This window comes from Streptomyces sp. NPDC051776 (assembly GCF_040681345.1).
In the GTDB taxonomy this organism is placed as follows: domain Bacteria; phylum Actinomycetota; class Actinomycetes; order Streptomycetales; family Streptomycetaceae; genus Streptomyces.
The window spans coordinates 1-57,671 of record NZ_JBFAYQ010000014.1; the positions used below are offsets into that span (position 1 = coordinate 1).

Below are 57,671 nucleotides of genomic sequence, written 5' to 3' on the forward strand. Positions count from 1 at the left end.
CGGGCCTGCCGTCCGGGCCTGCCGTCCGGGCCTGCCGTCCGGGCCTGCCGTCCGGCGCCTCCCCAGGGAGTCGCCTGGGGAGGCGCCGGAGTTCCGGGCGGCGGGAACGACATTTCTCACGCCGTCCGCGGCCCCGATTCGCCGCCTGCTGAAGGCGGCCGCCTGCCACCATGGCGTGCCGAGCGGGGCTCGTGCCACCGGCCCCGCTGCCTCGTGATCACCCGTACAGGAGGGGCGATGCCTCCCACCTCGCGTCGACCGTCCGTCGTTGCGGCACGCGCACATATCGAACGATTCCTGCCTGCGCCGTCGGTCCTCGGCTTCGCGCTGCTGCTGGTGCTGATGTTTGCGGTCTCCTACGGCGCCGGCACCTTGGCCGGACCGGTCGCTCCGGCCATGCGCCCCGCGAGCGACGGAGGGAGCGGGGGAGGGGCGCCCGGTGGCGACATGCCCGCTCCGGGGCAGCCGGGAGAAGATCACGACGGCAGCGGCGACATGGGCGGCATGCACGGGATGGGCGGGCACGCCACGGTGCAGGGAGGCGGGCGGTGACAGCCCGGCCTGCGCGGTCCCGTGAAACCGCGCCCGCACTCCCCGCGCGGCCCGCGCCCGCGAACCCCGTGCCCGCGGACACTGTGCGCCCCGGGCGGGCGACGGTGGATACCGCGCCTGTGAACCCCGCGCCCGCGAAGCCCGCGCCCGCGAAGCCCGTGCCCGCGGACCCCGCGCCCCCCGGGGCCGCGGCGGTGGAGTCCGTGCCCGTGCGCGATACGGACGAAGCGTCTCCCGTATCCACCGACCTCGTCATCGGCGGCATGACCTGCGCGGCCTGCGTCGGCCGGGTCGAGAAGCGGCTCGGGCGCATCGAGGGGGTCACCGCGAGCGTCAACCTCGCCACCGGGCGGGCCCGGGTCCGTCACCCCGCCGGTCTGGCGGTGGACGCTCTCATCGGTACGGTCGAGGCCGCGGGCTTCACGGCGGAACTTCCCGACCCGCCAACCGCGGAATCCTCGGGGCTCGGCCCCCGGACCCCTGAACGCCGGAGCACCGGACTGCCGTCCGCCGAGTCCGCCGGGCACCCCGCCCCCGCCGAATCGACCGAGTCAACGGAATCGAGCGAATCCGCCGAAGAGGCGCGGCAGCGCGAGGAGCGCCACCGTCTGCTCATCACCGTCCTGCTCGCCGTCCCTGTGCTCGTCCTGTCCATGGTCCCCGCCTGGCAGTTCCGCAACTGGCAGTGGCTGTGCTTCGTACTCGCCGCGCCCGTCGCCGTCTGGGGCTCATTGCCCTTCCACGCCCGCGCGCTGCGCGGACTGCGCCACGCCACGGCGACCATGGACACCCTCGTCTCCCTCGGCGTCGCGGCCTCCTTCGGCTGGTCCGCCTACGCGCTCTTCTTCGGCGGTGCCGGAGCACCTGGCATGACCATGCCGTTCTCGCTCCTGCCGTCGGCCGGATCCGGCACCGCCCACGTCTATCTCGAAGCGGCGGTCGGGGTGCCGCTGTTCGTGCTCGCGGGGCGACACTTGGAGACACGGGCCCGGCGTGGCACCGGATCCGCGCTGCGCTCGCTGGCCGAACTGGCCACCAAGGACGTGGCCGTACGCGAAGGCGGCACCGAACGCCGCGTCCCCGTCAACGCGTTGCGGGCCGGCGCCCGCTTCGTCGTACGGCCCGGGGAACGCGTTGCCACCGACGGCGTCGTGACCGACGGGAGTTCCGCGCTGGACGTCTCCCATGTCACCGGTGAGAGCCGCCCCGTGGAAGTCGAGCCCGGTTGCGCGGTCGTCGGCGGCTCCGTCAACTCCGGTGGTCTGCTGGAGATACGGGCTACCGCCATCGGCGCGGATACCCAACTCGCCCGTATCACACGGCTGGTGGAGGACGCGCAGACCGGCAAGGCGCGCGTACAGCGTCTCGCCGACGCCGTGGCGGCCGTCTTCGTGCCCGCCGTCCTCGCCGTCTCCGTCACCGTCCTCGGGTTCTGGCTGGGGGCGGGAGCGGATCCGCAGGCAGCGGTGACCGCGGCGGTCGCGGTCCTCGTCGTCGCCTGTCCCTGCGCGCTGGGCCTGGCCACGCCGACCGCGCTGCTGGCCGCCACGGGGCGCGGCGCGCAGCTGGGCATCCTCGTCAAGGGCCCCGAGGCCCTGGATCGGCTGCGCCGCATCGACACGGTCGTCCTGGACAAGACCGGCACGCTCACCACCGGCCGGATGAATGTCACCGACGTCACCGGGCGGGGCGGCGACCTGAACGCGGACAACGCACTGCTGCTTGCGGCCGCCGTGGAGCACGGCTCCGAGCATCCGCTGGGGCGTGCGGTGGCCGCCCGCGCCCGCCGTCTGCAGGGAGGTCGGCCACTGCCGCCGGTCACCGGATTCGAGTCCGTCCCGGGCACCGGGGTCCGGGGCACCGTCGGCGGCCGCCGCGTCGCCGTGACCGGGCCCGGCGAGGCGGAACTCCTTCCCGCACCGCTCCGCGAGGCGGTGGAGAGCGCCGAGGAAGCCGGGCACACGGCGGTGCTCGTCAGCGTGGACGACGCGCCCGAGGCCGTCGTCGCCATCGGCGACACCCTCCGGCCCGATGCCTACCGCGCCGTCGAACACCTACGGCGCCTGGGGATGCGGCCCGTCCTGGCCACCGGAGACCGTCCGGCAACCGCTCAGGCCGTCGCCGCGCACCTCGGCATCGGCGACGTCCACGCCGCGGTGCTGCCGGAGGACAAGGCGGCTCTCGTCGCCTCGCTGAGGGAGCAGGGGCATCGGGTCGCCGTCGTCGGGGACGGAGTGAACGACGCGGCGGCACTGGCACACGCCGACCTGGGCATCGCCGTCGCCGGAGCCGCCGATGCCGCGATCGGAGCCGCCGACGTCACTCTCGTACGCGAGGACATCCGGGCCGTCGCCGACGCCGTACGCCTGGCGCGTCGCACCCTCGGCACCATACGCGCCAATCTGGCCTGGGCGTTCGGCTACAACCTCGTGACCGTCCCCCTGGCCGCCGTGGGCCTGCTCAACCCGATGATCGCGGCCGCGGCCATGTCGGCCAGCTCCCTGATCGTGGTCGGCAACAGCCTTCGACTGCGCGACTGGAGACCGGAGCGCGGCCCGTCCGGTGCGCGCGGTCCTCACCAGGGCGCCGCGCGGCTCGACCGCCTGCGGGAGCAGCCGTGACCGAACACCCCGCCCCTGCACCGGCGATGGTGTACCGCGTCCTGAACGGAGCCGGTGTGCCGGCGGCCCTTGCGGCACTGCTGGCCTCTGCGCTCACCCTGGGAGGCCTGGTGGCCTGGACGGCATCCGGCGGGGCGGGGAAGGGGCAGGAGATCGAGGTCTCCGACGCCCGGATCTACCTGCCCGCGAACCCGGCCACCACCGCGGCGTTCTTCACGATGCGGAACACCGGGGAGACGGCGGACGAACTCGTCGGCGTACGGTCCTCGGCCGTGGGCTCCTCGATGCTGAGCAAGGCGGTGGAGAAGGACAACGCCCAGACGATGCGCATGGTGCCGAGCGTCCCCCTTGCAGCACGTTCCACGCTGCGCATGTCGCACTCGACTGTGGACGTCATGGTCCGGCCGGCGCCGCGCCTGAAGCCCGGCGACCGGGTGCGGTTCACCCTCCAGTTCCGCCGCAACCCGTCGATCGAGGTGGAAGCGGTCGCAGTCCGCCCCGGATCGTAGCCGGGCCCGCGCGCTGGGAGCGCCGGGGGCCGCACGCGCGCCGGCGTCGTACGGCCCCCGGCCCGCGGGCTCAGGAACCGCTGCCCGCGAGAGCCGCAACCCGGCGGTGGTACGGGGCCGCCGAACCATCCGTGACCGGAGTCCCGGCGGCCGCCTCGCCCGTGACGGACGCCCCGGTGCCCGAGGTCCCGGAACCCGGCGCCCCGGTGCCCGCTCGACCGGTGTCCGAATCCCCGGCGAGTCGCGAGGCGGCGGATCGTGAGGCGGCGGATCGCGGCTGGGCGGGCTGCGCGGCGGGGGATCGCGGTCGGGCGGGCTGCGCGGCGGGGGATCGCGGTCGGGCGGGCTGCGCGGCGGGGGATCGCGGTCGGGCGGGCGGTTCCTCCGCCTCGTCGAGCAGCGCGATGAGCGCCTCTCGCGCCCGCGACACCCGGGAGCGCACCGTCCCCACCGGGCATTCGGCCACCGAGGCCGCCTCGGCATATGGCAGGCCCAGCAGCTGCGTCAGCACAAAAGCCTCGCGCCTCCCCGCGGGCAGGGCGGACAGCAGTTCCGACAGGGCCACGCCCTCCTCGAACCCCGGGAGCCCGCGTGGCTGCGCGCGCTCGGCGGCCGACTGCCAGTCCTCCACGCCCGCGAGCCGCGGGCGCGCGGAGTGCGCCCGTATCCGGTCGGCCACGGTCCGCCGCGCGATCGTCAGCAGCCAGGTCCGCGCCGAGGAACGGCCTTCGAAGCCGGGCAGGCTGCGCAGCGCCCGCAGATAGGTGTCCTGGACGAGGTCGTCGGCGGCCTGTGCGTCACCGCTGAGGTGGGTGACATAGCGACGGACGTCGAGCTGCGTGCCTCGTACGAACTGCTCCACCGCGTCCCGGTCACCGGACCGGGCGGCCAGGGCCCATTCCGTGACCCGTGCGTCGTCACGCATGGCCCGCCTCCCCGGCACACCGCTGCTCCCGATGCGGTTCGGCGAGAATGAGCCCATGCCGTGTTCCCGTTTCCGTACCGCGCTCTCCGCCCGCGCCGACGACGAGGCGTTGCCGCCGGACGTCACCGGCCCGGCCGTCGACGCGCACGTGGGAGCGTGTTCCGCGTGCCGCCGATTCGCGGACGGGATCTGGCGCCTGCGGGACACCGTGCTCGCCGGGCTCGCGCAAGGCGACGACGGGAGCGAGGGGGACCCGGCCGTCACGGACGTCGTGCTCGCGCGCGTACACGCCCAGACGGACGGCCGTACGGGCGCGAGGAACGGCGGCTCCGGCGGTACGCGAGCCCGCTGAGGACGTCGGGGACGCCTGGGATGGTGAGGTTGTTGGGGGCGTCGAGGAACGGGTGCGTCCGCGCCGCTGCGCGGTGGCCTCGACGGGGAAGTGCGGATCCGGATGCGTCTGTTTCCGAGCAGGGTTGGTCATCGTGTGGTCCTTCGCGTGCACCGGCCCGCGCCGCACGGGGGCGTGACCGGTGAAGACGGACGGCCGGACGCGGGCGCGTGCGACGTCCCGCGCCTCCTGGCCGATGGCTCCGTGCTGCCGTCAGGCGGCAGCGAGGACGCGACGCGGCGGCCCCCGCGAGGTAATGGAGTGAACGAGCAGAAACAGCCGCAGGGGACGCCGTACGACCCTGACACGCCCGCAGCCGCGCGGAGGCGGTACGTGCGTGCGGACGCGCACGGCGAGGGCGAGCGGGGCGAACAGCCGCGCGGACAGGGCGCGAACGAGCTGGAAGGCGGCCCGCTCGCCCCACGACAGCCACAGGGCGCCCAGAAGGGCGAGCACCAGGTGCAACGTCAGCATGGAGGCGGCGCCACCGGGCAGTCCAATGGAGCCCACCACATGCGGCAGACCGGCCATGCCGCCCGTGTTGTCCATACCGGCCATGGCGCCGGTGTTGTCCATGCCGGCCATGGCGGTGCTCCCCGCCATGTGGCCCGCCTCATGGCCGTGGCCGGAACCGCTCATCGTGCCACCGTGCGCCGTGGTGGCCGGAGTTGACGTACCGCAGAGCAGGAACGCCGACCATTGCCGCGCGAGGGCGGGGGCGCCGCCCTGGGGCGCCGGGTGCATCACGGCCTGGGCGAAGGAGAAGACCGCGTGGAGGACTCCCTGCGCGCCCACGGCCGCGGCCCCGACCGGAAGCGGGCTCCGTTCGCGGCGCGTCAGACGCCATGTCGCGGCCGCCGTCGCACAGAACGCACCGCTGACGGACCACCAGGGAAGGGGGGCACCCGACACAGTCGCGTGGCCCAGTGCGGCGAACAGCACACACACCGCGGCGAACACCGCTGTGCGCAGCGCTCGCAGAACGGTCCCTCTCCTCATGGTCCGCTCATCGTCGCATTCCGCGCCGGCGCGCGGACCCCGGGGGGGCCGCAACTCCTCACGAGAGCACCCATGGCCCCTGTATACGAACGGAGGACACTCGGTCATTCACGCGAAAAGCACGGGGGTCATCACGGTGTGGGGTCGTGCGGGCACCCGGTTGTGTGCCCGGGCGGGCGGGGCGGTGTGTGCGCGGTGGATTGTGTGTGGTGGTGTGTGCGCGGTGGATTGTGTGTGGTGGTGTGTGCGCGGTGGTCGTGCGAGCCGACCGATGCGCGCGGCCGCGAGGCCCCGGAGCTAAGGCTTGACGGCGATACGGCCCTCGTCCATCCGCAGGAGCAGCAGCCGAGCGCCGGTCTCCTCCAGGAACTCGTCCACCGCTTCCCGCGACCCCTGCCACCAGCCGTAATCGTCGATGAGCAGGACGCCGCCGCTGACGAGACGGGGGTAGAGGTGGGCGAGTTCGTGGCGCGTCGAGGCGTACCAGTCGGTGTCCAGCCGCAGGATCGCGATCTGCTCCGGTGCACCGGACGGGACGGTGTCCTCGACCTTGCCCTGGACGTAGTGGACCCGGTCCTTGGGGTAGGGCACCTGCTCGAAGCCCTGCCTGACGTCGTCCAGGGTGGCGACGGCCCAGATGGGGGCGTCCTTGCCGCGGCGGGCGAGGAGGTCGGAGGCCATCTCGCCGTCGCGCCGGCGGTCCTTCTCCGTGGGAGGGGGCATGCCCTCGAAGGTGTCGAAGAGGTAGAGGTCGCGGCTGGTGTCGCCCGCCGACGCGAGCGTGCGCGCGGCCGCCTGCATACTGCCGCCCCGCCAGACCCCGCACTCGACGACCGAGCCCGGGATGCGGTGCCTGGCGACGTACCGGCAGGCAAGGATCAGGGCGTTTAGCCGCTCGGGCGAGGTCATGGTGTACGGCCGGACGGCGCCGATGATCTCGCGGGTCTCGTCGTCGTAGTCGGCCGGCAGCTCCGGACCGCTCGGCGGCGGGGACGCCGGGCGCTGCGGTGCGGGAGGTGCGGGCGGCGAGGAACGTCGCAGTTCGTAGCCGGTCAGCTTCCCGAGGTGCCGGTTGACTCTCCTCTTCCAGCTCATGTCCCCGAAGCTAACCCGTGGCGCCCCGGCTCGCAGACCCGCGGTCGCGCCCCGAGGGCGGACCGGCCGAGCCGCCCCTGTGCCCGCCGCGTCGGTCCGCTACGCGTCCGCCACCTTCAGGACCAGCTTGCCGAGGTTCTCTCCCCTGAACAGGCGGAGCAGTGTGTCGGGGAAGGCCTTCACACCGCCGTCCACGACGTCCTCCTTGGTCCGCAGCTTTCCGGCGGCCAGCCATTCGGCCAGCCGGGCGGCCGCCTCCGGGTAGCGGTCCGCGTAGTCGAACACCACCATGCCCGTCATCGACGCACGATTGACCAGGAGCGACATGTAGTTGGTCGGCCCCTTGACCGGCTCGACGCTGTTGTACTGCGAGATGGCGCCGCAGATGACGATGCGGGCCCCGCGCGCCAGACGGGTGAGAACGGCGTCCAGGACGTCTCCACCGACATTGTCGAAGTAGACGTCGACGCCGTCGGGCGCGGCCGCGCGCAGCGCCTTGCGGACGTCCGTCGACTTGTAGTCGATCGCGGCGTCGAACCCGAGCTCCTCGACGATCGTGCGGCACTTGCTCGCGCCGCCTGCGATGCCCACCACCCGGCACCCCATGATCTTGGCGATCTGCCCCACCACGCTCCCGACGGCGCCTGCCGCACCGGACACCACCACGGTCTGCCCGGGCTCGGGGCGGCCGATGTCCAGCAGCCCGAAGTACGCCGTCATCCCGGTCATGCCGAGCGTCCCCAGGTACACGGGCAGCGGGGCCAGGTCCGGATCGACCTTGATCACGCCCGTGCCGTCGCTCAGGCAGTACTCCTGGACGCCGAACGAGCCGTACACGTGGTCGCCGACGGCGAAGTCGCCGTGGCGCGATGCGATGACCCGCCCCACGGCGCCCGCCCGCATGACCTCGCCGATCTCCACGGGACGGATGTAGGACCTGCCCTCGTTCATCCAGCCCCGCATGGCCGGGTCGAGCGAGACGTGGGTGATTTGCACGAGCAGTTCGCCGTCGCCCGGCTCGGAGACGGGCTCCTCGACCAAGTCCCAGTCCGTGGGCCTGGGCAGGCCCACGGGACGGGCGGCCAAGCGGACCTGGTGGTTGGTGCGGCTCATCTCGGCGGCTCCTCGACTGTAGGCGGTGTCACACCGACTGGTCGGTATGCATTTCTGAGGCTAGCCGGAGCGCCGGGAGGGGGCAAGGTGCCGAGTCCGCCGGAGCGGTCAGCGCCGGTCGTCCGCCCTGCCCCGTCGCGAGTGCGCCGGGCACGGCGAGGGAGAGTGCGGGGCCCGTGGACGCCGGGCGGGACGGGTGCGCGAGCCGAGCATTCCGCGCGCGGAAATTGCGCGAGTCGCGCAATTGCGAACCGGATTTATTGGGTGTTCCATGCGAAACAGGGTGTGTATTTCGCGCATCGAGTAATCCCGGCCGAGCTGTTTCCTTCCCGTTCGAAGTGGATCCGCGAACAATGGGAACCGAGTACGAAAGAGCCGGGGCGACAGCCGGGGGCGACATATGGCAGGGACGGACGGGCGGCGATGAGCGGATCCGGAGCGGAGCCCCGCGGGGGTCCTCGTAGCCCCTTCGACGTGATGCACGCGGCCACCGCCGTGGTGGACGAGCGCGGCATCGTCGAGCGGTGGAGCCACGGTGCCGAGGAGCTGCTCGGCCACCGTGCGGAGGACGTCGTGGGCCGTCCGGTCGCGGAACTCCTGCCCGACGGGGACACCTTGGACGCGGTGCGTGGCCGCCGTAAGGAGGGAGACGGCTGGAGCGGTCAGGTGACGGTCCGCCACCAGGACGGCCGCCGCCTGTCGTTGGCGTTCCGGGCCCGCCCGTTGTGGGGGGCGGGTGACAGGCCCAGCTGGCTCGTCGCCGTCACGGACGTGGCCGGGCTGCTCGAGTGGGAGCGCGAACAGGCCTTCTACCGCGGGCTGTTCACCCAATCTCCGATCGGTATGGCCGTTGTGGACGCCGACTTGAGGTATCTGGTCGTCAACCCGGCGCTGGAGGACATGGACAGCACGCCGGCCGACGAGCACGTCGGCCGGCTCCTGGGCGAAGTGGTGCCGGGCGTCGACGCCGCGCTGGTGCAGCGCGAGGCGAAAAAGGTCCTTGAGACGGGCGAGCCCCTGGAGACCTACGAGACCATGAGGCCGGGGCCGGTGAAGACCGGCCCCGGTTCGTCCGCACGCCACAACCGCATCCGGTTGTGGCGCATCCAGGACCAGTCGGGCGAACCCCTCGGCCTGTGCCACACCGTCTTCGACGTCACCAGCCACCATCGGGCCAGAGAGCGGCTCGCGCTGGTCAACGAGGCGGCCGGATCCATCGGCACCACTCTGGACCTCGACCAGACAGCCCGTGAACTTGCCGAGTTGCTCGTCCCGCGGATGGCGGACTTCGTCTCCGTCGACCTGCTGGACGCCGTGGTCCGCACGCAGGAGCTGCGGCCGGGACCGGTCAGCGCCGCCGCGGCGCTGCGCCGGGTCGCGCACCAGTCCATCGAGGAGGACGCCCCCGAGACCGTCGTGGGGCCCGGCCAGCCGACGCGCTACCCCGTAGGCTGGGCGTCCATGCAGTGCCTGGTCACCGGCCGGCCCGCGCTGAGAGCCGTGGTGGATCTGTCGGCCCCCTGGGTCGGCAAGGACATCGTCCGGGGCACGCGGATGCGCGAGCTCGGCATCCACTCGGCGATGGCCGTGCCCCTGCAGGCCCGCGGCATCACCATGGGCGTCGCCACCATGTACCGCTGGAAGAACCCCGACTCGTTCGACGAGGACGATCTGCTGCTCGTCGGCGAGTTGAGCGCCCGCGCGGCCATCTGCATCGACAACGCACGGCGCTTCTCCCGCGAGCACAGCGCGGCCCTGACACTGCAGCGCAGCCTGCTGCCGCGTGATCTGCCGGAGCAGAACGCCGTGGAGGCGGCCTACCGCTACCTGCCCGCCGATGCCCAGGCCGGTGTCGGAGGCGACTGGTTCGACATCATCCCGCTCTCCGGCGCCCGGGTTGCGATGGTCGTCGGTGACGTCGTCGGCCACGGCCTCCACGCGGCCGCCACGATGGGCCGGCTGCGTACCGCCGTCCACACGCTCGCCGACCTGGACCTGCCGCCCGACGAACTCCTCGCCCACGTCGACGACTTGGTGGTCCGGCTCTCCGACGAGGCGGAGAAAGCGGGATCCGGCTACGGCGGCGACGTGATCGGCGCGACCTGTCTGTACGCGGTGTACGACCCGATCACCCGCCGGGCCACGATGGCGCGGGCAGGCCACCCCTCCCCTGCGATCGCCCACCTCGAAGAACCGGTCGAGCTGCCCGACATCCCCGCGGGCCCCCCGCTCGGCCTCGGTGGACTGCCCTTCGAATCGGCCGAGTTCGAGCTCCCGGAGGGGAGCGTCATCGCCTTCTACACCGACGGGCTCATCGAGGCCGCTGACCGCGACGTCGACGTCGGCTTCGAGCGGCTCTACTTCGCGCTGGCCCACCCCGACCGCCCGCTGGAGGAGATCTGCGACACGATGGTCCGGACGCTGCTGCCGGACCGTCCCCACGACGATGTCGCCTTCCTCGTCGTCCGCACCCGCTGCCTGAGCGACGACGACGTGGTGTCCTGGGAGCTGGACGCCGACCCCGCCGTCGTCGCCGACGTCCGGCACAGGGCGGGGCGGCAGGTGGCCGCCTGGGGGCTGGAGGAATCGGCGTTCACGACCGAGCTGATCGTGAGCGAACTGGTGACCAACGCGGTCCGTTACGGCGTCGGGCCGATCAATCTGCGCCTGATCCGGGACCAGAACCTGATCTGCGAGGTCTCGGACAAGAGCAATACCTCACCCCATCTGCAGCGCGCGCGGACCACCGACGAGGGCGGGCGCGGCCTCTTCCTCGTCGCGCAGTGCGCCCAGCGCTGGGGGACCCGCTACACGGCGGAGGGGAAGACGATCTGGGCCGAACAGCCGCTCCCGCGCACACGGCACCGCTGAGGGTCACTTCGGGCGGAACGGGACCGGTGGGCCCCGGCCAGGACCGGCGGCACGCACGAGTTCGACCGGCGGCGCCACTTCCTGCTTTCGGGCCTGCGCCGGCGCGCGGGGCCCGGGCAGGCGGACCGGCTTGCGCCAGGAGCTTCCCCTGTGCTCCGTCGCGGCGGTCCTCCTCGTCGGCGCCGGAGCGTACGGGCGTGCGGCCGCTCATCGATGTGGCCTACCTCCGGCCCCCTCACGCCAGCCGTGGCGAGCCCCGGCGAAGGCGCTGGACGAGGCGCGCCGGCGTGAAGCGGCGCCGGCGTCGAGCGGCGCTGCAAGAGCGGGGGCAGGGGGCCGGGGCGCGGGCCGGAGGACCCACGCCTCAACGCTCCGTCGGACGCGGGGTCAGGAGGAGTCGCCGCGTACGCGCAATGTGTCGACCGCGTGCTCCATCTCCGAGATGCGGTCGGCCAGCCCGGTCGGTGCCTCCCCCTCCACGTCCCGCAGGAGGAGCTCGATCTGGGCGAGCCGGTTGACGATCTCGGTCAGACGTTCTCCGTCATCCGCGTCGTCCGCCGTGGCATCGCCCCCTGCCCCTGCCCCTGCCCCGGCTCCGGCCCCGGTCTCGGCTCCGGACTCCACGTCCTCCTGCACCTTGTCCGCCTCGGCCTCTTCCGTCTTCTCCTCCGACCTGCCCTCGCCGACCAGCAGGCGCCTCAACTGCTCTGCCTGCGCCGCGAGTTGGCGGTTCTTGCGGTGGAGTTCGAGGAAGACGTGCACTTTGGTGCGCAGCAGCCACGGGTCGAACGGCTTGGTGAGGAAGTCCGCGGCGCCGACGGCATACCCGCGGTATGCGTAGTCGGTGTCGGCGTCCGTGCCGGTGAGCAGGATGATCGGCACGTCCTTGGTCTGATCGAGCCGTTTGATGTTGGCCGCGGTCTCGAAGCCGTCCATGCCGGGCATCAGCACGTCGAGCAGGACGACCGCGAACTCCTGGCGGAGCATGGCCTTGAGGGCCTCCTCGCCGGAGTGCGCGCGGACGACCTGCTGGTCGAGCGACCCGAGTACGGCTTCCAGCGCGACGAGGTTCTCCTCCATGTCGTCGACGATGAGGATGCTCGACTTCTCCGATGCGCTGGTGCTCATGAGCCCTTCCTCGGTGGTTTCCTTCCGCCCTTCGGCTGGTTCTTCGCCGAACCGGACTTCTTGGTTCCCTCGGTCTTGTCCGCGCCGTCCTGTGTCTTCTGCTCCGCCCTCTCACTCGACCTCGTCGTCCCGGCGGTGCGCCCGGTGTCGCCGTCGCCGCCCTCCGGGTCGTCGTGCCGGCCGTCCGCCGCCGTACTCGTGTCCGCCTCGTTCTCGAGCAGCTTGCAGACCGAGGACAGCAGACGGTCCACATCGACGGGCTTGGGTACGTAGTCCGAGGCGCCGCTCTCGATCGCCTTGTCCCGGTCGCCCGGCATGGCCTTCGCGGTGAGCGCGATGATCGGCAGACCGGCGAGCCGCGGAGTGTTACGAATCGCCCCGATCGTCTCGTAGCCGTCCATCTCGGGCATCATGATGTCCATCAGGACCAGCGACACCTCCGGATTCCGGTCGAGGACCTCGAGGCCCTCACGGCCGTTCTCCGCGTACTTCACCGTGATGCCCACCCGGCCCAGGACGTGGGTGAGTGCGAAGACATTGCGGATGTCGTCGTCGATGATCAGGATCTGCCGGCCCGCCAGGAGCCGGCCGGGACGCCCGCCCATCCACTCGGTCAGCCTCGGCGCCTCCCCGCGGGCGCCCTCGTAGTCGGAGGTGAAGGCCGGCCCCGCACCGTCGCCGTCCGGCCCGGTGACCCGGCTCGGCTCGAAGTCGGCGCCGGGCGGGAGCTGCGAGGGCAGGGGCGCGGGCGCCGCGGGTGCGGGAGGCGGAGGCGGCGGAAGGGCCGTGGTCGCGGCCGTGAGCGGCTCGGTCGCCTGCTGCGGCTGGGGCGAGACGGCCGGGTAGTGCGACGGGATGAAGAGCGTGAAGCGCGAGCCCACGCCCTCCTCGCTCTCCGCGGTGATACGGCCGCCGAGCAGCCCCGCGATCTCCCGGCTGATGGACAGGCCCAGGCCCGTACCGCCGTACTTGCGACTGGTGGTGCCGTCGGACTGCTGGAACGCCTCGAAGATCACCGGCAGTTTGTCCGGCGGGATACCGATGCCGGTGTCCTCGACGGTGAACGCGACGACGTGATCGGCGGCCCGCAGCGCCGCCTCGTCGAACTCGGCGCCCGAGACGCGCTCCACGCGCAGCTCCACACCGCCGGACGAGGTGAACTTCACCGCGTTGGAGAGCAGATTGCGCAGCACTTGCTGGAGGCGCTGCTCGTCGGAGAACAGCTCCCGGGGCACGTCGTCGGCTACCGAGACCTCGAAGGTCAGATTGCGGTCGTGGGCGAGCGGACGGAACGTCGCGTGCACGTAGTCGAGCAGCTTGGTCAGCGGCAGCTTCTTGGGGTGCACGTCCATCCGGCCCGCCTCGATCTTGGACAGGTCCAGGATGTCGTTGATGAGCTGGAGGAGATCGGAGCCGGAGCGGTAGATCGTGGCCGCGAACTGCACCTCCTGCTCGGACAGCCGCTCGTCGGGGTTGTCGGCGAGCAACCGGGCCAGCACGAGCAGGGAGTTGAGCGGGGTGCGCAGCTCGTGCGACATGTTCGCCAGGAACTCCGACTTGTACTGCGAGGAGGTGGCCAGCAGCGCGGCCTTCTCCTCCAGCTCGGCGTTGGAGCGCTGCAGTTCGTCGGCGCTCTTGCGCAGCTCGGTGGTCAGCCGCTGGGATTCCGAGAGCAGCGACTCCGTACGGGAGTTGGCGATGATGGTGTTGATCGAGACACCGATGGTGTTGACGAACTGGTCGATGAACGCCAGGTGGACCTCGTTGAACTTGCTGAACGAGGCCAGCTCGATCACGCCCAGCACCTCGTCCTCGAAGAGGATCGGGAGGATGACGATGCTGGCGGGCGGCGCGGCGCCGAGGCCGGAGTTGACGGTGATGTAGTCCGGCGGGACGTCGGTGATGAGGATACGAGTCTTCTCCAGGGCCGACTGAGCAATCAGGCCACGACCGATCGTGCCGTTCGCGGTCTGGGAGCTGCTGCCGCCGGCCGCGTCCGTCCCGTATCCGGCGATGAACTGGAGCCCCTGGCCGGGCTGGGCGCCCGCCTCCGCCAGGAAGAACGCGCCGAACTGGGCGTTCACCAGCGGTGTCAGCTCGCGCAGGATCAGATCGGCGACCTCGACCAGGTCGCGGTGGCCCTGCATCAGACCGGCGATACGGGTCAGGTTCGACTCCAGCCAGTCCTTGGCGCGGGTGGTCTCACGGAGGTTGGCCACCATGAGGTTGACGTTGTTCTTCAGCTCGGCGACCTCGCCCTCGGCCTCGACCTGAATGGATCCCGAGAGGTCGCCCTTGGCGACGGCGCTGGCGACTTCGGCGATCGCACGGACCTGCGTGGTGAGGTTCGAGGCGAGCTCGTTGACGCTGGTCGTCAGCCGCTTCCAGGTGCCGTACACGCCCTCGACACGGGCCTGGCCGCCGAGCTGCCCCTCGCTGCCCACCTCGCGGGCGACGCGGGTGACCTCGGAGGAGAACGAGGAGAGCGTGTCGACCATGGTGTTGATGGTGGTCTTCAGCTCCAGGATCTCGCCGCGCGCGTCCACGTCGATCTTCTTGGACAGGTCGCCCTGGGCGACGGCGGTGGCGACCTGGGCGATGTTGCGGACCTGGGAGGTGAGGTTGTCCGCCATGAAGTTGACGTTGTCGGTGAGGTCCTTCCAGACGCCGGATACGCCGCGTACCTGGGCGCGTCCGCCGAGGCGTCCTTCGGTGCCGACCTCGCGGGCCACGCGGGTGACCTCGTCGGCGAAGCCGCGGAGCTGGTCGACCATCGTGTTGACCGTGTCCTTCAGCTCCAGGATCTCGCCGCGCGCATCGACGGTGATCTTCTTGGACAGGTCGCCGTCGGCGACGGCGGTGGTCACCTGGGCGATGTTGCGGACCTGGGACGTCAGGTTGAGCGCCATGAAGTTGACGTTGTCGGTCAGGTCCTTCCACACGCCCGAGACATCCCTGACCTGGGCCTGACCACCCAGGTTTCCCTCGGTGCCGACCTCGCGGGCCACGCGGGTGACCTCGTCGGCGAAGGCGGAGAGCTGGTCGACCATCGTGTTGATCGTCGACTTCAGCTCGAGGATCTCACCCTTGGCCTCGACGGTGATCGTCTTGCCGAGGTCGCCCTCCGCGACGGCGGTGGCGACCTGGGCGATGTTGCGGACCTGGGAGGTGAGGTTGTCCGCCATGAAGTTGACGTTCTCGGTGAGGTCCTTCCAGACGCCGGATACGCCGCGTACCTGGGCGCGTCCGCCGAGGCGTCCCTCGGTGCCGACCTCGCGGGCCACGCGGGTGACCTCGTCGGCGAAGGCGGAGAGCTGGTCGACCATGGTGTTCACGGTGTTCTTCAGCTGGAGGATCTCGCCCCGCGCGTCCACCGTGATCTTCTGGCCGAGGTCGCCCGTGGCGACCGCGGTGGTCACCTGGGCGATGTTGCGGACCTGGGACGTCAGGTTCGACGCCATGAAGTTGACGCTGTCGGTGAGGTCCTTCCAGACGCCGGATACGCCGCGTACCTGGGCGCGTCCGCCGAGCTGTCCCTCGGTGCCGACCTCGCGGGCCACGCGGGTGACCTCGTCGGCGAAGGCGCGGAGCTGGTCGACCATGGTGTTCACGGTCAGCTTCAGCTCCAGCAGCTCACCCGTGGCCTCGACCGTCACCTGCTGGGTGAGGTCGCCTCTGGCCACCGCCGTGGTGACGACCGCGATGTCGCGCACCTGGGCCGTCAGGCGGGACGCCATGGTGTTCACGGCTTCCGTCACGTAGCGCCAGTCGCCCGAGAGCCCCTGGACCTTCGCGCGGCCGCCCAGACGTCCTTCGGTGCCGACCTCCCGGGCCACCCGGGTCACCTCGCCGGTGAAGCGCGAGAGCTGGTCCACCATGCGGTTCACGCCGAGGCCCAGACGGCGAAGGTCGCCGCGGAGCTGGCGGTTGCCGTCGTGCAGGTCCACGTGCTGGGTCAGATCCCCGTCCGCGACCGCGTCGAGCACGCGGGTCGCTTTTCCGACCGGGACCACCAAGGCCTCCAGCAGCGTGTTCGTGGTTTCGACGTTCCGGGTCCAGGCGCCCTGGCCGGGGCTGGCGGATATCCGCTCGTCGAGCCGGCCGTGGCGGATCATCTCGCGCCGCACGCGTTGGAGCTCCAGGGCCAAGTGGTCGTTACGGGCCACGATGCGGTTGAAGACCCCGGCCATCTCGGCGGCGATACCCTCGCCGCCCGCGTCGACACGTACGGTGAAATCCCCGTCGCAGAAAGCGCTCATTGCGGCGATCAACGGGCGCAGCTCTGCTACCCGCACCCAGGGCCCCTCGTCAGGGGCAGGGCCCGGAGGACCTGTGGTGTCCGGTGATCGACTGGTGGTGGACGCTGATGCGGGCGGGGCGGGATCGAGTGCCATAACAGCCCATTCTCAGTGATCTTACTTGTACGGGCGTGTCCTAGTATAAGACTGCGAAAAGAGACCGAATTCCCGGTAGCTTCCCAAGGTCGCCCATGGAGCCCTCGCCCTCGTTTCCGCGTGTGTTCGTGTCACGGACGAGCTTGCCCTCGGACCGGCTGGCGGCGTCCGCGGCCCGGGGTTTCGTGCGCTCGGTGCTCGTGGAGCATGTCGCTTCCCCCGACCTCTCCTCCGTTGCGATCACCGACCGCTTCGTGGACGATGCCGTGCTCCTCGTCGACGAATTGGTGACCAATGCCGTGATGCACGCCGGGACCGAAATCGAGGTCATTATCCGGCTGGAGGCCGGGCTGAGATTTCCCGCCACCGTGGCCGCCGAGGCTGGCGAAACCGGGTCCACGGAGAAGCGGCCGGGTGTCGTCGTCGAGGTGGTCGACCACCATCCGTCCAGCGCCGTGAGCCGGGGTACCGACGCGCGGCACGGACGGCGGGGCCTCGGCCTCCAAGTGGTGGGAGCGCTGGCCGAATCGTGGGGAGTGACGTACCGGCAGACGGCGAAGACCGTGTGGTTCCGCCTGGAGGCCGGGTCGGAGGAGTCCGAGGCGCTCCTGCCGGTCGGCGCCGGGCGCCGGTCCGGCGCGCGGGCCCCGGATCAGGCCGCGCCCGACCGGGCCGCGAAGGCCACGGAGGCCGACGGGTCACGCTCGGTCGTCTCCGCCCGGCGCGTCGACCGGATCGGACCGTCGTTTCTCGCCGAGGCCAGCGAGCTCCTCGCCGGGCAGCTCGACGAGGACATGGTGGCCGCGCTCGCCGGGCAGCTCGTCGTACCACGGCTGGCGGACTGGTGTGCCATCTGGCTGAGCACCGACGGAGGGCGGATGCGCCTGTCGCGGATCTGGCACATGGACGAGCGGATGATCGAGGCGCTGCGTCCTGTGCTGGAGAGGGACCCACCGCCCGCCAGCCTGCGTGCCGCCGGATTCCCCTGGCCCTGGCCGTGGCCCGATGATCGCGACGCCGACGGGGCGGGCGGTTCCGTCCTGGCGTTCCCCCTGGTCACCGCCGGTGCCTGTCAAGGGGTGATGCTGCTCGGCCGGGCCGGCCGCATGCTGATGAGCGACAGCGTCGTCCGCAAGGTCGAGGATGTGGCGCGCCTGGTCGCTCAAGCGGTGGTCACCGCCCGCCAGTACACCCGGCAGACCACGATCAGCCAGGCGCTCCAGCGCCGCCAGCTCCCGCCCTCCCTCGCCCGGGTCCCGGGTGTGGAGACCGCGATCGTCTACGAGCCGTTCGCTGAGGCCCAGACCGTCGGCGGCGACTTCTACGACCTGTTCCCCATGGGCGGCCGCCGCTGGTGCTTCCTGCTGGGCGACGTCCAGGGCAAGGACCCGGAGGCCATGTCCGTGACGGGCCTGGCCCGGCACCTGGTCCGGCTGCTGGCGCGCGAGGGGCACGGCGTCGAGTCCGTCCTCCACCGGCTGAACATCGCGATGGCCGAGGAGAGTGCGGAGGCGGTCGCATACGGGGGGGAGCAGGCGCACCCCCGGTTCCTCAGCCTCCTCTACGGGGAACTCGAACCCGACCCCGTCGCCGGTGGTGCGCGCTGCACCGTCGCGAGCGCAGGGCACCCGCTGCCGCTGCGGCTGTTCCCCGACGGGACGGTGGAACAGGCGGCGGATCCCCAGATGCTGTTGGGCATCGACAGGAGCACCCGGTTCAACGCCAACTCCTTCGACCTCGCGCTCGGCGAGACCCTGCTGTGCGTCACCGACGGAGTGACCGAACGCCGCAACGGCAACCGGCAGTTGGACGACGACGACGGCTTGTCCGAGGTGCTGCGTGCATGCGTCGGCATGGGCGCCATGGCGGTGGCCGAACGGGTGCGGCAGGTGGCCCACGACTTCGCTCCGGAGCCCATGGAGGACGATCTCGCGGTGCTGGTGATGCACGCCGTACGCGGTCCCGTGCGGGCGACGACCGGGCCGCAGGACGACGCCGCGAGCGCGGCGCCCGAGACCGGTGTCTGAACGGAGCCCGAGACCGGCGTCCGAACGGAGCCCGAGACCGGCGTCCGAACGGAATGCGTGTCCCATTCGCCTCGTACCCGCAACGGGCGGGACGAGGCAGCACGGTGCGTGAAGCGTGAAGGCAGCCTTGCGACGCCGGCAGCCGCTTGACGTCCGGTGTCGGGGTCGGGCCCCTTCGTCAGAAGCACTCGTCAGAGAGCGGAGACGTTGAGAAGCCGGTTCGGGGTGTCCGAGGGCACTCCGTGCAGCGCGCCGCGGGAGGCGTGGTCGGTCAGCCACTGATGGATCCGGGCGGGCGCCGCAGTGGGGTGGGCCGACAGAAAGAGGGCGACCGCGCCGGTGACATGCGGTGCCGCCCAGGATGTGGCGGTGTCGTCCCATGTCCCCTTGCCCCCTCCGTTCAGGGCGCTGGTGATGTGGTCGCCGGGGGCGTACAGGTCGACGCAGCGTCCATGGCCGGAACCGTGGTCGGTGTCGTTCCACGCCCGGTCGCGGCGGGTGGAGGCGGCCACGACGAGGGCCTCCCGTACGCCTGCGGGGGAGTGTTTGCAGGCGTCGTCGCCGAAGTTCCCGGCGGAGACGACGGCGGTCACGCCGGAGGCGATCAGACGCCGTACGGCCGCGTCGACCGCCCGCGTCTCGCGCTCCAGGTTGAGCGACATGTTGACCACGGCCGGCTTCCGGGCGTGCGTGCGGACCCAGTCGACGGCCTGGATCAGCTTCCTGTCCCGGACCGCATCGGGGACGGGCTTCCGGCCTTCACTGCATTCAATGCCCTGCACGCGAACGAGCCGGGCCTGCGGAGCGACCCCGAACCTCTCGCCCGCGATGACCCCGGCGACGAACGTACCGTGCCCGGTTCCGTCCGCATCGGCGCAGTCCCAGCCGGCCTCCTCCCTGTAGAAGTCCGCGCCCGCGGTCGCTCGTCCACCGAAAGCCTTGTGCTCGATGTCCAGCCCGGTGTCGATGACATACGCCGTGACACCCTTGCCCGTCGCACGGGTGGTGAGCTTGCCGTCCAGCGGGGGAGTGCGCTCGTCGAGGCGGTCCAGATTCCACGGGACGTCCTCCCGTCCGGGTCCGGCAGTGACCGGTCCGGGGCCCGAAGGCCGTCCGTCACCCGCAGGTCGCGACGGCGTCGGGGACCGTGATGCGCTGCCGTGCTCCGAGGAACCGGTCGGGCTCGCGTCGGGGGTGGTTCCGCCGGCGGCTGTGCACGCGCCGACGACCAGACACGCAGTCGCCGCGGTCACTGCGCGCAGGATGATGCGATGTGTCATCGGGCTCCCTCTCTCAGGCGTATGTCATCTGGAGACGGGGTCCCGTACCGGCCGGTTGCCCGCCGGGCACGCCCGAGAGCCTGAATGAGTACCGCGATCGCGCGACTTGAGTAGTGCCCAGCAGAGGGTGTCCGGGTCGCGGCGCGGTCAATTCCTCAGCAGAGCGTCGAGAACGGGGCCCGCTCCTGGGCCGGTTGACGCCCGGCGTCGTGTGGGCCCGCCGACACGCGCATGCGCCTGCGGTACGGAAGGCGGCGGGGGCCGGCCGGGGTCGGCTCGTCGCTGCCCCCGGCGCGCGCCGGACGTGTCGTGCCGACGTACCCGCGCGAGGCGAAGGCGCCGATCGCGGCGCGGAGCACGGTCGCCCGGCGCTCCCGCAGCCCCGTGGCTCAGATCGCGGGGAACTCCGGCGGTACGCCGAGGGACCCCGACACCGCACCCCAGATCGCCGCCTTCGCCGCACCCAGGCTGATCCGCGGGTCGCCGAGCATCAGGCGGATGCCGAACCCGTCGCACAGGGCGAGGATCAGCGTGCTCGTCTCGTAGACATCTCGCGCGGCGAACTCACCGGACTCGATGCCGCGCTCCAGCGCATGGCCCACCCACGCGTGGAGCTGGTCGTAGAGGTCGACGGCGAACTCCCGGGCCGCGTCGTCGCGCAGCGCGCGCACCCACAGCTCCTGCCAGAGCCTCCAGTCCTGCTGGAGCTCGGGGTCGGTGGGCAGGAGGCTGTGCACGATACGGGCCAGGATGACCGAGGCCGGAACCGTATCGGCATCCCGCTCCACCTCGGTGGCCGTGTGGGCGAAGGAGTGGGTCATCGCCTCGGAGAAGAGCTTCTCGCGGTTCTCGAAGTGATAATGCAGCAGGGCCGTCGACACCCCCGCGTGCTCCGCGACCATGCGCATACGGATCTTTTCGAATCCGACCTCGGCGATCACTTCGCATGCGGCGGACAGGATCCGCTCGCGCGTTTCGATCGTGCGCTCGGTCATGGACACGGTGCTGCTCCCCGATCTCGTCGTCTCCGCAGGGCTTCCCTGCGAACGTCCGGCCTCGTCCCGGGGCCTCGCCCCGGTTTCTCCGGGCCCCTCCGGCCGACTTCCCGGTGCTCCGCCCGGGTCGCCGGGGCGGCGCCCGGCCCCCGCCTGTCTCTCATCTTCGCGCATCGCGGTCGCCGCCGGGATCCGGACGTCCGGCCGAGGGGGCGATCACGCGACGCTCATCGGTACGTATGGAAGCCTCTGCCCGCTTTGCGCCCGAGCAGACCCGCGTCGACCATTCGTGCCAGCAGCGGTGGCGGCGCGTAGAGCGTCTCGCGGAACTCCTCGTACATCGACTCCGCGATGGCCTGCGTCGTGTCCAGGCCGATGAGGTCGGTGAGGGCGAGGGGGCCGAGGGGGTGCGCGCAGCCCAGCGTCATGCCGCGGTCGATGTCCTCCACCGAGGCGATACCGGACTCCACCATCCGTACGGCGGCGAGCAGATACGGGATGAGCAGGGCGTTGACGATGAAGCCCGCCCGGTCCCGGGCGCGGATGACGGTCTTGCCCAGCACCTCGGAGGCGAACGACTCCGCGGCCTGCGTCGTCGCCTCGCCGGTCAGCAGCGACGGCACCAGCTCCACCAGAGGCAGCACCGGAACGGGATTGAAGAAGTGGAGGCCCACGACCCGCTCCGGGCGTGAGGTGGCCGCGGCGAGCTTGATGACGGGGATGGAGGAGGTGTTGGTCGCCAGGATCGCGTCCGGCCGCTTCACCGTGGTGTCCAGCCGGGCGAACACCTCCAGCTTCGCCTCCTCCTTCTCCGCGACAGCCTCGATGACGAGGTCGCGGTCCGCCAGCTCGTCCATGTCCGCGGTCACCCTGATACGGGCCAGCGCGGTGTCCCGGTCCGCCGCGGAGAGCTTCCCGGCCCTGGAGGCCCGTTCCAGGGAGCCGGCGATCTTCTTCCGTCCGGCCTCCGCCGCCTCGGCGGACGCCTCGACGACCACCACGTCCCGTCCGGCCCGTGCGCACACCTCGGCGATACCGGATCCCATGAGGCCGCAGCCCACGATCCCGATGTGTTCGATGTCGGGCATCGTCCCTCCTTCGGCTCCGAAGTTCCTCTTCGGCTCTCGGTTCTTCGGCTCTGCAGCTCGATGTCGCGGCATCTCGCGGGAGCCGCCGCCCGCTGCATCGCGGCGGTGGCGGTGCGGCGCGGATACGGGCGGGCCCCGGCCGGTGGTCAGGGGCCCGCCTCCCGCTGTCAGCCGGCCGTCGGCATGTGCAGAACGCCCGTACCGCGCTTGATGAGTTCGCCCGCGACGATCAGGCGCTGGATCTCGGAGGTCCCCTCCCAGATGCGGTCGACGCGCAGCTCGCGGTAGAGCCGCTCGACGGGGTAGGAGCGGTCGTAGCCGCGCCCGCCGAAGATCTGCACACAGCGGTCGATGACGCGGCCCGATGCCTCGCTCGCCGCGAGCTTGGCGATGGCGGCCTTGGCGTGGAGGGTCTTGCGGTCGGCGTTCGGCTGGTCGGCTTCCCATGCGACCTGGTGGGTGTAGGCGCGGTTGACGGCGATGTCGACGGCGCAGTCGGCCAGCATGCCCTGGACGAGCTGGAAGTCGGCGATCCGGGTGCCGAACTGCTTGCGTTCCACGGCCCAGTCACGCGCAAGCTCCAGCGCACGCTCGGCCGCACCGATGGTCCGGGCCGCGATCATCAGCCGCTCCTCGGTGAACCAGGAGCGCGTGATGTCGTAGCCGTTTCCCACACCGCCGAGCACCGCGTCGTCCCCGACCTGGACGTTGGTGAACGTGAACTCGGGGTGCTCGTAGACGAAGGTGTGCATGAACCGGGGGACTCGGGTCATCTCGATGCCCGGGGTGTCCTTGTCGACGAGGAAGAGCGTCGGCTCCCTCTCCTCGCCGGCCGCGGCCAGCACGATCATGAAGTCGGCGTGGTCGCCGACGGTCACGAACCATTTCTCGCCGTTCAGCACCCAGCCGCGCTCGTTGCGCGTCGCGGTCGTCTCCAGGTTCTGCGGGTCGGAGCCCGCGCCCGGCTCGGTCACGGCGTAGCAGTCACGGCGCGCGCCCCGGATGACCGGGACGAGGAACCGCTCGCGCTGCTCGGGGGTGCAGAAGCGCAGCGCGTTCGCCGGGCGCCACACCATGTCCCACAGCGCGCCGGTCAGCCGCCCGAGCGCCTCCTGAACGGTGGCCTGCTCCAGAATCGTGAGCCCGGCGCCGCCCCACTCGGTGGGCATGTTGATCGCCTGCAGCCCGCTCTCCAGAACGGCGTCGCGAATCTCGGCGTGTGCCTGCGGGGTGAGACCGTTGTTCTCCTCGCAGTCGAGCTCGTACTTCATGATGAACTCGGTGAGACCGCGTGCGGCGCTCCGGAGTTCCTCCTGACGGGGGGTGAGACGGAAGTCCATGTCATTCCTCGCGGGTTGGTGTGGGTGAGCGGGGCGGGGGGGGTCAGGAGGTGGGCAGCCTGAGGGCCCGGGTGCCGCGCTTGATCAGCTCGTTGGCGATGATCAGGCGCTGGATCTCGGAGGTGCCCTCCCAGATGCGGTCGACGCGCAGCTCGCGGTACATGCGCTCGACGGGGTAGGAGCGGTCGTAGCCGCGTCCACCGAAGATCTGCACGCAGCGGTCGATGACGCGGCCCGCGGCTTCGCTCGCGGCGAGCTTGGCCGTCGACGCCTTGGCGTGGAGGGTCTTGCGGTCGGTGTTCGGCTGGTCGGCTTCCCATGCGACCTGGTGGGTGTAGGCGCGGTTGACGGCGATGTCGACGGCGCAGTCGGCCAGCATGCCCTGGACGAGCTGGAAGTCGGCGATGCGCGTGCCGAACTGGCGGCGTTCGACGGCCCAGTCGCGGGCCAGCTCCAGGGCACGCTCCGCGGCGCCGATGGTGCGGGCGGCGATCATCAGCCGCTCGTCGGTGAACCACTCCTTGGTCAGTTCGTAGCCGTTGCCGACACCGCCGAGCACGTCCTCGTCCGGGACGAAGACTTCCGTGAACGTGAACTCCGGGTGGCCGTTCACGGCGCTGTGCATGAAGCGGGGCAGCCGCGTCATCTCCACGCCCGGCGCCTGCTTGTCGACGAAGAAGAGGGTGGCTGCCTTCTCCGGTCCCGCGTCCGCCTGGACGAGCAGGAAGTCGGCGATGTCACCGCACGTCACGAACCACTTCTCGCCGTTGATCAGCCAGCCGCCGTCCGTACGGGTGGCCGTGCTCGTGCCCGACGACGGATCCGAGCCCGCCCCCGGCTCGGTCACCGCGAACGCGTCGAACCGCTCGCCCCGGATGACCGGCAGCAGATACTTCTCCCGCTGCTCCTCCGTGCCGTGGGCCAGGACGTTGGCGGGCCGCCAGGGGATGTCCCACAGACAGTTGGTGGCCTTGCCGAACTCCTCCTCGACGATGACCTGATCGAGCAGGGACAGCCCCGGACCGCCCCACTTCGCAGGCATGTTGATGGCGAACACACCGGCGTCGATGGCCGCGCGGGTCAGTTCACGGACGGTCTCGACGGGCAGCGGGCCGCCCGCCTCCTCGGACTGATCCTCGTAACTCATCAGCAGCCGGGCGTACGCGGCGGCGCGCGCTTTGAGGTCGGCCTGCTCGGGGGTGTAGCGGAAGTCCATGCGGGGTCCTTTCCGGGGCGGGGGGCTGCGGGGACGAGGCGTGGGTGCGGACGGGAGGGGAAACCTACGATGACGGGCGCGGAACGGCGTTCAGCCGAGGACGGCGCGGGAATCCAGAGCCAGGACGCCGTCCGGGCGGACGAGCAGCGGATTGACCTCGAGTTCCGCGATCTCCGGGTGCGCGGCGGCCACTTCGGTGATGCGCGCGATGACCTCCGCCGCGGCGGCGACGTCCACGGCGGGGCGGCCGCGCACCCCTCCGAGGAGCGCGGACGAGCGCAGACTCCACAGCAGGTGAACCGCGCGGGCGGCGGGTACGGGGGCCAGCGAGAAGGCCACGTCCCGGAGCGTCTCGGTGAGCACCCCGCCGAGGCCGACCATGGCGACCGGGCCGAACCGCGGATCACGGTTCACACCCACGATCAGCTCCAGCCCGTCCGCGAGGTCCGCCATCGCCTCGACCGAGTACGACGGCGCACCCAGCCGGGCGTGCATCGTCCGGTACGCGTCCAGCAGTCCCTCCGTGCCGTCAAGCCGCAGCGCGACACCACCGGCGTCGGACTTGTGCAGGACATGGAGCGCCTTGAGAACGTACGGGCCGTTGAACTCCTCGGCGGCGGCCAGCAGTTCGGCCTCGGTGCCGATCTCGCGGGCCGGGGGAAAGGGGACCCCGGCGTCGGTGAGCAGCGCCCGCACCCCGTGGTAGCCGGGGTCGCGCAGAGGAGCCGCGGCCGCGGGGAGCGGGGCCACACCGGGGCGGTCGAGCCGCTCCTCCGCCGTCAGCGCGGCCAGTGCGCGGGCGGCGTCCTCCGTCGCGTCGAACACCGGGACTCCGGCGGCGGACAGCGTCCTGCAGGACGGTGACTGCGGATACATCGACTGCACGACCAGCGGCTTGCCCGTCGACGCACGGTGGGCGACGATCTCGTGCGCGGCCTCCTGCTCGCCCGCGGCAAGCGCCATTCCGCCGCCGCCGAGGCCACTGCCCGCGGCCGAATAGCCGCCGAAGTAGCCCGTCATCAGCACGGCGTCGACCTCCTCCGAGGCCATCAGCCCGCCGACGGTGTCGGCGTAGGAGCGCGGGTCCTGCTCGCCCATCCCGGCAAGGTCGACCGGGTTGCCGACCGCCGACTGCTCCCACAGCACGGACTTGAGGCGCACCTTCGTGTCGGGACCGAACTCGGGCACGGAGAGGGCCGCGGCCTCGGCGGCGTCGGCGGCGATGACGCCGTGGCCGCCGCCGTCGGTGAACACCGCGGTGCGGCGCCCCACCCGACGGCGCGTGCCGGCGAGCGCGGCCAGGACGACCACCATCTCGCGGGGCGTGGCGACGAGTTCGACCCCGGCGTCCCGGCACGCGGCGGCTACGACATCGGCCGAGGTGGTGAGCGCCCCGGTGTGCGACTGGGCGCTGCGTGCCGACGCGGTGCCGCGCCCGGCCGTGAGCAGCACGACCGGTTTCCCGGCCGCGGCGGCGGCCTCCGCGAAGGCACGTCCGTCACCGAAGTCCTCGGCGTAGACGGCGATGGCGCGTGTGGCGTCGTGCCGGGCGCAGTCCTCGACGAGGTCGACGAGAGTGACATCCGCCTGGTTGCCGAGGGAGACGAAGCGGGAGAAACCCAGACCGTGCGGGTCGCAGCGGAGCTGGAGTTCGAGCGCGAGGTTGCCGCTCTGGCTGAGCAGGGCGATACCGCCGGGCGCGAAGGTGTCCGAGGCGAGGTAGAGCTCGGTCGTGTTGTCCGCGATGCCCAGGCAGTTGGGCCCGACCAGGACCGCACCGGCGTCCCGTACGTGTTCGGCGATCGCCCGCTGACGCGCGAGCCCGGCGGCCCCGGTCTCGGCGAACCCGGCCGTGATCCCGACGATGGCCCGGGCCCCGCAGGCCAGGGCATCGTCGACGGCGGCCTCGAACCCCGGGCCCGGGACGGATATCACCACGAGGTCGACGGGGTCGCCGATGTCGGCGAGGGAGGTGGCCGCGGTGCGACCCAGAACCGTACCGCCACGGCGGTTCACCAGGTGGACGGGGCGGCGGTCGGGCGCGCGCAGGGCCTGGGCCGCCACCGCGTGGCCGTACTTCGCCGGGTCGTCGCTGGCACCGAGGACGGCCACGGACTTGGGGTCGAAGAGCGCCGTCAGGTCGCGCCCCATGTCATTTCTCCAGCCGGAGCGCGGAGTTGGGGCAGGCCTCGACGGCGGCGCGGGCCGCTTCCTCGTCCCCGGGAGGGACGTCCCGGGCGACGATGTTCGCGTAGCCGAACTCGTCCAGCTCGATGAGGTCGGGCGCGGGTTCCTGGCAGAGGCCGTAGCCCTGGCAGCGGGTGGAATCCAGCAGCAGCTTCACGGTCGTTCCTTTCGCTACGGCGCGGGGGAGGGGCGGGGGATCCCCGCTTCGGGTGAGCGGATCCCGGTGATCTTCGGGACTGGTACGGCGAGGCGGCGGCCGTCGGGAGGAGAGGAGGCGCAGCCCGGGCACGGGCCGTCCAAGTGCGAGCGGACCAGCGACGGGAAGATGCGCAGCAGGCTGCCCGCAGTGCCCGCCGACGCGTCCAGCAGGCCGCAGGCTCCGCGCCCGGGCAGGGCGGCGGACCAGCGGAGCAGCTTGTCGGGGGCGTCGGAGTCCGCTCGGCCCCGGGTCAGAGCGGCCAGGGTGGTGCTGATCGAGGAAGTGCCCGCGACGCAGATGCCGCACTGGCGCGCGCTCTCGGCCGCCAGGTGGTCGACCGCGTCGGCGGCAACGGAGGCGGGGCACTCTCCCGGCCCCAGGAAGCGGATGGCACCGCAGCCCAGGGATGTACCTGCCGCGGCCAGGGAGACGGGGTCGAGCGGCAGGTTCAGGGAGTCGGCACCGATCAGCCCGCCGAAGAGACCGCCCATGAGGGCGCCGCGCGCGTCAGGGGTGCCCTGGGCACCTGCGAGCTCCCGCAGTGTCGTGCCGTACCGCGCCTCGGTCAGCAGCGGCTGTGCGGTTCCGCTGGAGAGGGTGAGGAGGGTGGACCGGCTCGTACGGTGGCCCCGGTCGTCGGGCCGGGCCGCGATGAGTGCGATCCGGGCGAGCGTTTCGACGTTGGAGATCAGCGTCGGCCGGCCCCCGACGCCCTCCTGGTACGGGCGGGGCGGCTTGGAGGTGGGCAGTGCGGGCCCGCCGTCGATCCGGCGGACCACGGCGGTCTCCTCACCGGCTACGTAGGTGTGGGCGGTCTCGATCACCTCGACGGGGACGTCCGGCGGCCACTCGCCGAGGGCTGCCTTGACGCGCTCGCCGGCCGCGGGGTCGGAGACGTAGACGTACGCGGTCCGGGCGCCGGTGATCGCGGCGGCGCGGGCGAGGCCGTCCAGCACGAGGTGGGGGCGGGCGCGCAGCAGCCAGCGGTCCTTGGCCGAACCGGGCTCGCCCTCCTCGCCGTTGGCGACGACGACCGGGGCGTCGCCGGCCTCGCGTACGGTCCGCAGCTTCACTGCCGCGGGGAACCCCGCGCCGCCTCGGCCGCGCAGACCGCACTCGGAGATCCGCTCCAGGAGCTGCCCGGGGGTGAGCGCGTCGGCGTAGCCGCCCGCCGCGACATAGGCCCTGGCGCCTTCCGTCGCCGTGGGGTCCCGGCCGAGCAGTCCGGTGCGTGCTTCGGGCATCAGGGTCTGGATCCCGGTCATCCCCCGCCTCCGTTTCGGGCCTGTGTGCGCAGGGTCCGCACCGCGGATTCGAGGGCACTGCGGTCCTCCGCCGTCCGGCCGTAACCGGAGCCGCGCAGGCCGATGAGCATGCGGTGGTGGTCGAGGACCACCTCTCCGGCGATCAGCGCGGCCTGCGGATCGCCGTGGGAAGTGCCGTCGGCGACGGATGTGACGAGTGCGGTGACTTCGGCGAGATAGCGGAGCCAGCGCCGCTCGGTGCCGTGGAGGATCAGCTTTTCCACGCGGCGCCGCTCGGCGGCCGCGAGGTCGGGTGGTGCCGGGGCGGGCTGCCCGGGCGTGCGCAGGACGGCGACCGTCGACGGCAGTTCCTGCTCCGGTTCGGGGGTGAGCCCGAGCCAGACCGGACTCCGACGACCGCTCATGCGTGCCTCCGGGTTGAGTTCGGGGAGCCGTTCCCGCTCGCCGCCGAGGGGGAGGTGCGGCGCGGTACGCCTCCCGCGTAGGGATGTGGGTGCCGGTGGTCCGGCGCGGTGTGAGGGGTGGGACGTGACCCGGGTGACGGGTGGTGTCCGGGGCTGCCGGCCGGTCTGCCACGGGCATGGCCGGGGGCGGCTGTGGCGAGTAGGCTAACTAATCAATTAGTCAGTCCACAAGTCTTGACAGTGCGGAACCTCACCCTCAGTCTGACTGACCAATTAGTTAGCTCGGGTTTCCGGTGCACATCCCGGCCCGCCGACACGCCCTTGGGCCGCTCAGCGCCTATCGCCCGGGCGGCATGGAGGAGTATCCGATGCAGCCCCAAGCCCCCCTAGCGCCGCCGAGTCAGGCCACACCGGGGGAGGCCCTTTCCGCCCGCTACTACACCGATCCGGACCTCGTCCCCGAGGAGACCCGGCGCATCTTCGCGAAGTCGTGGCAGCTCGTGTGCCACGAGTCCGACCTTCCGGCGCCGGGCGCCCGGCTGGCCGCCCGGGTCGCCGACCGCGAGGTGCTCGTCGTCCGGACCGAGGACGGCGGCCTCGCCGGACACCTCAATGTCTGCCGGCACCGCGGCACCCGGCTCGTGACCGGCCCGGAACCCTCAGGCAAGGCGATCCGCTGCCCGTACCACGGCTGGACGTACAAGCTCGACGGCCGCCTGGTCGGCGCCCCGGAGGCCCGGCAGATCCCGTGCCTGGACAAGCCGAGGCTCGGCCTGTTCCCGGTGCGCGTCGAGTCCTTCCTCGGCTTCGTCTTCGCCAACCTCGAACCGGACGCCGTACCGCTCGCCGAGCAGTGCGCCGGGCTCGCCGAGTCGATCGGCCACTACGCGGGCGCCGACCTCGAGCCGGTGGGCCGCGCCCGCATCCACGACCTGGCCGGCGCCGAGGTGCAGAAGGCCAACTGGAAGGTCGCCGTCGACAATTACCTCGAGGGCTACCACGTCCCAGTGGCACACCCCGGCCTCATGCGGCTGCTGGACTACCAGAGCTACACCAGCGAGATCGCCGAGAACTACGTGCTCTTCGCGTCGCCGCTCCGGGACAAGCCCTCGTCCAACTGGACCGAGCGCGCCTACCAGCGCCTGGCCGCCCCCATGCCCGGCCTGACCGAGGCCGACCGGCGGGTCTGGCGGTACGCCGTGATCTACCCCAATACCCTCATCGACTTCTATCCCGACCATGTGCTTGCATGGACCGCCATCCCCACGGCGGTCGACCGCGTGGCCGTGCCCGGCGCCTTCTACACGCGCCGCGGTGCGGGCCTGCGCACCCGGATCGCCCGGCGGCTCAACATCCACATCGGGTGGATCACCAATGACGAGGATGTCGAACTCGTCAGCCGTGTGCAGAATGGGCTGACAACGCCAGGCTTCGAACCGGGGCCTCTGTCACGGCGTGAGGCGGCAGTCGGCTGGTTCGCCGGCCGCATCCGAGCCGATCTCGACGGTCTGTGAGCGATGACCCGCTCCCCGTCAGCCCGTACCCGTACGGCACGACGCCTGCCACCGCCCGGTGGCACCCAGGTCGAGCACGGAGCCAGGGCATCCGTGCCGCCCGGACCACGCCCTGAATCAGTGCTCGCCCCCTACGGAGAGGACGACCGATGTCCCCCGCTGCACACCCGCTGTCCCGACGCACGTTCCTGAGCGGTACCACTGCCGCCACGGTAGGCCTCACCCTGGCGGGCTGCGGCTTCGCCGGCAAGGAGTCCGCCGCGGACAAGGACCAGGACCGGCCGATCAAGGTCCGGCCCGATGGAGACCTCGTCTACTTCAACTGGGCCGACTTCGTCGCCCCGGAGGTCTTCGACGGGTTCGAGAAGGAATACGGCGTCAAGGTCATCCAGTCCAACTACGACTCCATGGAAGGCATGGTCGCCAAGCTCAACGCCGGCAACCGCTACGACATCATCTTCCCCACCGCGAAGTGGGCCCAGCGCCTGGCTGCCGGAGGCCAGCTGCGCAAGATCGACCACGCCCAGCTGGACCGGGCCGACGCGATCTTCGGCGCTTACGACTACTTCGCCGACCCCTGGTACGACACGCGCTCCGCGCACACTGTTCCGTTCACCATGTACAAGACCGGAATCGGCTGGAGGAAGGACCGGATCGGCGACCATCTGAAGGAGTCCTGGGACGACCTGTGGAACAAGCGGGCCAGGGGCAAGGTGTTCGTGCTCGACGACCGCGACGAGGTGCTCGGCATGGCGGCGCTCAAGCTCGGCCTCGATATCGGCACCGCCGAGGAGCGCGACCTGGACCGTATCACCGAGACGCTGCAGAGCCTCCGCCCCCACCTGCGCGGCTTCTCCAGCGACAGCTACAACAACCTGCTCAACGGCAACGCCACCATGACGCAGGCCTGGAGCGGCGACATGGCCACCATGCTCAGCCAGGCCAAGGACGCCTCGGTCTACGGATTCGAAGTCGCCAAGGAAGGCGCCCCGGTCAACTCCGACTGCTACGCCATCCCCGCCAACGCCCGGCACCCCGGCACGGCAATGCTCTTCATCAACTACATGCTCCGCCCGGGAAACGTGAAGAAGAACATCGAATACATCGGCTACCCCATGCCGGTCGAGGGCTCGGAGGAGACCTACGCCGAGATCGTCAAACCGTTCCCGGAGTGCCTTGTGTCCGCCGACGACCTCAAGGACGACCTCTACTTCCGCAACGGCAGCGCCGCGGCCGAGCGGGCCCGTGACACCGCCTGGACGCATGTGAAGGCCGGCTGACATGGAACCACGCACAGATCTCGGGGCGGTCCGCCGGCGTCGTCGGCGGTCCGCCGCGAGTGCACGGCTGTGGACCTGGCTCATGGTCCCCGGCACCCTCTGGATGACCGGCTTCCTCATCGCCTCGCTGCTGCTGGTTGCCACCCTCGCCGTCGGCACCACCGACGCCCTGGGGAATCCGCGGTTCGGGTTCAACCTGGACAACATCACGGCGCTCGCGGACCCGGCGTACCGCGACGTGCTGATCCGCTCCCTCGGCTACGCCCTGGCCACGTGCGCCATTTGCCTGGTCATCGCCTATCCGGTGGCCTACGCAATCGCCCTGTACGGCGGCCGCTTCAAGAACCTGCTGATCGCGGCGATCGTCATCCCGTTCTTCGCCAACTACCTTGTGCGGATGTACGGATGGTCCGTCGTCCTCTCCGACGACGGCCCCCTGCTCAAAGTCCTGCGCGGCCTCGGACTCGCGGGCGACGGCACCCACATCCTCCAGACCGGCTTCGGCGTCATCGTCGGCCTCGTCTACGGCTTCATCGTCTTCATGATCATCCCGATCTACGCGGCGCTGGAACGCATGGACGTCTCGCTGATCGAAGCCGGACGCGACCTCTACGGCGGTCCGCTGAGGACCTTCTTCTTCGTCACCCTGCCCGCCACCCGGCAGGGAGCCGCGGCCGGCATCGTCCTCGTCTTCCTGCCCGCCATGGGCGACTTCGTCAGCGCCCAGCTCATGGGAGGCCCCGACCAGATCATGATCGGCAACCTGATCCAGGACAAGTTCTTCCAGGGGCAGAACTGGCCGCTGGGCTCTGCCCTCACGATGCTCATGATGGCCGTACTGTTCCTCGGGATGGTCGGCTATCTGCGCCGTGCCCGCAAGGACGAGGCGGAGGCGGCGCAATGACGGTACGCCAGGCCATCCGGCCCCACCACCGTGCCCCGGACCCCGAGCCGGCCGAGCGCCCCGCCGCGACCCGCCCGCCGAAGAAGCCCCGGCGCCGCGGTACCGACCGCAAGCCCCGCTTCGCCGTGGCCGTCACGGCCGCCTTCTTCGCCCTGCTCTACATACCCATCGGCGTCGTCGTCCTCTTCTCCTTCAACTCCCAGAAGTCCCTGACCGTGTTCAAGGACTTCAGCCTCCGCTGGTACAAGGAGTTCTTCGCCGACGACGCCCTCATCGAGTCGCTCGGCATGAGCCTCCAGGTCTCCCTGGTGGCCATGGCCGGATCCCTGATCCTCGGCGTCACCCTGGCGCTCGGCATGGTCCGGTCCCGCAGCAGGTTCGGATCGCTGGCCGGACTGATCATGCTCGTACCGCTGGTCACCCCGGAGATCGTCACCGGTGTCGCCGCGATGCTGCTCTTCAAGGGCATGGGCATCACCCTGTCCACCGGCACCGTGATGCTCGCGGAGATCACCTTCTCCATCTCCTACGTGACGGTCATCCTGCGCTCCCGCATAGCCGCCCTCAACCCGGAGGTGGAGGAGGCCGCGATGGACCTCGGTGCGACCCGCTGGCAGGCCCTGCGCCTGGTCACCCTGCCCGCCCTCCTCCCCAGCATCCTCGCCGCCGCCGTGCTCATCTTCGCCCTCGTCTTCGACGACTTCGTGCTCGCGTACTTCACCACCGGCGTGGACCCCCAGCCCCTGTCCGTACGCATCTACTCCGCGATCCGGTTCGGCGTGCAGCCCACCATCAACGCGGTCGGAACCCTGATGCTGGCCGGCTCCGTCGGCCTCATCGCCCTGGCCCTGGCCATCCCACGCCTCTTCGGCCGTCGCGGCGGCCTCGATCTGCTCTCCGGGAAGTGACACCCATGGACACCGTCCCCGCCGTCCGGCTGGACAACGTCAGCAAGAGTTACGCGGACTCCTACGCTGTCCGAGACCTCACCCTGGACATCGCCCCCGGCGAGTTCTTCTCCCTCCTCGGCCCCTCCGGCTGCGGCAAGACGACCACGCTGCGCATGATCGGCGGCTTCACCGACCCCACCGAGGGCACGATCCTGCTGGGCGGCGAGGACGTGACGGAGCTGCCGCCCAACCGGCGCAACGTCAACACCGTCTTCCAGAGCTATGCACTCTTCGACCACCTCTCGGTCACCGACAACGTGGCCTTCGGGCTCAAGCGGAAGGGCATCGGCCGTGGCGAGATCCGCGAACGGGTCCACACCATGCTCGAGCGCGTACAGCTCTCCGCGCTGGCCGACCGGAAGCCGAGTACCCTGTCGGGCGGCCAGCGCCAGCGCGTGGCCCTGGCCCGCGCCCTGGTCAACCGCCCTCAAGTCCTGCTGCTGGACGAGCCGTTGGCGGCGCTCGACCTCAAGCTCCGCCGCCGGATGCAGGTCGAGCTCAAGCAGATCCAGCGCGAGGTCGGCATCACCTTCATCTTCGTCACCCATGACCAGGACGAGGCGCTGACCATGTCCGACCGCGTGGCGGTGATGAACGAGGGCCGTGTCGAGCAGTGCGGAACGCCGGAGGACGTCTACGAACGCCCGGCCAGCCGCTTCGTGGCCTCCTTCATGGGCACCTCCAACCTCGTGCCCGGCACCTACCGTTCCGGCCAGGTCCTCCTCGACGGCGGGGCCTCCTTCCCCGTCGGTACCCGCGACGGCCTCACCGAGGGCGGCAGCGTGAGCCTGTCCGTACGGCCGGAGAAGATCTGGCTCTCCGACTTCGAGCCCGGCATGACCCTGGTGAACGGGGTGGTCAGGGAGACCGTCTACTCCGGCCCGACCACCACGTACCTCATCGACCTCGCGCCCGGTGTCACGGTGTCCGTACTGGAGCAGAACACCGACCGGTCGCGGAACGAGGACCGCTGGAGCGGCGGCGAGGACGTGCAGATCGGCTGGAAGCCCGAGCACTGCCTGGTCCTTGACTGACCTTCGACTGATCCTCCACTGAGGTACGCGCGTTCCCGCGGGGCGGCCCCGCGTGCTCCCGGGAACCGCACGTACGACCGACCGGACCCGACGTCCCGGGCGGGCGGCCCTCCCCGGCCGCGCTGCTCCCGCTCCCCACGCAACCGTAGGAACGCCCCATGCATCACGATGTCATCGTGCTCGGCGCCGGGCTCGCCGGTCTGGCAGCCGCGCGCGACCTGGTCGCCGGCGGGACCGATGTGCTCGTCCTGGAAGCCCGCGACCGGGTCGGCGGACGGGTCGAACAGACCGTCCTGCCCGACGGCCGGCTCGTCCAGCTCGGCGGAGAAGTCGTCGGGCGCGGCCACACCGCCTATCTCGGCCTGGTCGAGGAACTCGGCCTCACCCTCGTACGGAGCTACGTCGCCGAGCCCGGCAACATGGCTCGCGCCACCCCCGAAGGCATCTCGGCCGACGAGCCGCCCCACTGGTTCGGCCCCGGCGACGAGGTCCGCCACCAGCGCGTCACCGCTGCCTTCGTGGCCCTCGCCCGTAGCGTCCACCCCGGCGACCCGTGGGCCCACCCCGACGCCGCGGCCCTCGACCGGACCTCGGTCGGCGCCTGGCTGCGCTCCGAAGGCGCCACCCCGGCCGTCGTCCGTCTCTGGGAGATCGGCCAACTCGCCCTGGCCAGCGGCTCGCTGGAGCGCACCTCACTGCTGGCCGCCCTGCGCAAGCACGCGGCTGTACCCGGCTCGGAGCACTACGACTACGAGGACTGGGAGGGCCTGCGCGTCGCCGAGGGCTCGGCCACCGTGGCGCTGTGCATGGCCGACGAGCTGGGTCACCGGATCCGGACGGGCTCGCCGGTCGCCGCGGTCGACGTCCGCCCCGGCGGCTGCACCGTACGCCTGACGAACGGCGAGACCTTGCGCTCCGACGCCGTCGTCAGCGCGCTCCCCGTCGGCCCCTTTCGCGCGCTGTCCGTCACCGGCGTCTCCGACGAGCGCCTGGCCTCCCTGCGCCGCCAACGGCAGGCGGTCACGGCCAAGTTCGTCGCCGCCTACGACCAGCCGTTCTGGCGCCTGAGGGATCTCAACGGCCTCTCGGAGTGCGAAGGCGTGCTCGGCAGCACCTGGCCGCAGAACACCGGAATCCTCTCCGCCCTCATCCCGCCCGAGCGGTACGGCGTGCTGCTCGGCATGCCCGCGCACCTCAGGGAGGACGAACTGCTCGACGACATCGCCCGCCTCTACGGGGCCGAGGCCCACAAACCGCTCGCCTCGTATCTGCGCCTGTGGGGCACCGACCCGTGGACCCAGGGCTATGTGACCCAGTGGACCCCCGGGGACGTCATGGCCGTCGGCCCCCTGCACGGCACCCATGAGCCGCCCTTCTACGTCTGCGGCTCCGACCAGTGGGTCGCCGGTTACATGGAAGGCGCGGTCCGCACCGGACGCGCGGCCGCCGAGGAGGCGCTGAACCGTGACTGACACCCCGAGCGGCACTGTCCACAACCACATCGGTGGAGCCGAACTGCCCGCCAACTCCGGCGCCACCATGGACCTCGTCGACCCCGCCACCGGTGAGGCCCACCGCAGCGCGCCCCGGTCGGACCGGTCCGATGTCGACCACGCCTGCGCCGTCGCCGCCGCGGCGTACGAGCACTGGTCCCTCTCCACTCCGGCGATGCGCCAGCAGGCCCTGCTGCGCATCGCCGACGGCATGGAGGAGCACGCCGAGGAACTGGTGGCGGCGGAGGTCGCGGACACGGGCAAGCCGCCGGAGCTGTTCCGCGACGACGAGCTTCCCGCCATCGTCGACACGGTCCGCTACTTCGCCGGCGCCGCCCGCAATCTGCCGGGCGCGGCCGCCGCCGAGTACACCGGCGGGCGCACCTCCATGCTGCGACGTGAACCCATCGGTGTCTGTGCGCAGATCACCCCGTGGAACTACCCGCTGATGATGGCGGTGTGGAAGGTCGCCCCCGCGCTCGCGGCAGGGAACACCACCGTGCTGAAGCCGGCCGACACCACCCCCGCGTCGTCCTCCGTCCTCGCCCGGATCGCGGCCGAACATCTGCCTCCTGGCGTCCTCAACGTCGTCTGCGGCGACCGCGACACCGGCCGCGCCCTGACGGTCCACCCGGCCTCGCGCCTGATCGCGGTCACCGGCAGCGTACGGGCGGGCCGGGAGGTGGCGGCCGCGGCAGCGTCGGACCTCAAGCGGGTCCATCTGGAGCTGGGCGGAAACGCGCCGGTCATCGTTCACGAGGACGCCGACTTGGAGACGGCGGCCGCGGACCTGGCCGCTGTCGCCTACTACAACGCGGGACAGGACTGCACCGCGCCCAGCCGGTTCCTGGTGCACGACGCCGTCCACGACACGTTCCTCGCGGAGTTCGCCGCCCGTGCAGAGAAGCTGCGGACCGGGGCGCCGGGGGAGTCCGCGGACTACGGGCCCCTCAACAACGCCGGGCAACTCGCCTCGGTGCACGAGCTGCTGGGCCGGCTGCCCGGCCATGCCGAGATCGTCACCGGTGGCTCGCCGGTGCCGCGGCCGGGCTGGTTCCACGAGCCCACGGTCGTCGCCGGTCTCCGCCAGGACGACGAGATCGTGCAGGAGGAGATCTTTGGACCTGTGGTCACGGTGCAGCGGTTCTCGGACGAGGACGAGGCGCTGCGGCTGGCCAACGGCGTACGGTACGGGCTGGCCGCCAGCGTGTGGACCACCGCTCTCGACCGCGCCATGCGCGCTACCCGTGCCCTGCACACCGGGATCGTCTGGGTGAACACCCATGGCACGACGGTCTCCGAGATGCCGCACGGCGGTGTCAAGCACTCCGGATACGGCAGCGATCTGTCCATGGCGGGACTGCTGGACTACACCCAGGTCAAGCACGTCATGCTCTGACGGCGCGGATGACGTACGGCGCGCACGCAGGCGCCGCCGTCATGCGGACCTCCGGGTGTCCCCGGACGAACTCCCGGTCCCCGTGGGGCCGTCTGCGACGATTCCGGACGTCACGGACCCCACGTGCGATCAGGGCGCAGTCATGGATGCGGTTACCGGACAGCGTCCCGGTCGAATCCCCGACCCAAGGCCCGACTCAAGGCCCGACTCAAGGCCCGACCCAAGGCCCGACCCAAGGCCCGACCAGGCTGGTCCGAATGGGGACTCACGCATGCTGAGGAAGGGACTGCGCAAAGGTCATCGTGCATGATGTGCCGCGCCCACGTCGGGCGGCCGCCCCCCGGGCGCTCCGGCGCCCGCAGGGGCGGCGGAGCGCCCGGTTTCGGGCTCACTCCGCGCGGCCGGACGGTCAGGTCACCGCGGCGCCGGGAGCAGGACTCCCGGGTTGAGGATCCGGTGCGGATCCAGCTCCTCCTTCATGGCGTTCAGGGCCGCCGCGAACGGATCGGGACGCTGCCGGTCGTACCAGGGTCGGTGGTCACGGCCCACGGCGTGGTGGTGGGTGATGGTGCCGCCCGCATCGAGGATCGCCTCGGACACCGCCGCCTTGACCGCGTCCCACTGCGCGGTCTCGCTGCCCCGGCGCGCCGGGGCGAGGACGGTGTAGTAGACGGCGGCGCCGTCGGGGTAGACGTGCGTGAGCCGCCGGTTCACCACGCTCGTGCCGCAGGCCGCCTCGGCCCCCCGCCGTGCCGCCTGCAGCACGGCGTCGTCGAGATCGCCGAAGCGGTTCCATGTCACGGCGGTTTCGAAGGTCTCCACCAGGATGCCGGCCGCCACCAGGGAGTCCCGCAGATAGGGCGCGGCCTGGAATCCGTCCTTCCACTGCTGTTCGGGCGCCTGACCGCCCTGCCGTCGTGCGTCCTCGTCCTCCGGGCCGCTGATCCGGGGCGGGCCGGCGAGCTCTCCGCCGTGATCGCGTACGCACTGGAGCGCCCGCGAGAGCAGACCCTCCTGCGGGTGGTGGGCGGATTCGAAGCCCAGGATCAGCACGGCCGAGGAGCCGTCGCCCGCCCCGTTCAGCAGCGCCTCACCCGGGTCGAGCAGACGGCAGTTGGCGGGCTGCAGACCGGAACGCACCACCGCGCGCGCGGCGCGGGCGCCCTCGGCGAACGTACGGTGGCGCACGCTCGCCGACGCGCGGTGCACCGGTCGGTCCTGGACGCGCAGCCATGCCTCGGTGACCACGCCCAGAATGCCCTCCGAGCCGATCAGTATCCGATCCGGGCTCGGGCCCGCGCCCGACGCCGGGAGACGGCGGCTCTCCCACGGACCGGCCGGGGTCAGGGCGCGGACGGACTGCACGAATTCGTCGATGCGCGTCCTGCCGGTGGCGTAGTGGCCGCCGGCGCGGGTGACGATCGAGCCGCCGACGGTGGCGTGTGCGTACGACTGGGGGTAGTGGCGCAACGTCAGCCCGTGGGGCCGGAGTCCGGCGTCGGCGTCGGGGAGCGTGGTGCCGGCCAGGATGCGGGCGGAGGCGGAGACCGCGTCCACCTCCAGGATGCCGGAGAGCCGGCCCAGGTCCAGGGTGACCGTCCCCGAGTAGGCGTCGCCGACCAGCGGCTCCACACCGCCCACCACGCTGGTGCCCCCGCCGTAGGGGATCACCGCGGCGTTCGCCTCCGCGCACCACTCCAGCACGGCCGCGGTCTCCTTCTCGTCGCGGGGGAGGGCGACGAGGTCGGGCGGGTTCGGGAACTCGCCGTGGAAGGCGCGGACCACATCCCGGTACGACTTCCCGTAGGCGTGGGAGACGCGTTCGTAACGGTCCGCCGAGAAGATCCCGGCGAGGGAGGCGGGGACGGCCAGCCCTGGTTCGGGCAGGCGAATGTCCTGAAGCCGCGGGGGAGTGCGCACCTCGGTGTCGCCGAAGCCGAGCATCTCGCGGGCCAGGGCGGCGGTTTCCTCCACCTCGGCGCGGCCGGGCTGCTCGTCCTCGTAGCCCCAGCCCCAGAACTTCCTGCGCCGCCTGTCGGCCATGCCTCCACCCTTCGTCCGACCTCACGTCGTTCCTCGCACGCACGCCGCGTGTGCACCCGCCATGAACCGTGCCCGTGACGAGCATCGCTTCGGGGAGTGGGAGACGGTAGCCGTGCCCGGTCATGGGGGCATTGACTCTCCGGGTCACTCCGTTGACGCCGTCGGCCACACCCCGTTGACTGACCGCCATGCCGACACCCGAGGCCCCGACCGTCGCCGCTGCGTACGCGAATGCCGTGATCAGCAACGGGACCGACCCGGGGGGAGACGCAACGGATCGGGCACCCCGCGACCGGGGCGCCCGCGCCCCCGAGGGGGGCGCTTGGGCCTCCTCCGCCGAGCGGCTGCCCTTCGCCGAGGTGAGACGCGTGTGGGAGCGAGTGCTCGGACCCTCCGAGCGGCCCCACACCGGTCTGCGCATCGGGAACGGCCTGCAGCCGTCCGCCCTGCACGTCCTCGGTCATCTCGTCCTCACCTGCACCAGCCTGGCGGAGGCCGCCGTGCATGCGGTCCGCTATCTGCCCCTGGTCAGCGAAGCCGGTGCGCTCCGGCTGGAGCGCGGCGCGCACCGCTCGCAGCTGGTCTACCGGCCCTCCGTCCCCGAGGGGGCGATGCACCCGCAGCAGGTCGAGGCCGTCGTCGCCGCCTCCGTCAGGGCGGCCCGCTGGATCGCCGGGCGCGTCTGGGCTCCGGCGGCCGTCTCGTTCACCCACGCCCGTATCGGCGAGCCCGAGCCCTATGCGCGCATTCTGCGGTGCCCGGTCACCTTCGGGGCGGACCGGAACACGGTGACCGTGACGAACCGGGAACTCGATCTGGTCCGCGGCCCGGCCGACCCCGAACTGGCCGCGCTCCACCGCGCTCACGCCGACCGGCTCCTGTCCGCCCTCACCGCGCCGGACAGCGTCAGGCAGCGGGTACGCGGCTGGCTCGACCGGGCGCCGCTGGACGGCGTGCGGCCGGAGGACGTCCAGGACGCCCTGCATCTGAGCGAGCGCACCCTGCGCCGGCTGCTGCGCGAGGAGGGCACGTGCTGGAGCGATCTGCTGGACGCGGCACGCCACGACCGCGCCCGGCGCCTGCTTGCCACCACCGACAGGACGCTGGAGCGCATCGCACATGAACTCGGACTCAGCGGGGCACCGGCGTTCGTCCGGGCGTTCACACGCTGGGAGGGCACGACACCGGGGAACTACCGGCGGCGGCTGACGACCTCCTGAAGCGGGGGAGAGGCGGCCCGGTTCCTTGAAACGCCGCAGTCCAGAGGCTTGTACGGTCCTGCGCGCCGACCGGGGACGGAGTGCCGCACGCCGGTTGTGCGGTGTTCAACCACATCTCGTACACAATTCTGTCCCGAAAGGTCACAGGGGCGTTCCGACCACCTACGCTGCTTCCTAGCCAACAAGGAACAAGGGGGCCGAGCGTGGGCACCAATGAGATGTCCGCCTTCGGGGTCGGTCCGGACGAAGAGGAGATATACCGGCACTTCCTTCGCAATCCCGGAACCCCTGCTGACGACATCCAACTGCTGCTGCACACCGATCCCAAGTCCGCTCAAGTGGCCCTGGACCGGCTCTGCCGGCTCGGGCTGCTCCGGGCCTCCGGGCAGCTCATCTCCCCCATGGACCCCGACATCGCACTGGGCCGGCTCATGGACATCCGCCTCCACGAGCTGCACCAGGAGCTCCAGCGGGTCACCCAGTTCCGGCATGTGATCGACGGCCTGCGCGCCGAGCAGGGGCTGCGCTCCGCCTGCCGCCACGGCATCGAGCAGCTCGAAGACCTGGACCAGGTGCGCGGCCGCATCGCCGACCTCGCCTTCTTCGCCCGGGACGAGATCCTCTCCGTCGAGCCCTACACCGAACTGCAGCCGGAGAACGTCGAGCAGGCCCGCCCGCTCGACCTGCGATGTCTCCGCCGTGGCGTGCGCATCCGCAGCGTCGTGCTGCGCAAGGCGCTCGACCACGGCCCCACGGTCGGATACTTGCGCGAACTGGTCTCCCACGGCGCGCTGATCAGGGTCGCCGAGGACATCACCGAGCGGATCCTCGTCTACGACCGCCGCATCGCCATGGTCCCCGTCGATCCCGCGGACACCTCACGCGGGGCCTTGCTCGCCCACGAAGGGGGCCTGGTCGCCAACATCATCGCGCTCTTCGAGAAGATCTGGGACCAGGCCGAGGACCTGCCGATGGGTACGGACGCGGCGGACGACACGGCCTCGCGGGGCCTTTCCCAGACCGAGCAGCGCGTCCTGGTGCTCATGTGCTCCGTCGGCAAGGACGAGGCGGGCGCCCGCGAACTGGGCGTCTCGGTGCGCACCTACCGCCGCCACGTCGCCGACCTCATGCGGGTGCTGGGCGCGGCGAGCCGGGCCCAGGCTGCGCTGCTGGCCCGTGAGCGGGGCTGGATCTGAGGCCGGGGCCCGCCTGAGCGGAGCCGCGAAGAGCACCCCGGACCTCCTCGCGCCAGCCGCGCAGCGCGCTGTCCGCGAGCACCCGGGTCACCGCATTGCGCACCGCGCTGCTGCCACCCGTGCCCTCCAGCCGGATCTTCAGCCGTACCCGGTCGCGTTCGACATGGGGCGTGCACGCCCAGTGCGGGGGGAGCAGTCCCACGAGTCTGATGGCCGTGGTCGCCGCCGCTGGCGCCGCCATATCGCTGCGGACCGCGATCACTTCGACAAAATCCGTGCTCATGGTGGTGCCTCCCGTAGAAGGTGCAGAGCCGCATCGGTCATGGCCGTGATGCCCGTGGGCAGGGCCGTCCGGAGGTCGGGGGCGAACTCAGGGGAGTGATTGGGCGGTACGGGACCGCCCTCCGAGAGCGCGGAGCGCCATTGCGCAGCGCTCGTCGCGCCGAGCATCCAGTACGCGGTGCGCACCCGATTGCCGCCGTGGAGTTCTGCCCCGTGCGCCCCGAACCAGGAGAAGTCCTCGGTGGCCGTCGCGCCCGGCCAGTGGGCCACACGTCCGGCGCCGAACCCCGCCGCATGGACGGTGCGCAGTGCATTCGTGAGATCCGGGTCCGGCACCAGGGCGGGGGACCGGGAGGTGACGGTGACGAGCGGGTCGTCCGGGCAGCCGGAGGCCGCGCACTCGCCCCGTACGATCCGCTCGACGGCGTCAGTGACGCGCCGCAGCGCGGACTCCGAGAACGCCCGTACGGTAACTCCGAGTTCGGCGCGGTCGGGAATGATGTTCCCGCGTTCTCCGGCGCGGAGCGAGCCGACGGTGAGGACCACCTGCTCGGCCGGGGCCGTCTCACGCGAGACGACGCTCTGCAGCCGCAGGACCACCGCCGCGGCCGTCACCACCGGATCCACCGCGAGGTGCGGGGTCCCCGCGTGGCCGCCCCGTCCCCGTACGACGATGTCGAGGGTGGCGCTCCCGGCCATCACCGGCCCATGACCGTGCGCCACCGTCCCGGCGGGCAACGGCGCGGTGTGCTGGGCCAGGACGACGTCCGGCGTGCCGAACCGCTCGTACAGCCCGTCCTCCAGCATGGCCCTGGCCCCGCTCAGAGTCTCCTCGGCCGGCTGCCCCACGACGAGGAGGGTGCCGCTCCAGGTGCCGCGGGCGCGGGCCAGCTGCGTGGTCGCCCCGGCGAGCGCGGCGAGGTGGAGGTCATGGCCGCAGGCGTGCATGACCCCGGGCACGGTGCTGGCGTAGCCGAGTCCGGTCCGCTCCCCCACGGGCAGCGCGTCGAGTTCGGCGCGCAGCATCACGGTCGGCCCGGCTCCGTTGCGCAGCACCCCGACGACTCCGTGGCCCCCGACCTTCCGCGTCACCGAACAGCCCTGCCGCTCCAGGTGGTCGGCGAACCGAGCGGCCGTACGGCTTTCCTCTCCGGAGAGCTCGGGATGGGCATGCAGGTCGAGGCAGAGCTCGACGGAGGGTCGCAGTACGTCCGGGGACACGTCCATCCGTTGCACACCCTTCTTTCTCCTCGTGCGAGCCTGCGGGTCCGGGCCTTCAGGGAGCGGGCCCTTCCGCTGACAGCAGGTGTCAGCGAAGTGACAGCGGAAGCCGGGCCGATCTGCCAGCGACGGCGGATGCAATGGGGCCACCCCAAGGGGATGACCGCCGGAACAGCCGGTGGGGCCCCTGTGACCAAGGGAGAACGCCATGGCCCCGAAGACTGAGCTCGCCACCCTCGCCGACGAGATCCTGGAGCTGGAGTCGGAGACCTTCGAGATCTCGGACTACTCGGACGCCTCCGAGGTCGTGCTCGCCGGTTCGACGTCGTGCTCCTCGACCTCGACCTGCTCCAGCACCACCAGCACCACCTCCTGCAGCGCCTGATCTCGCGCAGCTCACCGCCCGGTACCCCCCCTCCTGCAGGGGGTGCCGGGCGCACTGCGTGTGCGGGGCACTGCAAGCATGCCGGCCCTGTGCCCGGCACGTGCGGTGCGCCGGACACGGGCGGGGCCCCCGCGGCCGCTGCCGTCACGGGAAGGGATGCGGCACCTCCTTGGCGCCCGTCCTGCCCGCCTTCGCCAGCGCATCCCACAGCCGCGGCATGCGCAGGGCCCGCTGCCGGGTCCACCCGAAGTCCAGCGGAAGCAGCCCCGGTACGGTCGTGCTGACCGTGTGCAGCCCCATCCGCTCCTGCTCGGGGCTGGTCTGGTCGACGGCGATGACGTCGTACCCCGCGCGCACCAGCGCGTCGCGCACGAACAGCAGATCGTCCCGGAGGTCGCCGGTGCGCGGGCGTACGGCCTCCCACCCGGCGAATGCCTCCGCGAGCGGCAGTACCGCCGAGGGTTCCAGATATTCGCGGGCATGACGGGCCATCACCGGCAGCCCGTAGAGCTGGGCGTGGTCCTTCAGATGCTTGACTCGCGTGAAGTCCCCTGCCATGGCCTGGAGTTCGTCGTGCCGATCGGCCACCTGGTACGGCAGATGCGGGATGTAGGTGAGGACCTCGGACAGCGCGGAGTCCACGGTGGCCTCGGGGTCCAGACCGGCGGCCGCGCTGAAGGCGAGCGTCCCGGGGCCGCCGTCGCGCCGCACGGCGACCGCTGTGACCACGGGGACGCCCAGGTCCATCCGGTTGTCGTAGGCGTGGACGTCGTAGCCGTGCAGGGCGGCCCGGTCCAGCATGGTGCGGACGGTGCCGCTGCGGCAGGAGCCGAGATCGATCCTCGGCAGCCGGTCGCGGCCGTACCAGGCGAGCAGGAACGCGTCGCGCTCGATGAGTTCGAGCAGTCCGAAGAGCGTGGCCTCTTCCGGACTGCCGCCGGTGGCACAGCCGTTGGAGCACTCGAAGACGAAGTTGTCCGCCTCGACGCCCGCGCTGTAGTGCACCAGCCGGGCCGGTACGAGGACGGGCCGGTCGGAGCGCAGCGAATGGCCCCACACCCACGGGATGGCGCGGTCGGGGTCGAAGGGGCTCACCAGCGGGTCGGAGGCGTAGGTCTCGGGGGCATAGAAGCCGCACTCCGCCGGGTCGAGGACCGACTCGCCGTGGACGGCCCGAAGCCGGCGGTACGAATCATGGACGGGAGAGGTGCCCCGGCGCCGGTGCGTGCCCGCGTAGCGCTCCAGTCCTTCGAGGTAGGCGAGTGTGCGGCTGGTGGCGTAGCTGTTGGCCTGGCCGCTGAACGTGACGTCGTTCAGGCCGGCGTACCCGCGGACGAAGTTGGAGCCGGCGACCGGGGCCGTTGTGGTCGAGGCCGGGTTGATCCAGACACCCGAACCCAACGCCCCGCACACGGGGTTGGCCAGCGCCGCCGTGGGCAGCGGGAAGGACTCCAGCGGCCGGAGCCGGTACGCGGCGCGGTCGGGTTTCGGGCGGGAGACCGGCCGCAGCCGCACAGCCTCCGGGGTGTCGGGCCGTACGTTCACGCACCGCGGGCACAGCGGCTCCGGCAGCACGGGGAAGGTCGCGACGGCCAGCGTCCTCAGGTCGACCCGGGTGACCTGACCCAGCTCGCGGTCTGCGGCCACCGGCGCCGCGGCCTTGCGCGGACCGCCCAGCACCGCGCGATAGGCGGCCCAGACGGCGTCGAGCGCGTAGTCGGTCAGCACCGGCCAATCGGTGGCGCCCCGCGGCAGGAAGCCGAGCTCCAGCGCCTCGCGCTCGGAACGGCTGCGCAGCCGCTGCCAGCGCATGGCGAGGCAGTTCCCGCAGGCGCGGGGCGTATCGCTGCCGCCCCAGGGGCCGATGAGGACGGCGCGGGAGGAGAGATGGACGTTCGCCCCGGGGCGTACGGTCGCGCTCGGATCCGTCCGGCCCTCGCCCAAGGTGTCGGCGCCACCGAGCGGCACGACGAGCGGGGCGGGTAGCGCGCGTCCCTGGTGCAGGGTGAACTCCTCGTGGCGCAGGCCGAGTTCGCGCTGCAGCAGGGACCGGCCCGTCGAGAAGGGCGCCGCCTCGGGCGCACCGGTCGGCGTCACGAATTGTCGCTCCAGCGGAAGGTCTTCATCGCGATGAGGCCGAAGACCAGGGTGTACGCGGCGAGTCCGCCGCAGGAGACGAGCATGTCCCTGCCGCTGCCGTCACCGGTGATGGCAGCGGACAGGCCATCGTTGAAATAGCGCAGCGGGAAGATACGGGAGAGCGTCCGGAGCCACTCCGGCATGCTGTCGAGCGGAAAGAACGAGCCCGACAGGAAGGCCATCGGCACGATCAGGCAGTTGGCGATGGCGGCGACCGACTCCGGTGTCCTGGCGTACGAGCCGACGATGGCCCCGATGGCGAGGAACGCGGTGATCCCGAGGACGACGATGGGCACCGCGAGCGGCCATGTCCCCGCCAGCGTCATCCCGAAAACCGGGAGCAGGGCCACGGAAAGGAACAGTACGGCCTGGGCGAGCCCGATGGCGACGGCAAGGAGGTAGCGGGAGCCGAGGACGGCCGTCAGCGGTGCGGGGCTCATACGGATGAGGCGGAGGATGTCGTCGCGCCGCCACTGCATCAGGACGAAGCCGATGCCGAACACGGCGGCGTTTGCGATGCCCCAGGACATGACGCCGGGGGCGGTGTAGTCGATGTACTTCTTCCCGCTCTCGTCGACGGTCTCGCCCTGGAAGAGCAGCCCGAAGACGACGAGGAACATCAGGGGGAAGGCGAAGACGAAGAAGAGGGTGGTCTTGTCCCGGACATGGGCCCGGTAGCCGGCCTGGCTCAGCGCGGAGAATGCGCTCATGGTGGTGCCTCCGTATCTTTCGTGCGTGCGCACCGGGCGCCGGGTCGTGTCGTTCGGATCGGCTCGGATCAGCCCGCGGCCTCTGGTCCTGGGCCCCACCCAGCGGTGGCCGGGGGAGGGCACTGCCAGGCGTCGCGGTCCCGAGGTGACCCGGAAGACACGGCCTAGCCCTGGGCGGAGCCGGTGAGTTCGAGGTAGACGTCTTCGAGGGTGGCGGTGCGGGTCCGAACGCCCTGGAGTCCGGCGATCGCGTCGACCGCCGCCAGCACGGGGCCGGAGTCGAGGGTTTCGAGCACGACAGTGTCGCCCTCGAGCGTGGCCTGCTGGACTCCGGGAATGGCCAGCGCCTGGTCGAGGGGCAGCCGGTAGGCGGGCACCAGCAGCCGCGTCACGGGGCTGCCCGCCGAGACGAGCCGGCCGGGGGTGTCCAGGGCGGTGATCCGGCCGTCCACCATGATGCCGACGCGGTCGCACAACTCCTCGGCCTCGTCGAGGTGGTGGGTGGTGTAGACGATGGTGCGTCCCGCGCTCTTGAGGTCCCGCAGCACCTGCCACAGAGCACGGCGTGCCTGCGGGTCGAGGGCCGCGGTGGGCTCGTCGAGGAAGATGAGCTCGGGCTCGTGGACGAGGGCCGAGGCGATGGCCAGGCGCTGCCGCTGCCCGCCGGAGAGGTCCTCGACGCGCTGGTGGGCCTGCCCGGTCAGCCCGACGGTGGCCAGAGTCCTGTCCACCGAGCGGCGCCGGGCACCGTAGAGCGCCGCCACCGTCTGCAGGTGCTCGCGCGCCGTCAGGCGGACGAAGAACGCCGAGGCCTGCGTCTGCACGCCCAGCCGCGGCAGCAGTCGCACATCCCGGGGCCAGGGGCGGTGCCCGAGGACGGAGATGGTCCCCGAGTCCGCCTGCCGAAGACCCTCCATGATCTCGACGAGGGTCGTCTTGCCGGCGCCGTTGGGGCCGAGCAGGCCGAAGAACTCGCCGCGCTGCACGGACAGCGAGACACCGTCGACGGCCCGGACGTCGCCGTACGTCTTGCGCACATCGTCCAGCACGGCAGCCGCTTCGGGTGGCTGCGCGCCGTTCGCAGGGGTGGTGTTCACCGTGTTCTCCTTCGTGGTCGTCGGTTTCACAGAGTCGTCAGCAGGAAGAGGACAAGTGCTGCGACGGCTGCGACCAGGGCGCAGATGACGAGCACGGTGCCGAGCACGTAGGTGATGTAGGCGATACGTGCGCGGCGCGGATAGGCGGCGGCCGCCGGATCGCGCCGGACGGCCAGGGCGAGATAGGTCCGGCTGGAGGCTGCCAGTCGGGTGGCCCCGGCCAGTTGGGCGGCGATCTTGTAGCCGTCGAGGGGCGGCAGCGGGACGAGCATGGCGAGGGCCTGGGCGCTGCCGAGGAAGACCATCCCCCCCAGAGCGTCGTGGGTGGCCTCGTCCGAGGGGACGAACAACCACGCGGCGCAGAAGGGGAGCAGGAACAGCAGGTTCATCACGGCCCCGGCCACGGCGGTGGCGATCCGCTGCCCTCGGGTCCGCAGATAGAGGTAGTTGCCGACCTCGCAGTACATCATGATCAGCGGAAGCCGCCAGCGCAGGCCGATCTCGGTGACGTGCCCGCCGTAGTGCCGGGCCGTGACGCCGTGCGCCAGTTCGTGAAGTGTGGTGCTCAGCCACATGAGGCTGCCCGCCCCTGCCAGCAGGACGGGATTGCGGAGCAACCCCCATGCGCCGAGCACGAATTCGCCCAGGTGCAGCAGCATCACCACCTCCATGCCGGCGACCATGAGCAGCATCGGCACCATCGCGTACGGGCTGAGGAGAAAGCGGGTGGCGCGGTGCAGGCGGGCGGTGGTCGCATCGGCGTCGGTGACCAGCCGCCGGTCGCCCCGCATGAAGCTGTTGCGGGCGTGCTTCCGTCTCTTCCTGGACCGTGCCCCGGCCGACATGGAGGTGACGGAGGCACGCTCGGTGCCCTGCAGCAGCCCGCGGCTGCCCAGCATCCCCAGGATCCGCTGCCAGTTGGTGTCACCGAGCCTGCGGCCGTACTCCTGCGCGTAGTCCGCCCCGATGGCCTCCAGGCTGCGGGTGCCGTCCATGCGCGAGATGAGGAAGTACTCCTTGACGCCCACCTCGAACGACCGGCCGCTGTCGGCGTCCTTGATGAGGTGGACCGTGCGGGCGCCGTGCAGCATCCCGCTGCTGATGAGGATCCTCTTCCGCAGCGCCGGGCGGTACTCCGCCAGTTGGGCCTCGGCCGTCGTCATGTGCCTGCCCCGACGGTGAACTCCCGCAGGACGCGCGCGAGGACGTGGGAGAGGTACGCCTCGTCGCGGATGGTCACGTGCAGCCGGTTGTTGGTCATGTGCATATAGGGGGAGAGCAGGCGCGGCAGGGCCTTGTCCGGGTCGGTGAACGGTACGAGCGACCCGTCCGCGGACGGGAACACCAGCTCTCCCCGGACCGACAGGTCATGGGCGCGGTCGCGCAGTTCACGGCAGTGCGCCGCCCAGCCGTCGACGAACGCGGGAAGCCTGCCCGGCTCGCCCGAGGCGACGGCCCGCCGGATGTGCCCGAAGCGGCGGGCAAGATCGGGGGCCATCTGGGCGTAGTTGCGGTCGTACTCGTCGGTGCCGATGAAACCGGTGTCGGGGAACGCCTGGTGCCAGAACTGGTAGTAGCTCTCCAGATAGCCGGCGAGCCGGTCGCCCTCGGGCATGAAGCAGCCGGACATGACCATCATCAACTGCGCGGACGTGCCGAGCAGCACCGTGCGCAGATGCAGGTTCTTGGTGCGGAAGGCGTCGATGACCAGATCGCTGGAGCGGCGGAAGTGCCACTCGGCGAGCTCGATCCCGGCCGGGCCGCCGTACTTGGCGTACTCCGGCTCGTAGGGCTCGGCGCTGCGCGAGTTGTTGGGTTGCAGCCGCATGCGGCCCTGGTCGTCCAGGTACGCGGTGCGGTCGGCCTCGGGGAACTCGATCTGGAACAGCGCGTCGTAGAAGTCGCGGAGGAAGCCGGAGTCCACCTCGTAGAGTGCGGGACGCTCGGCGAGGAAGGCGTCGACCGCCTCCTCCGTCCGGCGCCGCACCTCAGGCTCGGCCTCGGGCGAGGTGGGACGGATGCGCAGCCGGACGTGCGGGCCCTGCAGCCAGTAGTTGATGAAGAAGTAGTTCGCCAGCAGCCCGTCCGCCTCGAGAGAGGCGATGAGGGGGCGGATGCACTGGAGGAACATCGGACGGGGGTTGGCGGCGTAGAAGATGTGCGTCGCCTGCCAGGCGCCGCGCCGCTCGCCGCTCGCGGTGCCCGTGCCCGTGCCGCTCGCGGTGCCCGTGCCCGTGCCGCTCGCGGTTCCCGCGCCCGTGCCGCTTCCGGTTGTCACGTCTCATCACTCCCTCGGGTGGAGAACACGGTCTCCACGGCAAGTTCCGCGACGTGGCGGCCGCGGTCGGAAACGGCGTGCAGGCCGTCCTCCTCGGGCAACATCTCCCGGAATGCCACGCGGGCCCCGGAGTTCTTCAGCAGCGCCTCGAACGCCGTGAGCGACAGGAAGCTGTCGAAGTCGACACAGCTCGGCTTGGACCCGGTCGCGCCGCGCCCGCCCCCGTCCGACACGGTCGCGAAGACCCGGTCGGGAAGCCCGTGCGCCCGCCGCCACCGGTGCCACTCCAGGAACCAGTCCTCGTCGCTCACCCCGGGCGCGCGCAGCGGCAGGACGGATGCGGGCGCGCTCCATCGCCGGCGGCTGAGCACCACGTTGCCGTGGCGGACCCGGGGGCGCCGGGTCACCCCGTTCTCCGACTCGCTCTCCGGGATGCCGCCCCAGACGTCGAGCGGTGCGATGGACGTGGGGGAGAGCAGGAGCAGGGTGCGCGGGATCTCGGGCAGCGCGAGCGGTACGAGATAGCCCAGGTAGACCGGGACGACCTCGCGGCCGAGCCGGGCCGAGCGCAGCACGAGCCGGTCCCCGGCCTCGTCGTGCTCGATGTACAGGTCGTCCAGGCGGAGTTGGCACTCCGCCGGAAGCGTGCCGGTCTCGCCGGGGCAGATGATCTCGTGGTCGGTCAGCCGCCCGTGCAGATTCAGATTGCTGGTCACCGAGCCGCCGGTGACCTCCGCGAAGACCACACCGTCCGGTTCGATCGTCCCGGCGTGGGCGCGCAGCTCCTCGTCCAGCCCGTCGAAGCAGTGAGTGAAGCGGCTGAACGGGAAGCTCAACCCGCCGAACGAGCGGTTGAGCACGAACAGCGGCCCATCCGCCCCGTCCGAGAGCTGGAAGTGATGGCTGAGGGTGGCGAAGTCCGGTGTGACGGTGGTGAGTTCGCCTGCCACCTCCTCGAGGAACGCCCCGTCGAGGCACAGCTCCCCGCTCTCCTCACCTCCGGCCGCCGCCTCGCTCCATGCATCCCACAGGCTCCGCATCCGGCCGGAGAACGCCTGGCGGGCCGTGTCGAGGGCCTTGATCTGGGGGAGCCCCAGCCAGTTCTCCTCCGGTACGTACCGCCCCTCGGCGTCGTACGCCTTCCGGCCCGCTGTGAACGACAGGTACTGGTCGAAGAAGTCCTCGTGGAAGTCGTGCACCAGCTTCAGCAGGTCGTCGCAGCGCCCCCCCTGCCCGTAGCGGGCCAGGAAGAAGCCCTTGAGCGTGATGCGCTGAGGCAGCGTCAGGTCGAATGCGGGCAGCACGCGCTCCACCGCCCTCAGCGGCCCCTCCGCCAGCTCCGTCCAGGCGGCCGGATCGCACGCCACGTCACGTCCGGCCACCGCGTCCTCGTACAGCACCGTCTGCGGCACCTTCGCCCGTTCGGCGCCCAGATCCACCTGGATGCGACGCAGTCCGCCGCGCAACTCCTGCAGCAGGCCCCGCCGTTCGGCCGGACTGGCGTGCGCGAAGCGTTCGACATACGAGGCCGGCCCTTCCAGCGCCTGTGCCAGCTCCTCGGCCCAAGGCCGGTCGAGGTCCCGCAGCGAGTCCTGGAAGGCGCGCAGCGGATCGATGTCGTGGACGCCGGTGCGCAGGCCGGGCACCTCGATCATCCCGAGACCGAGCAGCGCCTCCAGATAGCGCTCGCACTCCTCCTCCGGTGCCTCTTGCTCGGCGGCCAGCCAGTGGACCAACTCCCCATAACGCAGGACGGGTTGCTGCTCGAAGAGGGAGATCATCCGCTCCAGCGTGCCGCTGCGGCGCAGGAAGAACAGTCGGTCCTTGACGGAGTCGAAGGTGACCGCGGTGTCGTCGTCGCCGGCCGTGACCAGTCGCCGCACATAGCGCACCCGGTCGTCGTCCCGGCCCCAGCCGGAGGCGAGGGAGACCGGCAGGTCGGCGCGCCGCTCACGGTGGTCGGTCACGGCCTCGGCGAGCCGCCCCAGTGCGACCACATTCAGTTGCGGATGGCTCGTCCAGTCCGTATCGATCCGCACGGTGCGGTCGCCGGCCGCACGCCCCTCGGCCCGCTCGAACGCGCCCAGCGCCACACCGGTGAAGGTACTGAACGGGCTGGTCTTGCACGCCGTCCGGTAGAGGTACGCCACGACGGACCGCTCGATCTTGCGCTGCCGCTTGTCGGGGCGGGGGCCCGCCGTGGCCACGAAGTCGTCGATCTGCGCGTCCAGCGACGGTGAGGCGAGCAGCAGTCCCCTGCGCAGCCGCTCCTCGCCCGCGAGACGCCGCAGCTCCTCCCGGGAGCGCCCCAGGTCGGCGGCGACCAGCCCGGCGCCCTGGGCGCGCCGTGCCTTCCACTCCCGCCGCTCCTCCAGCCAGGCGGCCAGTACCTCGGCCGTGGACGCGTCGAGCGCCGCGACCAGGTCGACGGCGGCACCGGGGTCGCGCGGGAGACGGTTGTTGAACACCTCGCGGCGCAGGGCCAGCAGCGTCCGCCGCCTGGACTCGTCCGTACATCCGCCGACCAGCGCGTGCAGGCGGTCCCCGATGGACTCGCCCGCCGCACGCAGTCGGTCCTCCTCGGTCAGGACGTCGTCCGCCCAACGGCGGCTCTCCGGGCAGCGCAGTCCGTGCACGGACTCGACGGGGAGCCCGGCGACGCGGAGCATGAACCGGCGGCTCAGCATGGGGAGTTCCTTCCTTCCGGTACGCATCCGCTCAGGCGATCTCGTGCCGGAAGTCGGCCGGATCCGGCCGCTCGTTGCCGATCATCATGATCAGCAGCGGAGCCTCACCGGTGTCCTCGATGCCGAGTTCCTCGATGTACGAGATGTTGTCGAAGCCCAGGGCGACACCGCAGCCCAGCTCCATCGCGGAGGAGGCGGTGTAGAGGGTCTGGGCCATGGCGCCGATCGTGGCGTTGACCAGGCGGTAGCCCCGGTCTCCCACGGCGTCCAGCACTGCGGCCGTGCGCACCGTGGCGACCAGCACGGCCCCGGCCTGTTCCAGGTTGTAGTTGGCCAGGAAGTAGTTCTTCTGCAGGAACAGCCCCAGCGGGCCGTCCTTCACCAACTGCAGTTCGTGTGCGTCGGGGTCGTAGGCGTACGCGCCCGGCGTGATCCCTTCGGTATGGCTCACGATCGCGTACAGCTTGGCCAGCGGCGGATCCTCCGTATGCCCGGTGTCACCGCCGAGCCGGGCACCGGCCTGCGCGGCGGCCAGGCAGGTGGCGAGCTGGGCAGCGGAGATGGGGCGACGGGCGTCGAAGCGGCCGAAGCTGCTCCGGCGGCTCCGCAGCGCGGTGCGCACATCGGTCGTCAGGGGCTCGGCCGGCGGCAGCGGCAGCCGCTCGCTCTCGCCGAGGGGCGGGGCGGCGGCCGGCGCGAGGGCGCCGGGCGCGGGGCGGGCCGTGGCCTGCTCGGCGGTGGCGGCCTGCATCGTGAGGACCGCATCGAAGGTGAGGACCGTGCGCGACCGTTCGACGTCGCGGTGGCGTACGGAGGCGTTGGCGGCGGTGGTCGGTGCGGCTGGGGCGGACCGTTCCCCGCCCTCCCACGCCAGCGGGATCACCGCGAAGATGCCCTCTTCCTCCGTGCGCACCCCCAGCAGCCGCGCGAGACGCTCCTCGTCGAACCACAGCGCGGGTTCCACGGACAGCCCGCGGGCTCGTGCCCACATGCGCCAGGTCTGCACGGCCGCGCCGAGGTCCATGCTCACGACATGGAAGGAGAAGCTGTTGTACTTGAAGGCGTTCTGCCAGTGCTTGACGCCCACCACGAGGTACTGGTCGGTGGAGCCGGGCCCCGGCGCACCCTCGCCGAGCGCCGCCCGCACCTCCCCGGACACATCACCGGTGAGCAGCCGCTGCATGGCGTGGTGCCGGGTGGCGTAGTAGTGCACGCCGGGCGGCAGAGGACCGCTCGGGCCGGAGATCCAGTAGATGCTGAGCGGATAGAGGCCACCGCCGGATGCGGTGCCCCGCGACCAGTTGGCGAGCGGATAGAACGGCAGCGCGTTCAGATCGCTGTTGGCCTGCACTCCGAGCCGGCGCCCGGTCAGCCCGTAGGAGTCGAGCAGCATGCCGGAGAGCGCGGCGAGGTCGAAGGGTCTCTCGCCGCCCGGCGGTTCGGTGCCGGACAGATCGAGACCGCGTTCCAGCGTGGCCTCGGCCGGATAGTCCCCCGTGGGCAGCGGCAGGCTGTCCACGCCCGGGTAGTACTTCGTCTTGCGCGGTCCGTCGGGCCAGTTGGGGACGAAGCCGATGGGCTCCATGCCGACCCGGTTGCGCCGCATGATCGCGGCGGCATAGTCATGGGCGTACCCCATGGTGCGCTCCTCGGTCAGGGGAAGGGGTGCGGGGCCGGGTTGAAGTCCGCGGGCGTGAGATCGCGGTCGCGCAGTCCGGCCTCCCGCAGGGCCGTGCGCAGCCGTGGCATCCGCAGCGCCCGCTGCTGCTGCCATCCGAAGTCGATCGGCAGCAGGCCCGGGACGATGACGGAGACCGTCGTCAGCCCCAGGTCCCGCTGTTCGGGCATGGTCTGGTCGACGACGATCACGTCGAAGCCTGCGTCCGTCACCGCGCGGACGCACATCAAAAGGTCGTCGCGGACGTCCGCGGACGGTTCGGGAACCGAGCCGTCCCCGTAGAGCTCCGCCATCGGCCGGCGCGGCGGGCGCGGGGCGCCCGGCTCGCCGATGAGGAAGTGGGCGTGGTCGCCCATCTCAGGGATGCCGTACGCCAGCGGATGGTCGTGCAGGGCCTCGACCTTGGCGAAGTCGGCGGCCATGGCGCGCAACCGCTGCTCGTCGCGCTCGGTCCTGCCCTGGAGGTTGACCGCGTCGGTCGCGATTTCGCACAGGGCGCCCGCCACTGCGGCCTCGGGGTCGAGACCGGCTCCCGCGCCGAAGCACATCCGGCCCAGTCCGCCGTCGTGGCGGACGGCGACGCCGGTGACGACGGGGATGGGGAAGGTGATCCGGGTGTCGAAGAAGCGGGCCTCGTAGCCGTACATCTCCAGCCGGTCGACCATGTGGCGGGTGGCGGCGCGGGTGCTGGTGCGCGGGTCGATCTCCGGGAGGGCGGCCCGCCCGTACCAGGCGATGAGGAAGGCGTCCCGTTCGACGATCTCCATCAGCCCGAAGTAGGCGGCTTCCTCCAGACAGCCGCCGGACGCACAGCCGTTGGAGCTCTCCTGCACGAACCGGTTCTCGACGCCCGGGGCGTGATAGTACGTCAGCACCTCGGGCACGAGCACCGGTCGGCCGTCGCGGAGCGACCAGCCCCACACCCAGGGGATCTCCCGGCCGGGTGTGAACGGCGGGATGTAGGGGTGCGCTCGGTTGAACTCCTCCGAGTACAGCCCGCATTGACGCGGGTCGAGGGCCCGCTCGCCCGCCGCGAGCAGTCCGTCGAGCGAGTCGCGTACGGTCGTGGTCTTGGCGCGGGACCGCATCCCCGCGTACCGTTCCAGGCCTTCCAGGACTCCGATGCGCACGCTGTCCGCGAAGGTATCGGCGTGTCCGCCCCAGAACGTCTCGCGCAGATACTCGCCCGAACGCATGGAGAAGCAGCCGATGGTGGCGGACGTCGAGGTCGAGGACACGTCGTGGACGACGGAGGGGCCGAGGGCCCCGCACACGGGATTGGCGTAGGGCTCGACCGGCAGGTCGTAGGTGCGCAGATCCCGTACCCGGAACGTGCCGGCCTTGTGCTCGGGCGCGGGCCGGAGTGTGAGGGCCGCCGCCTCGGCGGTGTCCTCCTCGGACCGGCCGCACCACGGGCACTCGGGGTCGGGGACGAGCGGGTAGCGCCTGATCTCCAGGGTCTCGAGGTCGACGAGATGGACGGCGGGGAACGGGCCCCGGTCCTCACCGGCGCCCCGGCCCCGGGCCGCGATGAGACCGGCGAGTGCGGTGGCGGCGAAGGGCGTGGCGTACGGCGACGGGCCGGCGGCCCGGGTGCCGGAGCCCAGTTCGAGCGCCTCGCGGAGCGCGATCGACCGTACGGACTGCCAGCGCCGCGTGAGGCAGCGGGGGCAGGGCCGCTGCGGGCCGGCCCGCCCGGAGGGCGGTGGGAAGGGACCGGCGACGGCGTGCCGCCCGTAGAGGTGCACGGGTACGGCGGGGGAGTCACCGGCGACCGCGGCCAGGACGTGGCCGGGGCCGGTTCCCCGTTCGGGGCCGGGTGCCGGAGCCGAGGCGGCCGGAGACGAGGAGGCATCGTCCGCGAAGGCGTTCCGTACGCCCAGCAACCCTATGCCGACGGCCGCGGAGCTGCCATGGGCGGCGAGATCCCTGCGCAGCATCTCCGCCACCTGCGCGCAGGAGCGGGCCAGGGGCTCGGGCGCGCGGGAGGTGGCGCCGTCCTTGGCGCCCGCGGGGGCGCCGGGTGCCCTCGTGGTTCGCCCCGCCTTCGCCGCACGGGGCCCGCCCTCCGGCACGCCCCCGTCCGCGCGGCGCACGGACTCAGTTCGCATCGGTGCCGCCCCCGGTCCGGACGGTGAGGAGGACGCGCGCCGTTCGGATACCGCCGGCCGGAAGGTCCGCGGGCGTCGTGGGCACGATCAGGACGTCCCGGCCGGCCGCGCGCAGCCGGTCGAGCAACGCGTCCCACGTGATGGCGGAGGAGCCCGCGGGCACTGGCCCGTCCGTCACCGCAACGGTCCCGGGATCGAGGTCGACGACCAGCGGGTCGCCGGTGTCGACGGACCTGCCGTCGGCACCGGTCTCGGCGGCGATCTGAACCGCGCCCAGGAGATCCCGCAGTGCCGCCGACGCCGCGGCCGCCCGGGACAGATCGCAGCCGACGGCCCAGCGCGCCGTGCCCTCGCCGCCGCTCTCGCGGGCGAGGACGGCATACGCGCCGGAGCGCTCGCTCTCACCCAGGTCGAGCAGGTCCACCCCGATACCCAGGTTGCGCGCGGACTTGAGCAGGAACACCAACTCCGGGTGCAGATCGGCCTCTTGAAGCCCGTCCTCCGCGACCGGGCTCACCCGTGCGGATCCGCGGACGGCATGGAGCAGCGCGTCGTGCGACAGGGCGGAGAGCAGACCGCGGCCCGCCGCCTCCTGCGGCGTGGCGCCCGCACCCGCACCGGCGCTGGAGGCCAGATGCAGTCGTACGCGGTTGTACGGGCCGAAGGGCCGCACCGCGGCCGCCGGGACCAGCACCTCTTCCTTGGTCAGCAGCGAGGAGGCGGGCGTCCAGGCCGTCACATCGACCTCCGTGGCGCCCGTACCGCCGCCGGTGGTCAGGGCCGCCGGGCTCAGCGTCGCCTGGCCGGACGCGGAACGCCCCTCCTCGGCGGTGGCCGGTGCGGCCGGGGCCCGTACCGGCACGACGCGTTCGACGTATGCCTCGGCGGCCGCGTACAGGGCGCGCATCCGGGCACCGGCCAGATGGTGCACGTCGAACGCCGCGATCGTCCGCCGCAATCCGTGGCCCAGTGCGACCTCGACACGGCTGACCTTGAGCGGGGTCTGCGTCAGTTCCTCGTCGTCGTAGCGGCAGAAGACGCCGGCCAGGGGGCGGACCAACGCGTCGCTGGTGCGGTTGAGGTCCTCGACGAGCCCCTCCGCGTCGCGTGCCGTCTCCACGGTCGGAGTCCGGGGGAGGGAGAGACCGGTCGCCAGCACCTGCCCGGCCTCCTCGGACGCGTCGTCCCCTGGCCGGCAGAGGGCGCACTCGGGGTGGGGGTGGAGCGGCTCCGCGACGACGTCCAGCGACTCCAGGTCCTGGACGAGGACCTGACGGTCCGTCTCGGCCGGGAGGGCACCCGTGGTGAGGCGGAAGACCTCGTAGCCGAGGAGGTTGCCGGACATGGCCGCGACCGGACCGGTGAGCGCGCCGTCCACCGGGGCGGGGGCGGACCGTCCGACGGCGGCCTCGCGCCAGATGTCGGCCGCCGCCCCCGCGTCGACGTTGGCA

At 71.6% G+C, this 57,671-nt stretch carries 41 protein-coding genes and 1 pseudogene (1 of these 42 running past the window's edge); 16 read left to right on the forward strand and 26 right to left on the reverse strand.

Translation table 11 applies throughout. From position 1 onward, the window contains the following. The first annotated feature begins 237 nt into the window (after positions 1-237). From AB0M26_RS13760 to AB0M26_RS13770, 3 genes are all read left to right on the forward strand, one after another. Complete coding sequence (locus AB0M26_RS13760) at positions 238-552, forward strand: hypothetical protein (RefSeq protein ID WP_365259464.1); 315 nt, start codon at positions 238-240, stop codon at positions 550-552. Positions 553-815: 263 nt separating this feature from the next. Continuing rightward, the gene (locus AB0M26_RS13765; protein ID WP_365259796.1) at positions 816-3,173 is read left to right on the forward strand and encodes a heavy metal translocating P-type ATPase; all 2,358 of its coding nucleotides are present in this window, start codon (positions 816-818) and stop codon (positions 3,171-3,173) included. Then, complete coding sequence (locus AB0M26_RS13770; protein ID WP_365259467.1) at positions 3,170-3,682, forward strand: copper chaperone PCu(A)C; 513 nt, start codon at positions 3,170-3,172, stop codon at positions 3,680-3,682. Before AB0M26_RS13765 ends, AB0M26_RS13770 begins: the two co-directional genes overlap by 4 nt. Before the next feature lie 367 nt (positions 3,683-4,049). Here AB0M26_RS13770 and AB0M26_RS13775 read toward each other — a convergent pair. Then, a pseudogene (locus AB0M26_RS13775) lies at positions 4,050-4,607 on the reverse strand (sigma-70 family RNA polymerase sigma factor); the annotation flags it as partial. A gap of 55 nt (positions 4,608-4,662) precedes the next feature. Between AB0M26_RS13775 and AB0M26_RS13780 the strand changes: the two are divergent. After that, on the forward strand, positions 4,663-4,959 hold the full coding sequence (locus AB0M26_RS13780) for a zf-HC2 domain-containing protein (RefSeq protein ID WP_365259470.1): 297 nt from the start codon (positions 4,663-4,665) through the stop codon (positions 4,957-4,959). A 252-nt stretch (positions 4,960-5,211) separates the two neighbouring features. Here the strand turns inward: AB0M26_RS13780 and AB0M26_RS13785 are convergent, their stop codons facing one another. From AB0M26_RS13785 to AB0M26_RS13795, 3 genes are all read right to left on the reverse strand, one after another. After that, positions 5,212-5,997 carry a PE-PGRS family protein gene (locus AB0M26_RS13785; RefSeq protein ID WP_365259473.1) on the reverse strand — a complete coding sequence of 262 codons (786 nt, stop codon included), beginning with the start codon at positions 5,995-5,997 and terminating at the stop codon, positions 5,212-5,214. Between the two features lie 297 nt (positions 5,998-6,294). Beyond that, positions 6,295-7,092 carry a TylF/MycF/NovP-related O-methyltransferase gene (locus AB0M26_RS13790; RefSeq protein ID WP_365259476.1) on the reverse strand — a complete coding sequence of 266 codons (798 nt, stop codon included), beginning with the start codon at positions 7,090-7,092 and terminating at the stop codon, positions 6,295-6,297. Between the two features lie 99 nt (positions 7,093-7,191). Next, complete coding sequence (locus AB0M26_RS13795) at positions 7,192-8,205, reverse strand: NADP-dependent oxidoreductase (RefSeq protein ID WP_365259479.1); 1,014 nt, start codon at positions 8,203-8,205, stop codon at positions 7,192-7,194. 477 nt (positions 8,206-8,682) lie between these two features. Here AB0M26_RS13795 and AB0M26_RS13800 point away from each other — a divergent pair, with 477 nt between their 5' ends. Then, positions 8,683-11,076 carry a SpoIIE family protein phosphatase gene (locus AB0M26_RS13800; RefSeq protein ID WP_365259799.1) on the forward strand — a complete coding sequence of 798 codons (2,394 nt, stop codon included), beginning with the start codon at positions 8,683-8,685 and terminating at the stop codon, positions 11,074-11,076. Between the two features lie 387 nt (positions 11,077-11,463). Here the strand turns inward: AB0M26_RS13800 and AB0M26_RS13805 are convergent, their stop codons facing one another. Together AB0M26_RS13805 and AB0M26_RS13810 are read right to left on the reverse strand one after the other, a co-directional pair. After that, positions 11,464-12,204 (reverse strand): response regulator, encoded by a 741-nt coding sequence (locus tag AB0M26_RS13805; RefSeq protein WP_365259482.1) that lies wholly within the window; start codon positions 12,202-12,204, stop codon positions 11,464-11,466. Beyond that, entirely contained in the window at positions 12,201-16,463 is a 4,263-nt protein-coding gene (locus AB0M26_RS13810) for a HAMP domain-containing protein (RefSeq protein WP_365259802.1), read from the reverse strand. Before AB0M26_RS13810 ends, AB0M26_RS13805 begins: the two co-directional genes overlap by 4 nt. A 230-nt stretch (positions 16,464-16,693) precedes the next feature. On the opposite strand from AB0M26_RS13810, the gene AB0M26_RS13815 reads away from it, so the two are divergent. After that, the gene (locus AB0M26_RS13815; RefSeq protein WP_365259485.1) at positions 16,694-18,625 is read left to right on the forward strand and encodes a SpoIIE family protein phosphatase; all 1,932 of its coding nucleotides are present in this window, start codon (positions 16,694-16,696) and stop codon (positions 18,623-18,625) included. A gap of 191 nt (positions 18,626-18,816) precedes the next feature. Here AB0M26_RS13815 and AB0M26_RS13820 read toward each other — a convergent pair whose 3' ends face one another. From AB0M26_RS13820 to AB0M26_RS13860, 9 genes are all read right to left on the reverse strand, one after another. Continuing rightward, the gene (locus AB0M26_RS13820) at positions 18,817-19,905 is read right to left on the reverse strand and encodes a S8 family peptidase (protein WP_365259488.1); all 1,089 of its coding nucleotides are present in this window, start codon (positions 19,903-19,905) and stop codon (positions 18,817-18,819) included. Between the two features lie 389 nt (positions 19,906-20,294). After that, the gene (locus AB0M26_RS13825) at positions 20,295-20,900 is read right to left on the reverse strand and encodes a TetR family transcriptional regulator C-terminal domain-containing protein (protein ID WP_365259492.1); all 606 of its coding nucleotides are present in this window, start codon (positions 20,898-20,900) and stop codon (positions 20,295-20,297) included. 227 nt (positions 20,901-21,127) lie between these two features. Next, positions 21,128-21,988 (reverse strand): 3-hydroxybutyryl-CoA dehydrogenase, encoded by an 861-nt coding sequence (locus tag AB0M26_RS13830; protein ID WP_365259495.1) that lies wholly within the window; start codon positions 21,986-21,988, stop codon positions 21,128-21,130. A gap of 167 nt (positions 21,989-22,155) precedes the next feature. Next, positions 22,156-23,328: an acyl-CoA dehydrogenase family protein gene (locus tag AB0M26_RS13835; protein ID WP_365259498.1), complete on the reverse strand. Its 1,173-nt coding sequence runs from the start codon at positions 23,326-23,328 to the stop codon at positions 22,156-22,158. A gap of 43 nt (positions 23,329-23,371) precedes the next feature. Then, positions 23,372-24,544 (reverse strand): acyl-CoA dehydrogenase family protein, encoded by a 1,173-nt coding sequence (locus tag AB0M26_RS13840; RefSeq protein WP_365259501.1) that lies wholly within the window; start codon positions 24,542-24,544, stop codon positions 23,372-23,374. A gap of 90 nt (positions 24,545-24,634) precedes the next feature. Continuing rightward, entirely contained in the window at positions 24,635-26,695 is a 2,061-nt protein-coding gene (locus AB0M26_RS13845; RefSeq protein ID WP_365259504.1) for an acetate--CoA ligase family protein, read from the reverse strand. 1 nt (position 26,696) lies between these two features. Continuing rightward, a complete protein-coding gene (locus AB0M26_RS13850) occupies positions 26,697-26,888 on the reverse strand; it encodes a ferredoxin (protein WP_365259507.1) in 192 nt (63 codons plus the stop codon). 14 nt (positions 26,889-26,902) lie between these two features. Continuing rightward, positions 26,903-28,195 carry an NADH-ubiquinone oxidoreductase-F iron-sulfur binding region domain-containing protein gene (locus AB0M26_RS13855; RefSeq protein WP_365259510.1) on the reverse strand — a complete coding sequence of 431 codons (1,293 nt, stop codon included), beginning with the start codon at positions 28,193-28,195 and terminating at the stop codon, positions 26,903-26,905. Further along, positions 28,192-28,599 carry a hypothetical protein gene (locus AB0M26_RS13860; RefSeq protein WP_365259513.1) on the reverse strand — a complete coding sequence of 136 codons (408 nt, stop codon included), beginning with the start codon at positions 28,597-28,599 and terminating at the stop codon, positions 28,192-28,194. The genes AB0M26_RS13855 and AB0M26_RS13860 overlap by 4 nt, the downstream gene beginning before the upstream one ends. A 368-nt stretch (positions 28,600-28,967) precedes the next feature. On the opposite strand from AB0M26_RS13860, the gene AB0M26_RS13865 reads away from it, so the two are divergent. From AB0M26_RS13865 to AB0M26_RS13895, 7 genes are all read left to right on the forward strand, one after another. Then, a complete protein-coding gene (locus tag AB0M26_RS13865; RefSeq protein WP_365259516.1) occupies positions 28,968-30,113 on the forward strand; it encodes an aromatic ring-hydroxylating dioxygenase subunit alpha in 1,146 nt (381 codons plus the stop codon). 149 nt (positions 30,114-30,262) lie between these two features. After that, complete coding sequence (locus tag AB0M26_RS13870) at positions 30,263-31,393, forward strand: extracellular solute-binding protein (RefSeq protein ID WP_365259519.1); 1,131 nt, start codon at positions 30,263-30,265, stop codon at positions 31,391-31,393. Position 31,394: 1 nt separating this feature from the next. Next, positions 31,395-32,297, forward strand: a complete 903-nt coding sequence (locus tag AB0M26_RS13875) for an ABC transporter permease (protein ID WP_365259522.1) — start codon at positions 31,395-31,397, stop codon at positions 32,295-32,297. Continuing rightward, on the forward strand, positions 32,294-33,205 hold the full coding sequence (locus AB0M26_RS13880) for an ABC transporter permease (RefSeq protein ID WP_365259524.1): 912 nt from the start codon (positions 32,294-32,296) through the stop codon (positions 33,203-33,205). Before AB0M26_RS13875 ends, AB0M26_RS13880 begins: the two co-directional genes overlap by 4 nt. 5 nt (positions 33,206-33,210) lie before the next feature. Next, on the forward strand, positions 33,211-34,281 hold the full coding sequence (locus AB0M26_RS13885) for an ABC transporter ATP-binding protein (RefSeq protein ID WP_365259527.1): 1,071 nt from the start codon (positions 33,211-33,213) through the stop codon (positions 34,279-34,281). Positions 34,282-34,439: 158 nt separating this feature from the next. Then, positions 34,440-35,753 carry an NAD(P)/FAD-dependent oxidoreductase gene (locus AB0M26_RS13890; RefSeq protein WP_365259530.1) on the forward strand — a complete coding sequence of 438 codons (1,314 nt, stop codon included), beginning with the start codon at positions 34,440-34,442 and terminating at the stop codon, positions 35,751-35,753. Next, positions 35,746-37,173 carry an aminobutyraldehyde dehydrogenase gene (locus AB0M26_RS13895; RefSeq protein ID WP_365259534.1) on the forward strand — a complete coding sequence of 476 codons (1,428 nt, stop codon included), beginning with the start codon at positions 35,746-35,748 and terminating at the stop codon, positions 37,171-37,173. Before AB0M26_RS13890 ends, AB0M26_RS13895 begins: the two co-directional genes overlap by 8 nt. 414 nt (positions 37,174-37,587) lie before the next feature. On the opposite strand, the gene AB0M26_RS13900 is transcribed toward AB0M26_RS13895, so the two are convergent. Continuing rightward, complete coding sequence (locus tag AB0M26_RS13900) at positions 37,588-39,216, reverse strand: FAD-binding oxidoreductase (RefSeq protein WP_365259537.1); 1,629 nt, start codon at positions 39,214-39,216, stop codon at positions 37,588-37,590. 188 nt (positions 39,217-39,404) lie between these two features. Here AB0M26_RS13900 and AB0M26_RS13905 point away from each other — a divergent pair, with 188 nt between their 5' ends. Both AB0M26_RS13905 and AB0M26_RS13910 read left to right on the forward strand, forming a co-directional pair. Further along, entirely contained in the window at positions 39,405-40,436 is a 1,032-nt protein-coding gene (locus AB0M26_RS13905; RefSeq protein WP_365259540.1) for an AraC family transcriptional regulator ligand-binding domain-containing protein, read from the forward strand. A 203-nt stretch (positions 40,437-40,639) separates the two neighbouring features. Beyond that, a complete protein-coding gene (locus AB0M26_RS13910) occupies positions 40,640-41,632 on the forward strand; it encodes a helix-turn-helix transcriptional regulator (RefSeq protein ID WP_365259543.1) in 993 nt (330 codons plus the stop codon). 279 nt (positions 41,633-41,911) lie between these two features. Here AB0M26_RS13910 and AB0M26_RS13915 read toward each other — a convergent pair whose 3' ends face one another. Continuing rightward, on the reverse strand, positions 41,912-43,141 hold the full coding sequence (locus AB0M26_RS13915; protein WP_365259546.1) for an amidohydrolase: 1,230 nt from the start codon (positions 43,139-43,141) through the stop codon (positions 41,912-41,914). 202 nt (positions 43,142-43,343) lie between these two features. On the opposite strand from AB0M26_RS13915, the gene AB0M26_RS13920 reads away from it, so the two are divergent. Then, on the forward strand, positions 43,344-43,520 hold the full coding sequence (locus tag AB0M26_RS13920) for a thiazolylpeptide-type bacteriocin (RefSeq protein WP_003968635.1): 177 nt from the start codon (positions 43,344-43,346) through the stop codon (positions 43,518-43,520). A 144-nt stretch (positions 43,521-43,664) separates the two neighbouring features. Here AB0M26_RS13920 and AB0M26_RS13925 read toward each other — a convergent pair whose 3' ends face one another. The 9 genes from AB0M26_RS13925 to AB0M26_RS13965 all read right to left on the reverse strand — a co-directional run. After that, positions 43,665-45,563 (reverse strand): TOMM precursor leader peptide-binding protein, encoded by a 1,899-nt coding sequence (locus AB0M26_RS13925; RefSeq protein ID WP_365259805.1) that lies wholly within the window; start codon positions 45,561-45,563, stop codon positions 43,665-43,667. 50 nt (positions 45,564-45,613) lie between these two features. After that, positions 45,614-46,369, reverse strand: a complete 756-nt coding sequence (locus tag AB0M26_RS13930) for an ABC transporter permease (protein ID WP_365259549.1) — start codon at positions 46,367-46,369, stop codon at positions 45,614-45,616. A 164-nt stretch (positions 46,370-46,533) separates the two neighbouring features. Then, positions 46,534-47,466: an ABC transporter ATP-binding protein gene (locus AB0M26_RS13935; protein ID WP_365259552.1), complete on the reverse strand. Its 933-nt coding sequence runs from the start codon at positions 47,464-47,466 to the stop codon at positions 46,534-46,536. Between the two features lie 26 nt (positions 47,467-47,492). Continuing rightward, positions 47,493-48,629: a M50 family metallopeptidase gene (locus AB0M26_RS13940; RefSeq protein WP_365259555.1), complete on the reverse strand. Its 1,137-nt coding sequence runs from the start codon at positions 48,627-48,629 to the stop codon at positions 47,493-47,495. After that, positions 48,626-49,744 carry a lantibiotic dehydratase C-terminal domain-containing protein gene (locus tag AB0M26_RS13945; RefSeq protein WP_365259558.1) on the reverse strand — a complete coding sequence of 373 codons (1,119 nt, stop codon included), beginning with the start codon at positions 49,742-49,744 and terminating at the stop codon, positions 48,626-48,628. The genes AB0M26_RS13940 and AB0M26_RS13945 overlap by 4 nt, the downstream gene beginning before the upstream one ends. Continuing rightward, entirely contained in the window at positions 49,741-52,431 is a 2,691-nt protein-coding gene (locus AB0M26_RS13950; protein ID WP_365259561.1) for a lantibiotic dehydratase, read from the reverse strand. Before AB0M26_RS13950 ends, AB0M26_RS13945 begins: the two co-directional genes overlap by 4 nt. A gap of 31 nt (positions 52,432-52,462) precedes the next feature. Then, complete coding sequence (locus tag AB0M26_RS13955) at positions 52,463-54,070, reverse strand: SagB family peptide dehydrogenase (RefSeq protein WP_365259564.1); 1,608 nt, start codon at positions 54,068-54,070, stop codon at positions 52,463-52,465. Positions 54,071-54,084: 14 nt separating this feature from the next. After that, positions 54,085-56,049, reverse strand: coding sequence for a TOMM precursor leader peptide-binding protein (locus AB0M26_RS13960; protein WP_365259808.1), 1,965 nt, complete (start codon positions 56,047-56,049; stop codon positions 54,085-54,087). Positions 56,050-56,209: 160 nt separating this feature from the next. Continuing rightward, on the reverse strand, positions 56,210-57,671 hold the 3' portion of the coding sequence (locus tag AB0M26_RS13965) for a TOMM precursor leader peptide-binding protein (RefSeq protein WP_365259567.1). It continues 830 nt past the right edge of the window; 1,462 of the gene's 2,292 nt are visible here — the last part of the coding sequence; its start codon lies beyond the right edge, outside the window — the gene reads right to left on this strand; it ends in the stop codon at positions 56,210-56,212.

What these genes read in the sequence shown, in the direction of transcription:
- AB0M26_RS13875 (WP_365259522.1), top strand. Translation starts at nt 31,395, where the DNA reads ATGGAACCACGCACAGATCTCGGGGCGGTCCGCCGGCGTCGTCGGCGG.
- AB0M26_RS13890 (WP_365259530.1), top strand. Translation starts at nt 34,440, where the DNA reads ATGCATCACGATGTCATCGTGCTCGGCGCCGGGCTCGCCGGTCTGGCA.
- AB0M26_RS13810 (WP_365259802.1), bottom strand. Translation starts at nt 16,463, where the DNA reads ATGAGCGCTTTCTGCGACGGGGATTTCACCGTACGTGTCGACGCGGGC.
- AB0M26_RS13880 (WP_365259524.1), top strand. Translation starts at nt 32,294, where the DNA reads ATGACGGTACGCCAGGCCATCCGGCCCCACCACCGTGCCCCGGACCCC.
- AB0M26_RS13920 (WP_003968635.1), top strand. Translation starts at nt 43,344, where the DNA reads ATGGCCCCGAAGACTGAGCTCGCCACCCTCGCCGACGAGATCCTGGAG.
- AB0M26_RS13930 (WP_365259549.1), bottom strand. Translation starts at nt 46,369, where the DNA reads ATGAGCGCATTCTCCGCGCTGAGCCAGGCCGGCTACCGGGCCCATGTC.
- AB0M26_RS13845 (WP_365259504.1), bottom strand. Translation starts at nt 26,695, where the DNA reads ATGGGGCGCGACCTGACGGCGCTCTTCGACCCCAAGTCCGTGGCCGTC.
- AB0M26_RS13860 (WP_365259513.1), bottom strand. Translation starts at nt 28,599, where the DNA reads ATGAGCGGTCGTCGGAGTCCGGTCTGGCTCGGGCTCACCCCCGAACCG.
- AB0M26_RS13780 (WP_365259470.1), top strand. Translation starts at nt 4,663, where the DNA reads ATGCCGTGTTCCCGTTTCCGTACCGCGCTCTCCGCCCGCGCCGACGAC.
- AB0M26_RS13960 (WP_365259808.1), bottom strand. Translation starts at nt 56,049, where the DNA reads ATGCTGCGCAGGGATCTCGCCGCCCATGGCAGCTCCGCGGCCGTCGGC.
- AB0M26_RS13870 (WP_365259519.1), top strand. Translation starts at nt 30,263, where the DNA reads ATGTCCCCCGCTGCACACCCGCTGTCCCGACGCACGTTCCTGAGCGGT.
- AB0M26_RS13760 (WP_365259464.1), top strand. Translation starts at nt 238, where the DNA reads ATGCCTCCCACCTCGCGTCGACCGTCCGTCGTTGCGGCACGCGCACAT.
- AB0M26_RS13820 (WP_365259488.1), bottom strand. Translation starts at nt 19,905, where the DNA reads ATGACACATCGCATCATCCTGCGCGCAGTGACCGCGGCGACTGCGTGT.
- AB0M26_RS13940 (WP_365259555.1), bottom strand. Translation starts at nt 48,629, where the DNA reads ATGACGACGGCCGAGGCCCAACTGGCGGAGTACCGCCCGGCGCTGCGG.
- AB0M26_RS13830 (WP_365259495.1), bottom strand. Translation starts at nt 21,988, where the DNA reads ATGCCCGACATCGAACACATCGGGATCGTGGGCTGCGGCCTCATGGGA.
- AB0M26_RS13800 (WP_365259799.1), top strand. Translation starts at nt 8,683, where the DNA reads ATGCACGCGGCCACCGCCGTGGTGGACGAGCGCGGCATCGTCGAGCGG.
- AB0M26_RS13855 (WP_365259510.1), bottom strand. Translation starts at nt 28,195, where the DNA reads ATGACCGGGATCCAGACCCTGATGCCCGAAGCACGCACCGGACTGCTC.
- AB0M26_RS13840 (WP_365259501.1), bottom strand. Translation starts at nt 24,544, where the DNA reads ATGGACTTCCGCTACACCCCCGAGCAGGCCGACCTCAAAGCGCGCGCC.
- AB0M26_RS13915 (WP_365259546.1), bottom strand. Translation starts at nt 43,141, where the DNA reads ATGGACGTGTCCCCGGACGTACTGCGACCCTCCGTCGAGCTCTGCCTC.
- AB0M26_RS13795 (WP_365259479.1), bottom strand. Translation starts at nt 8,205, where the DNA reads ATGAGCCGCACCAACCACCAGGTCCGCTTGGCCGCCCGTCCCGTGGGC.
- AB0M26_RS13885 (WP_365259527.1), top strand. Translation starts at nt 33,211, where the DNA reads ATGGACACCGTCCCCGCCGTCCGGCTGGACAACGTCAGCAAGAGTTAC.
- AB0M26_RS13900 (WP_365259537.1), bottom strand. Translation starts at nt 39,216, where the DNA reads ATGGCCGACAGGCGGCGCAGGAAGTTCTGGGGCTGGGGCTACGAGGAC.
- AB0M26_RS13905 (WP_365259540.1), top strand. Translation starts at nt 39,405, where the DNA reads ATGCCGACACCCGAGGCCCCGACCGTCGCCGCTGCGTACGCGAATGCC.
- AB0M26_RS13805 (WP_365259482.1), bottom strand. Translation starts at nt 12,204, where the DNA reads ATGAGCACCAGCGCATCGGAGAAGTCGAGCATCCTCATCGTCGACGAC.
- AB0M26_RS13955 (WP_365259564.1), bottom strand. Translation starts at nt 54,070, where the DNA reads ATGGGGTACGCCCATGACTATGCCGCCGCGATCATGCGGCGCAACCGG.
- AB0M26_RS13835 (WP_365259498.1), bottom strand. Translation starts at nt 23,328, where the DNA reads ATGGACTTCCGTCTCACCCCCCGTCAGGAGGAACTCCGGAGCGCCGCA.
- AB0M26_RS13785 (WP_365259473.1), bottom strand. Translation starts at nt 5,997, where the DNA reads ATGAGGAGAGGGACCGTTCTGCGAGCGCTGCGCACAGCGGTGTTCGCC.
- AB0M26_RS13825 (WP_365259492.1), bottom strand. Translation starts at nt 20,900, where the DNA reads ATGACCGAGCGCACGATCGAAACGCGCGAGCGGATCCTGTCCGCCGCA.
- AB0M26_RS13765 (WP_365259796.1), top strand. Translation starts at nt 816, where the DNA reads ATGACCTGCGCGGCCTGCGTCGGCCGGGTCGAGAAGCGGCTCGGGCGC.
- AB0M26_RS13815 (WP_365259485.1), top strand. Translation starts at nt 16,694, where the DNA reads ATGGAGCCCTCGCCCTCGTTTCCGCGTGTGTTCGTGTCACGGACGAGC.
- AB0M26_RS13865 (WP_365259516.1), top strand. Translation starts at nt 28,968, where the DNA reads ATGCAGCCCCAAGCCCCCCTAGCGCCGCCGAGTCAGGCCACACCGGGG.
- AB0M26_RS13790 (WP_365259476.1), bottom strand. Translation starts at nt 7,092, where the DNA reads ATGAGCTGGAAGAGGAGAGTCAACCGGCACCTCGGGAAGCTGACCGGC.
- AB0M26_RS13950 (WP_365259561.1), bottom strand. Translation starts at nt 52,431, where the DNA reads ATGCTGAGCCGCCGGTTCATGCTCCGCGTCGCCGGGCTCCCCGTCGAG.